Raw genomic sequence first — 44,001 nt, forward strand, 5'->3', positions numbered from 1 at the left:
GCGATCTTGTGCACCTTCTTGCCGATCAACTCCACGCCCGATTTGTTCACCGAACCCGTTGCCGGCACCAGTCCGGTGATCGCATCGATCAGCGTCGTCTTGCCCGCGCCATTCGGGCCGATGAGGAAGCGCAGATCGCCCTGCAGCAGCGTGAGGTCGACATCGGACACCGCCTTGAACCCGTCGAAATCAACGGTCAGTCCGCGGATTTCGAGGTAATCGCTCGACATCCCCGCATTGCCGCCGAAGACCGGCTCTGCCGAGGTGTGGGAGTCCGTTCCGGTAAAGATCATCGTGCCTCCACGGGAAGTTGTTCGGGCTCGGTCACCGGTGGTTCCTCGGGCGCAGGCGGTTTCGGCTCTCGCCGCAGACGCTTGCGCAGCGCCCAGATGCCGGCGATACCGGCCGGGAAGAATCCGACCACCACGATGAACAACGCGCCCTGCAAGTAGATCCACCCGGACGGGAAGCGTTCGGAGAACGCGCTCTGCGCCCAGGCAACGCCGATCGCGCCGAGGACCGGCCCGAGCAGCGTCGCGCGTCCGCCGATGGCCACGCCGATCAGGAATGCGATGGAGGGCACCACACCGATATCGGCGGGGGAGATGATCCCGACGATCGGCACGAACAGCGCACCCGCGATACCGGCGAAGAACGCCGCGACGGCGAACGCGACCACCTTGATATTGGCCGGGTCGTACCCGAGGAATCGCACTCGCTCTTCCTGATCCCGCACGGCAACAAGTAGTTCGCCGTAGCGGCTGTACATCAGCTGCCGTGTGATCGCGACGATGAGCAGCAGGGTGGCCGACGCGATGAAGAACAGCATTTGCTTGTTCGCCGGGTCGCTGAGGTTGAACCCGAAGAAGGAGCGGAACCGGTTCAGCCCGGTGAATCCGCCGATCGATTGTTGCCCGGTCAGGTAGATCGCGAGCGCCGCCGCGAGTGCCTGGCTGAGGATCGCGAAGTACGCGCCCTTGACCCTGCGCTTGAACACACCGAACCCGAGCAGTGCCGCGATAGCGGCGGGCAGCACGGCGATGGCGACCAGTGTCACGATCGGGGAGGCGAACGGTTGCCAATACCCGGGCAGTTCGCGGATGCCCGCGATCTGCATGAAGTCGGGTACGTCGTCGTGACGCAGCTCGGCGTCGGCGATCTTGAGATGCATCGCCATGATGTACGCGCCGATCGCGAAGAAGACGCCCTGGCCGAGCGTGAGCATTCCGCCTCGGCCCCAGGCCAATCCGATTCCGGCGGCAACCATCGCGAAGCACAGGAACTTCGCCAGCAGGTTCAATCGGAAGTCGGACAGCAGCGCTGGCGCGACCGCGAACAGCAGGACCGCGGCAACCGCGAATCCTGCGAACGTGCCTCGCCAGCCCGAGAGGAAGCCGAGGCGCGTGGAAAAGCGGGTCTCGCTCATGCCAGGCTCCTTGTCTTGACCGTGAACAGACCCTGCGGACGTACCTGAAGGAAGATCACGATCAGGACGAAGAGGATCACCTTCGCGATGGACGCGGTGGTGTTGTACTCGATGAACGAGTTGAGGATGCCGAGCGCGAACGCGGCGATGACGGCACCGCGCAGTTGGCCGAGTCCGCCGACAACGACCACAAGGAACGCGTCGACCACATAACTGGTGCCGATGGTCGAACTGGTCGAGCCGATCAACGTCAGTGCCACACCTGCGACACCCGCCAGGCCGGAACCGATGAAGAACGTGGTGATATCGGTGCGCCGACTCGACACCCCGCTCGTCTCGGCGAGGTCGCGGTTCTGCACGACCGCGCGAATGCGCCGTCCCATCGAAGTGCGCTGCAGCGCAAGCGAAAGCAGTGCCACGCACACCAGCGCGAGTACGAGGATGAAGATGCGGGTCTTCGGGACCACCGCGCCGAAAATCTCCACGCCGCCCGCGAGCCATTCGGGCGCAACGACATTCACCGCGGGCGCTCCGAAGATGTCGCGGGCGAGTTGTTGCAGGATGAGCCCGACGCCGAAGGTGACGAGCAGGGTGTCGAGAGGCCGGTGGTACATCCGCCGGATCAGCGTGACCTCGAGCAGTGCGCCCATCAATCCGCCGACCAGGAACCCGATGAAAAGCGAGACGATCAGCGATACGCCGGCCGACGAGACGACCTTCTGCACCACATAGGTCGTGTAGCAGCCGGCCATGATGAACTCGCCGTGCGCCATATTGATGACGCCCATCTGGCCGAATGTGAGCGCCAGGCCGAGCGCGGCGAGCAGGAGAATCGATCCCAGGCTGAGCCCGGTAAAGAGCTGTCCGACAAAGACATCCACCAGATGCCTCCCTTCCCTATGCGTGATGTGCGCGGCAGGTTGCGGTGCTAGCGGGGTCGCTACGCAGGCTCCGCTCCCGCCCTGCCGCGCACATCACGACCAATGACTAGCTGCCGCCGAGATCGCCGGCCCAGTCGTAGGTGGTCAGGTAGGGGTCCGGTGCGATCGGGCCGTTCGACTGCCAGACGGTGTAGATGAGGCCGTCGGGCCGGATCTCGCCGATGCGCGCCGTCTTGGTGATGTGGTGGTTGTCGCCGTCGATGGTGACGGTGCCCTCCGGCGCATCGAAGCTCACGCCGTCGGCCGCGGCCTGAATATCGGCCACCGCAAACGAGTTCGCCTTCTCGACCGTGTTCTTCCACAGGTACACCGAGGTGTAGGCGGCCTCCATCGGGTCGGAGGTCGGCTTGTTCGCGCCGAAGCGGGCCTTGTAGGCATCGACGAACGCCTTGTTCGTCGGACTGTCCACGGTCTGGTAGTAGTTCCACGCAGTCAGCTGGCCCGCGATGTTCTGCGCGCCGATGCCGCCCACTTCTTCCTCGGCGATCGACACCGACACCACCGGCATATCGGCGGCCTTCAGGCCCGCGTTGGTGTACTCGCGGAAGAACGCGACATTGGAATCACCGTTGAGGGTGTTGAACACGGCGTCGGCGTCCGCGGCACGCACCTTGTTGACGATGGTGGAGAAATCGGTGGAGCCGAGCGGCGTGTAGTCCTCGCCCTTGATCTCGATTCCGTTTGCCGCGGCGTAGGCCTTGATCTCACGGTTGGCCGTCTGCGGGAACACGTAATCGCTGCCCACGAGGTACAGCGACTTCACGCCCTTTTCCTTGAGGTAGTCCAGCGCGGGCACGATCTGCTGGTTGGTGGTGGCGCCCGTGTAGAAGATGTTCTTGCTGTCCTCGAGGCCCTCGTACTGGACGGGGTAGTAGAGCAGCGAATTGTTGTCCTCGAACACCGGCAGCATCGCCTTGCGGCTCGACGAGGTCCAGCCGCCGAATACCGCTGCGACGCAGTCACTGCTGATCAGCTTCTCGGCCTTCTCGGCGAACGTCTTCGGGTCGGACGCACCGTCCTCCTCGACTACCTCGATCTTCTTGCCGAGCACGCCGCCCGAGGCGTTGATCTGGTCGATGGCGAGTGCGGTGGAATCACGCACCGTCACTTCACTGATCGCCATGGTTCCCGACAGCGAGTGCAGCGAGCCGACCTTGATGGTGGGCGCCGAGGTGTCCACACAGGACGCGGCGGCGCTGGTTGTGCCGCTGTCATCCGCCTTCGAACCACAGGCGGTCAGCAGCACGCCGGCCAGCGCCAGCGCAACCGGCACGGCAAGTAGATGTCGAGAATCTGGCATCGAAACAGCCTCCATTCGCAGGGGTGTGCGAGGCGCACACTATGGAAGAACTGTTGCGGCTGAATGAATCTCGATGACGAGTTGATTGCCAGCGTTACGGGGCTGTGAACACGCTCGAATGGGCGCGGACAGCAGGTATTACGCGCCCGGGGCGCGGCGGCGAGGCGCCCGGGCGCTGCCTTATGGCCGCATATCAGCGTGCCAGGGTCCACCTCTGGGCGCTGGTGCGGCGAGCCCAGAATTCCTTGTGCTTACCGCCTATGGCAAGCAATTTCTCATGCGTGGACACCGTGCTGCGGAAGCGTCCAAGAAAGGCGAACCTAACTTCTACCTACGGTTGCGGAGGGTTCCTGCGGTACAGCACGCTCGTTTCGACCGCGATTCAAGGAGGAAACGCAGCCATGGGGCACTACAAGAGCAATGTGCGCGACATCGAGTTCAACCTGTTCGAGGTTCTCGGCATCGATAGCCTGCTCGACCAGGGCGGATATGGCGATCTCGATTCCGAGACCGCGCGCAACATCCTCGACGAAGTAGCCCGGCTCGCCGAGGGACCGGTTGCCGAGTCCTTTGCCGCTGCCGACCGGGATCCTGTGCGTTTTGATCCCGAAAACCACAGCGTTATCGTCCCGGAACCGCTGGCCAAAACAGTCGCCGCGGTGGCCGAGGCGGGCTGGTCGCGTCTCGGGGTGCCCGAGGGCATGGGCGGGATCCCTGCGCCGGCGGCGCTGCGCTGGGCGGCGATGGAAATGATCGTTGGCGCGAACTCGAACGCCGCGTTCTTCGACATGGGGCCCGCGATGGCGGCGGTCCTGTACACGGTCGGCACGCCCGAGCAACGGCACTGGGCCGAGTCGGGCTTCGAGCGCGGCTGGGCGGGGACCATGGTTCTCACCGAGCCTGACGCCGGGTCCGACGTGGGGGCCGGCCGCACGACTGCGATCGAACAGCCCGATGGCACCTGGCACATCGAGGGCGTCAAGCGCTTCATCACGGGCGCGGACGTGGGCGATACCGCCGAGAACGTCTTCCACCTCGTGCTCGCCCGCCCGCGGGGCGCCGGGCCGGGTACCAAGGGCTTGAGCCTGTTCTACGTGCCGAAGTACCACTTCGATCCGCAGACACTGGAACTCGGCGAGCGCAACGGCGTTTACGTCACCAACGTCGAACACAAGATGGGTTTGAAGTCGTCGCCCACCTGTGAACTCACCTTCGGCGCCACGGACCTGCCCGCGGTGGGCTGGCTCGTCGGCGATGTGCATGACGGCATAGCGCAGATGTTCATGGTGATCGAGAACGCCCGAATGACGGTGGGTGTCAAGGCAGCCGGCACTCTGTCGACCGGCTACCTCAACGCGCTCGAGTACGCCAAGCAGCGTGTGCAGGGTGCGGATCTGACCCGGTTCACCGACAAGGCCGCACCGCGCGTGACCATCACCCACCACCCGGATGTGCGGCGCAGTCTCGCCATGCAGAAGGCCTATGCCGAGGGCATGCGCAGCGTGTACCTCTACACCGCCGCGCATCAGAACGACGATGTGGCGGAGCTGGTTTCGGGTGCGGATCCGGGGCTGGCCGCCAGGGTGAACGATCTGCTGCTGCCGATTGTTAAGGGCGTGGGATCGGAGCGCGCGTACGAGCTGCTCACGGAATCCCTTCAGACGCTGGGTGGTTCGGGCTACCTGCAGGATTACCCGATCGAGCAGTACATCCGTGACGCGAAGATCGACACCCTCTACGAGGGCACCACAGCGATCCAGGCCCAGGACCTGTTCTTCCGCAAGATCGCTCGCGACCACGGCACCGCGCTCGCCCACGTGGCCGGGCAGATTCGCTCGTTCATCGAGGGCGACACCGACAACGGCCGACTCAAGCGGGAACGCGTGCTGCTCGGCACCGCACTCGACGATGTGCAGGCGATGACGGCGACGTTGACCGGCTACCTGATGGCCTCGCAGGAGCAGCCCACCGAGATCTACAAGATCGGGCTCGGTTCGGTGCGTTACCTCTACGCGCTCGGAGACCTGCTCATCGCGTGGCGACTGCTGGTCGGCGCGCAGGTTGCGCATGCCGCACTCGATGGGGGTGCAGACGAGAAGGATCGGAATTTCTACACCGGAAAGGTTGCGGTCGCCTCGTTCTTCGCCAAGAACGTGCTGCCGAAGCTGACCGCGGTGCGGGGCGTGCTCGACAACCTCGACACCGAGATCATGGAACTCGACGAGGCGGCCTTCTAAGACCGCTCACGGGTGCAAATTGTGTTCGTGGGGGCGAAGTTTCGCCCCCACGAACTAGTTTTGCCCATGGGGAACGGCGGTCTACGGCGTCGGCAAGTCCTCGACCTCGGACTCATCGATCGCAGGTAGCTCGATGGGCTGCCCGATATCGCTGATCCGGCTGATGTCGCCGTGGCCCTCGTCCATCCGGACGAGGTTGCCGTACTGGTCGATGATGACCTCGATCGAATCGGGCAGAGTGGCGACCAGCTGCTTGCGAAGATCGGTCAGCGCCTGTCCGCTGGCGCCGGGCACGAGGTGTTTGGCCTCGGCGTCGGCGAGTGCATTTTTGTCCTGAGTGAGCGTGTACCGGGTTGCGTCGACCCCGTCGAAGGTGACCGGGCCGGTCTCGATGACCTCGGTCGCCGCCTCGACGTACGCATTCAGGTACTCCGGGTCGAGGACGACCGCAGTGGACGCGAACGGTCCATCAGTGGCAGAGCTCTTGTACCAGACGCCGGGTTCCATGCTGAGCGCCTTGGCGCCCTTCTCGAATCGCATGTACACCGAACCGTCGCGAATGACGCTGTCCGCCTGGCCGTACTCGAGGCTCGCACCGGTGGTGACGACGATGCCGTTGGCGTAATCGATCCGAGCGTCGGTGGGGCGCTTGCCGTTCTTCTCCATCGAGACGTGGATGGAACTCGACGTCGCGGATTCGAATGCCGCCGCAACGGTTTCGGCCGGCGTCGGTCCATCCGAACTCGTGGACGCGTCGTCGCCGCCCGTTGTAACGATAGTGATGCCGACGCCTGTGAGTACCACGGCTGCGGTAGCGGCTCGGGCGATCCGCCAGGTCCGCTTCTTCTTCGAATCTGTCTCCGGCTGACCGGCATTCGCGGCAGGCTGGGGTTCGTCCAACTGCGCTGTGCTGCCGGACGGGTGCTGCTTTTGGTTCACTCTTCCCCCGAAGTCCTTGTGTTGTTGAGGTTTCCGCGTGTCTGCGACTAGCGAGTCGGCATTGGAACGACGGTGGACTCGTCGATGGTCGGCACCTCGATGGGCTTGCCGAAGTTGTCGAAACGCGTGATGTTCCGGCCCTCCACGATTTGAACGATGCGACCGGCATCATCGATGGCGTATTCGACCGAATCGGGCAGCGAGGCCATCGCCTGGGTGCGGAACGTGCTCACGTCCACGCCGCTCGACTTGATCAGCGTGCCCAGATAGTCCACCACCGCGTTCTTGTCGAGCGTCACGACGTAACGCGTCGCGTCGGTGCCATCGACGTCGACCGTGCCCGACTCGACGATGTTCGGGGAAGCGGAGATAACCGTGTCGAAGTACTTCGGGTCGAGCATGGAACTCGCGAGAGTCATTGTGCTGTCTGCGGATCGGTACCACGTGTTGGGCTGGATCGGCCCGATGCCCTGTTCGTAGCGGATGTACACCTGCTGTGCGCCCTCGCCGCGAATCACAACCGCGACCTTCCCGAAGCGGGCCGTCGTGGTCTCGCCGTAAATGACGTGGTCGCCGAAGTCGGCCTGCGTCTCGGTGGTGTTGCCCTCGGCCGTCGTGGCATGTGAGCGCACGGTTCCGGCATCGTGCATGACCTTCACCGCGGCCCGGACCTTCTCGGCCGGCGTGGAGGCGGCCTCGAACACCGCGGAGTTCACGCTGTCATCGTCGCCGCCGCTGGTCACGGCCCAGGCGGCTCCTGCGCCGACCGCGAGCGCAACGACGACGGCGCCGATGATCACCGGCGTGCGTCGACTCTTGCTCGGTGCTGCGGCGTCGTATGGCGCCGGGTTCTGCTGTTCCTGCTCTGGCGCCTGCTGCTGGCTCATATTCCCCCGATGTTCGATTCCGCCGGTGTCCCCGGTAGGGCCGAATGGCCCAGCGGATAGTAGCGGGGGTGGGGGCGGGGGGCGGAGTCAGGCGGAATCCGCCGCCGCGGCCTCCAGCGAGGTAGGCGGAGATGATTCGGCGGCCGTTGCTGGAGATGACTCTGCCGAGCCGAAATCGGGCGAATCGCAACCTGTCTCAGGCTCGGGCCACGGCACCTGCATGCACTCGTCGAATGACGGGATTGCCCCGGGAGGATCGGAGCGCTCGATGAGGAGGGCGATGGTGTCGAGCAGAGCCCCGATGCGGAGATCGAAAGGTGTCGCTCCGTTGTCGAATGCGCCGACGGTCCACAGCCGCGTCATCGTCGGGAACCGGGTCGGGTCGAAAGTGTTCTGCCAGAAGTCGGTTTGCGCGGCCCAATACGCCTCGTAGTCCGTGCCCTGCGCGCGCTGGTCGGCGTCCTCGGCCGCGGCGGCCCGGGCGAACCCGGAGACGGCCTGATTGAGAATAGAGATGGTCTCGACCACCTGGGTTGCGGTGAGTCCGGTGTCGATCAGAATCCGAAAGCCTGCCTCCTCGGCCTCGAACACGTGTGGCGCCAACGGCATTCGCCAGCTGTTCACCGATAGCAGCCAGGGGTGCGCGCGCATCAGGGCGAACGATCCGCGGGCATATGCCTCGAGCGCGGCGCGCCATGGCAACTCTGCTTCGGGCAAGGCGAAATCGGCATAGGCCCGGTCGATCATCGCGTCGATGAGTAGGTCGCGGCCCGGCACGTGCGAATAGAGCGTCATAGTTCCGACGCCGAGGGCGCGGGCTACCGAGCGCATGGATACCGCGTCGAGGCCGTTCTCGTCGGCCACCGCAACCGCGGCATCAACGACCTGGGCCCGGTTCACGCGCGCTGGCCTGCCGCGGGCCGACGTGGCTGTCGGCGGCTCCCAAAGTGGCGCAAACCTGCTGTTTCCGGCCGGGACCGGAGTGGTTTCGGTGGGTTCGGTGTCGGCCATGCCCACCTCCAGAAAATTCACGTTGCGCGTATTTATCGTGCAGCGTACCGTAAATCTCGTGGACAATCCGGTACAGCGTACGGAAAATGCGATCAGGGCGAGGGGTCTCAAAAAGACGTTTCGTCGCAAGAAGGAAACGGTCGAGGCGGTGAAGGGCGTCGACCTCGATGTGGCACGAGGCGAGCTTGTCGCTTTCCTCGGGCCGAACGGGGCAGGCAAGTCGACGACGATGCGAATGCTGACCTCGGTGCTCAAGCCGACGTCGGGCGAGGCCGAGGTGGCCGGCTGCGATGTCGTTCGCGACCCGGCGTCCGTGCGGGCTCGCATCGGCTATGTGGGCCAGGGCAACGCGGGCGGGTATTCGTACCGGGTCATGGACGAATTGCGCAATCAGGCGCGGTTCTACTCGGTGCCCGGTGACCTCGCGCGGCGGCGCGCCGCAGAGTTGCTGGAGGCACTCGAACTCACCGGGCTGGAGAAGCGGACCGTGCAATCCCTCTCGGGAGGGCAGCGGCGCCGCCTCGATGTGGCCATGGGCTTGATGAACCATCCGCGGTTGCTGTTCCTCGACGAGCCGACGACGGGTCTCGACCCGCATGCGCGCGCAAACCTGTGGGAGCACGTCCTGCGGCTGCGTGAGGAAAACGACATGACGCTGCTCTTGACCACGCACTATCTGGACGAGGCGGATGCGATGGCCGAGCGGATCGTGTTGATCGACAACGGCACGGTTATCGCCGATGCCACGCCGGCGTTGCTCAAGCGCGAATACGCCGATGATCTGGTGACCGTCGAGATAGCGTCCGGCGAAGGCGTCGCCGCCGCTCGTTCGGTTCTGCCGTCGGGCATCAATGGCGTCACCGAGACGATGACCGAAACCGGTTCGGTGCGGCTCGCGCTCGGCACACACAACGGTCCGGAATTGGTGCCGCCGCTGCTGCGCACGCTCGATTCCGCCGGTGTGACGGTGCTGGCCACCGACGTCAAGCCCGCGTCGCTGGACGACGTGTTCCTGAACCTGACCGGACGGTCCCTGCGTGAGGAGGCGGCATGACCGACGTGATCAACCGGGCCGATGCAACACTCGACGTGGCGCCCGACCGCTCAGCCGTCGGCAAGTGGATGCATGACACCGGTGCGGTCTTCACCCGCGAAATCCTTGTCGTGCTTCGGGATCCGTTCACGCTCATCTTCTCGCTGCTGCAGCCGCTGGTCTTCCTCGGACTCTTCGGGCCGCTGCTCGACGGCATGCTCGGCGCCGACACCATCGACGGAGTCTCGGCTCTGCAGTGGTTCCTGCCCGGGGTGCTCGTGATGATCGCGATTTTCGGCACCGGCATGGTCGGCGGAAACCTGTTGTACGAGTTGATGACCGGTGCCTACGAGCGAATCCTCGCCACCCCGCTGGACCGGTCCTCGATTCTGGTCGGCCGGGCGCTGAAGGAGTTTGCCCCGCTCGTCGTGCAGGCGCTGCTCATCACGGTCGTGTCGATCCCGTTCGGCTTGGTGTTCTACCCGCTGCACGTGCTCGTCGGCCTGGTGATCCTGGGCATCTTCGGCATTGGTCTCGGCGCGCTGTCGTACGCGCTCGGCCTCGCGGCCAAGAATCGCGAGTGGATCTTCTGGGGCGTGCAGCAGTCGGTGATCTTCCCGCTGCTGCTGCTCGCCGGCATGATGCTGCCGCTCGAGGCTGGGCCGGGCTGGATGCAGGCCATCTCGAAGGCGAATCCGTTGACCTACATCGTCGATGCCCTGCGCACGCTGTTCACCGGGACCCTGTGGGATGCCGATGTGGCGTGGGGGATCATCTCCGCGCTGATCACGTGCGCGGTCGGGCTGTGGGTCGGCATCCGGATGGTCAAGCGCACGATCTGATCGGTCAAGCCCAGGGGTTCTCGCGGGCGAAGACGGTTGGGAAGTTCAGCGTCACCCCGTCGCGCTTCGCCAGTCGGGTCAGCACACTCATCGTCGCGTCGAGATCGTCGCCGGCGTAGGGGAGCGCGCGCAGTGGCTCGTCGAGCGGTCGGAAGAAGTCGTCCCAATGGATGAGCACCGCTCGGCGGGCGCTGACCGCGCGGACGGTTTCGTTCCAATAGGTCTCGATGTAGTCGGGGGATTGCAGCCCGAGCTGGCCGACCCCGAGATACGCGACGTCGGCCGACCGGCCGGCGAGGGCCCCTCGCACGTAGCCGGCGCTGCCCTGGATCAACGCCGACCGGCCGGTGGCGTTGTGGCGCAGCAGGATCGACCACGCGTCGCCGCAGCGGAAGGCGGCCGCACGGGTTGGGGTTGTGACCGGCTCGGTGATCTCGCCGGGGAACCGGTCCGGTGGGCAGTGATGCGACGTCACGAAGGTCAGCTCGTAGCCGCCGAGCGTCAGCGGCTCGGACGGCGTGACGACGATGATCCTGGCCTCGGGGAGGGCAGATCCGCGACCGACCTGTGCCGCGGACGGTCCGCCGACGAGTGGCGCACCCGTCCGAATCGCGACATCGGCGGAGTCCAGCGCGTGGTCGAAGTGGGTGTGCACCGGGATCACCGCGTCGAGGACGGCGATTCCGGCCCGGTCCAGTGCCGAGGCGATCCGCGTCGGGTCGGGCGCGATCTTGCCCAGTCCGACGCGTGCCAATGAGGGCCTGCTGAAGTATCCGTCGGTGAGGATCGCCGACGAGCCGTCATCGATCAGCAGGCTCGAGACACCCAGGAACGTCACGGCGAGTCCGTCGTCCGCGGGCGGCACATCGAAGCGGTCGAGGTACGCGTTGATGTCGGGGCGTCCGAGGCGCAGTCGCATGACCGCACGGTACGTCCTCGCCGCGGAGTGCACGGGGTGATCGTTCTCCACCCTTGGACCGGTATCGGCCGACGCGGACTTCCCGGATTCTGATTGCGTAGCTGGTCGGACGGTGATGGAGGACGACGATGGATGACCTCATGAATCAGGTCACGGTCGCACGCAAGCGTGGCTATGTGCTGGCACATCGAGTGCTGCTGGGCATCGCCCTTGTTCTCGTCGTCGTGTGCGGTGTCGAAATCGTGCTGATGCAAACGGAGGTGAAGATCTTCGGCTGGTTGCTGGTCCTCACGCTGCTGGCCGCGGTCTACTGCCACGAGCGAGCCCGCCGGCTGTCATAGCGCGACGCGTACGTACTAGCGCAACACGTACGGCGATATTGAGCTGCGGTGCTCGCTGATATCGAGTTCCTTGCCGAGCGGCGGGAAGGCGCGCTGCGGGCAGTTGGCCCGCTCGCACACGCGGCAGCCGGCGCCGATTGGGGTGGCGTTGGCGTCCTGCAGATCGATGCCGTCGGCGTAGACGACGCGGCCTGCATGCCGCAGTTCGCAACCCAGCCCGATCGCGAAGGTCTTGCCCGGCTGTCCGTAGCGTGCCGCTCGCCGTTCGACCGTGCGCGCGATCCATAGGTACTTGTGGCCGTCGGGCATCTGCGCGATCTGCGTCATGATCTTGCCGGGGTAAGCAAACGTCTCGTACACGTTCCACAGCGGGCAGGTACCGCCACTCGACGAGAAGTGGAAACCCGTGGCGGACTGTCGTTTCGACATGTTGCCGGCCCGGTCGACCCGCACGAAGGAGAACGGCACTCCGCGCTGCTTCGGCCGCTGCAGGGTCGATAGCCGGTGGCAGATGGTCTCGTAGCTCTGCGAGAAGAACGCGGAGAGCCGCTCGATGTCGTAGCGGTAGTCCTCGGCGACCTCGTGGAAGCGGCTGTACGGCAGCACGGTGGCGGCGGCGAAGTAGTTGGCCAAGCCCAGCATCGCAAGCCGGCGTGAGGAGTCGGAAGTGAAATTTCCTTCGTCGACGAGCTTTTCGATGAGCTCGCCGCATTCGAGGTAGGCCAATTCCGCGGCGAACTTGAATACGCGTTGACCACCCGAAAGGTGCGGCGCGATCTCGAGCACCCGGCGGTCCGGGTCGTAGTGATGCAAGACGTTTTCACCGAGATCGATTCGCTCGACGATCTGGACCTCGTGCACCGCCGTCAGCCGCCGTCCGATCTCGCCCGCAATATCGCCGCGGTGGAACCGCATTCGCGCGGTGAGTTCCTCGGCGGCTCGGTCGAGTTCGTCGAGGTAGTTCTGCCGCTCGTAGAAATAGTCGCGAACTTCCTCGTGCGGCTTGCTGATCGAACCGCTGCCGCTGCCGTCGGTATAGCGCTCCTCGGTCGCAGCGGCCAACTGCGCGGTCGTGTTGCGGTAGCGCCGATGCATATTGACCATCGCGCGGGCGAGAGTCGGGTGCGCGGTGACCATCTCGGCGATTTCGTGGGCGTCCGCGGTGATACCCATTTCCTCGTCGAGCGAGACCTCCTGCAACTCCGCGATCAGGCGGGTGTCGTCCTGCGAGGAGAAGAACGTGGTGTCGACGCCGAACACCTCACCGATACGCAGCAGCACCGGGACGGTCAAGGGCCGCACATCGTGCTCGATCTGGTTCAGATAGCTGGCGGAAATCTCCAGACTCTTCGCGAGCGCGGCCTGGCTCATGCCACGCTCGTTGCGGAGCTGTCGGAGGCGCGCGCCCACGTACGTCTTGGCCATAACCCATGGTTACGGAAGATCGGAGGATAGTGCAAACGATGTGTTCGCAGAGTTAGCAAAATGCGACTCGACGTCGTCATTTGCCGGTATTGGGCGTACCTAGGGCGGATAATCGAATCCAACGAAAGGTGGCCACAATGGGGTGGTGTCGGGTCGGCCTGGCGGTTCTTGTCGCAATGATTCTGTGGTGTACGAGCGGGCCGACCGCGGTGGCCCAGGAGTCGTCGAGTGCTTCCGGGTCCTCGGGGTCGTCCCAGGTCATTAATCCGCAACGCGATCCCATGAAGATGTATCCGGCTCCAATTCCCGATCCGTGGGTCGTTCCCTTCCCGGGGTACGAGAACACCCCGCCCGGAACGATTCTCGCGAGCCGGCCGGTCGGTGTCCCGCTCCAACTGGTGCCCGCGGCGACAACTCAGCTGCTGGTCCGGTCCACGGACTCGCATGGCGTGCCGATGCCGGTCGTCACGACGGTGATGGTGCCGACGACGCCGTGGCCCGGCCCAGGTCCGCGGCCGGTGATCGCGTACAACACCGCCATCGACTCGCTTGGGCTGACCTGCGTCCCGTCCTGGACGATTCCACGGGCGATGGAGATCGAGATCGTGCCGATCCAGTACCTGCTCTCGAGGAATTACGCAGTCGTGGTGACCGACCACCAAGGGCCCAAACAGGCGTATGCGGGTGGGCGCCTGTCCGGAAACGCGGTGCTCGATGCGCTCCGGGCGAGTGTGCATGCGCAGTTCCTAGGGCTCGCGCCGAATGCGCCGATCGCCATCTCCGGGTATTCCGGTGGCGCGATTGCCGCCGGCTGGGCCGCCGAACGACAAGCGGACTATGCACCCGAGCTGAACGTCGTCGGCACGGCGATGGGTGGGGCGCCGGTGGACTACCGGATCTTGTTCGCGTCGATGAACGGCGCCAACCTCGCCTCCGGTGTCTTCCTCGCCGCTGCGCTCGGTGTCGCACGCGAGTATCCACAGTTGTTCGCGCTGCTGAATGACAACGGCTATCGGCTCGGCGCGATTGCGAAGGACTTGTGCCTCGCGCAGCTGGCCCCGCTGGGGGTCGCACCGGTCACGGTGCAGGCGCTGTCCGATGTGCCCAACGTGGTCGATCTGCCCGTCGTCCAACAGGTGCTCGATGACACCCGCATGGGCAAGAGCGCGCCCCGCGCACCGGTGCTGCTCTATCAAGGGCAGCAAGACTTCTGGATCCCCCGTGCGGGCGCCATCCAATTGCGCAACACATGGTGCGCCGAAGGCGGCAACGTCGCGTACGACGAGAAGTTCGGCGAACACCTGTTGGCAGTCGCATGGGGCTTCCCGATTGCCTTCGGCTGGATCGAGGACCGGCTCGCCGGGCGGCCGATGGCGCCGGGGTGTGGGTAGTCGGCGCTACGACAGGTTCTGTCGGGGCCACGGGATACCGTCGAAACATGCTGCTCGCGAATGTGGTCGCGACGTCGGCCGCGCTCGGCGAGACTCGCTCCCGCCGCGCGAAGATCGAGCTTCTTGCGCGGCTGCTCGGCGAACTCGCAACCGACGAGGTCGAACCGGCGGTGGCGTGGTTGGCCGGCGCTCCGCGGCAGGGTCGGACGGGGACTGGGTGGCGCACGCTCGCCGCGGCGCGGGGCGAACCGGCCGCGGAGGCGTCACTCTCCGTCGGTGATGTCGATCGACTACTCACCGATCTTGTTGGCGCGACGGGCGCCGGATCGGTTGCCCGGCGGCAGGCGGTGCTCGGCTCGTTGTTCGGTGCAGCTACCGCACCCGAGCAGGAGTTCCTGATTCGACTGCTCACCGGCGAACTCCGGCAGGGCGCGCTGGAAGGCATCATGGCCGACGCTGTCGCGGCAGCGTCGGGAGTCCCCCAGGCAGACGTGCGCCGGGCATTCATGCTTTCGGGTCGGCTATCGGCAACGGCCGCAATCGCATTGGACCGCGGCGCGGAGGGACTGGCCGAGATCCGGCTCGAGGTGGGCCGGCCGGTCCGGCCGATGCTCGCATCCCCCGCCGAATCGCTCGAGGCCGCGCTCGCTGATCTCGGCAGCGATATCAGCGTCGAATTCAAGCTCGACGGCGCGCGAATTCAGGTGCACCGCAACGGTGATGAGGTGCGTGTCTTCACCCGGACCCTGCGGGAGATCACCGCGACTGTGCCGGAGCTCGTCGAGCGGGTGCGCGAACTACCCTGTGACTCTGTCGTTCTCGATGGCGAGACGCTGGCACTCACCGACTCCGGCCGCCCGCGCCCGTTCCAGGAGACGATGCAGCGCTTCGGCGCGGACATTGCCGGTGCCGAACCGGGTGAGATGCGAGCACTGCTGCTGCAGCCGTACTTCTTCGACTGCCTGTACCTCGATGGCGTCGACCTGCTCGATGAGCCTTTGTCCGTGCGGCTCGAGGCGCTTGACCGGGTGGCGGGGGAGAACCGGATCCCGTCGCTGTTGCGGCCCAACGAATCCGAAGCCGCGGCGCATTTCGATGCAGCGCTCGCGGGCGGCCACGAGGGTGTCATGGTGAAATCGCTGACCTCGCCCTACGCCGCCGGGCGCCGCGGCAAGGCTTGGCAGAAGATCAAGCCCGAGCACACCCTCGACCTGATCGTGCTCGGGGCCGAATGGGGATACGGCCGCCGAACCGGTTACCTGTCGAATCTGCACTTGGGCGCGGCCGATCCGAACGGCGGCCCGCCGATCATGGTCGGCAAGACCTTCAAGGGGCTTACCGACCAGTTGCTCCAATGGCAGACCGAGGAGTTCCCGCGGCACGAACGCGAGCGCGACGCGGGCACGGTCTATCTGCATCCGGTCCTGGTCGTGGAGATCGAACTCGACGGGGTGCAGGTATCCACGCGGTATCCCGGCGGCGTCGCCCTGCGGTTCGCCCGGGTCCTGCGCTATCGCCCGGACAAGATCGTCGAGCAGGCCGACACGATCGATGCGGTGCGGGCGCTGCTGCCTACGCGCTGATCGCGCACCGTTTTCGTGCGACCGCGCATGCCTGGGCGTGCGCGACTACCCGACAGGTGCGCGTTGATGCAGTCCCGCTCTGTCGTCCCGGCAGGTGCACGGTCAGGTGGCGAGTGAACGCGAGCACACACTTTTCGAGAGAATGGGCGGGATCCCGTGCCAGGGTGCGAAGAGTGTTCACGGACGTTCATTGCTCTTGGATCCGCGGGCTGAGCGGTCCGGCGTGGCCGGCGCGTCGACCGTGCACCCATTGAACGCGCACGGATTCAGGTCAGCGCGCACGCCTGGGCGTGCGCGCTGACGTGGAAATGTGCGCGTGGGTGCTAGCTCTGCGGCTTGGTCGCGTTCACGTACTGCACGACCCGCCGCAATCGCTGCTCGACATCCGTCAGGCCCGCCCCCGCGAAAACATCCGGGATCGTGTCGCGGCCGAATACGCGCAGGCCGATCAAGCCGCTGCCAGCCCTCACGGCCGGGCGAAGCGCGGAGACGTCGCCCTGGTAGCTGGTCATGATTGCGATGCGGCCGCCCGGCGCCAAGACACGAACCATCTCGTCCAGTGCGGTGAACGGGTCGGGCATCAAGTACAGCGCGCCGAAGCAGCACACGGCGTCGAAGGTGTTGTCCGCGAATGGCAGCCGCCCGGCGTCGCCGCGGACATATCCGACCCGCGCTCCCGAGTTGTCCGCGACGGCACGGCGCAGCATCGGCTTCGAGATATCGAATCCGACCGCGACCCCGTCGCCGCTGAGCCGCTCGGATAGGTAGTGCGTGAAGTTGCCGGGGCCGCACGCCACGTCGAGCACGCGCTGTTCGCCGCTCAGGTGCAGGTCGGCAACAGCATTGCGGCGCTCGGTGGACGTTGTCAGCCCGGTGGCCAGCGTGAAAGCGAGCGGACGCCAGGCCCGCTCGTACACCGTGGCCAGCGCCTGGCTGTGCATCGCGTTGTAGGCGAAGCTGTGCCGCTCGGGCTCGGCGGGCGCTTCGCCGGCTGCGAGAACGTCGAGGTATCCGCCGGAGGTGGAGACCGTTTCGCGCAGCTGCGCCGGGTGCAGAAGCGCGCGAACCGCCTCGACACCGGGCATCGATGCGGTCACCTAGGCGCCTCGGTGTTGTCGGTGACGGTGGAATCGAACGGAGTAGGGAACGGCGGGCGGCTGTTTCCGGTCACGCGGTAACGATCCCAGAAATCGCGGTCGCCGAAAACGGCATCGGCGGATCCGAACGAGGTTCGCAGCCGACCCGGCCGATTGCCGGTGCCGATTGCGGCGTCGAGTTCGGCGGAGGGCTGGATGCGGCCATACCAGCGAAAGACGCCGTCGATGGGCTGCACCATTCCGTGCAGAGCGATGGTGACTGGGACTTCGGCGTCGTCGAGCAGGACGAACGCGGGACCCTCGAAGTCGGCCTCGCTGGGACCTGACCCGACAGATTCGGTGATCGGCGCCACAAGCGCGACTCTACCTATGACCTCGAGTTACGGCTATCCCCGTTTGAGGCGGTGTGAATGCGCTCACAAACCGGGCTCGCGAGGCACTTGGCCAGCCGCCGAATGGTCCGCGGAAACCTCACCGCGTTGGCGGATCGAGGCGTGAGGTGAAACCGCGTGCTACCTGCGAAAAAGCCCTACTCGCAGGTAACTTTAGTCAACCTACTGACCTGCGCGAACTTAGCAACCTTTGCAAACGGGGTTGAAAAGATAGCGAATGTTGGCATTAGCAACAGGTCGTAAGGGGTTTTTGCTTGTGCCAGACTTGATCCGTAACCGAGACAAGCCTCGCAAGGCTGTGAAGCACGCCACCTACTGGCGGGTATCGAAGAGAGAGTGGAGCAGAGATGTCGACGGTCGGCACCCCGAAAACTGCTGCGGAAATCCAGGCGGATTGGGACACCAACCCGCGCTGGAAGGGCACCACCCGCAACTACACGGCCGAGCAGGTCGTCAAGCTGCAGGGCACTGTTGTCGAGGAGGCCACCCTCGCTCGTCGTGGCTCGGAGATCCTCTGGGATCTCGTCAACAACGAGGACTACATCAACTCGCTGGGCGCCCTCACCGGCAACCAGGCCGTGCAGCAGGTTCGCGCCGGCCTGAAGGCCATCTACCTGTCCGGTTGGCAGGTCGCCGGTGACGCGAACCTGTCCGGCCACACCTACCCGGACCAGAGCCTCTACCCGGCCAACTCGGTTCCGCAGGTCGTGCGTCGCATCAACAACGCGCTGCTGCGTGCCGACGAGATCGCCAAGGTCGAGGGTGACACCTCGGTCGACAACTGGCTCGCCCCGATCGTCGCTGACGGTGAGGCCGGCTTCGGTGGCGCGCTCAACGTCTACGAGCTGCAGAAGGCCATGATCGCGGCCGGCGTCGCCGGTTCGCACTGGGAGGACCAGCTCGCGTCGGAGAAGAAGTGCGGCCACCTCGGTGGCAAGGTGCTCATCCCGACCCAGCAGCACATCCGCACCCTGACCTCGGCGCGTCTCGCGGCCGACGTCGCCGGTGTCCCGACGGTCGTCATCGCTCGTACCGACGCCGAGGCTGCCACGCTGCTGACCTCCGACGTCGATGAGCGCGATCGTGAGTTCCTGGACGGCACCCGTACCGCCGAGGGCTTCTACGGCGTGAAGAACGGCATCGAGCCCTGCATCGCGCGTGCCAAGGCCTACGCCCCGTACTCCGACCTCATCTGGATGGAGACCGGTGTGCCGGATCTCGAGGTTGCGAAGAAGTTCTCCGAGGCCGTCCGCAGCGAGTTCCCGGACCAGCTGCTGGCGTACAACTGCTCGCCTTCCTTCAACTGGAAGGCGCACCTGGACGACGCGACCATCGCGAAGTTCCAGCGTGAGCTCGGCGCGATGGGCTTCAAGTTCCAGTTCATCACCCTGGCCGGCTTCCACTCGCTCAACTACGGCATGTTCGACCTGGCGCACGGCTACGCCCGCGAGGGCATGACCGCGTTCGTCGACCTGCAGGAGCGCGAGTTCAAGGCTGCTGCCGAGCGTGGCTTCACCGCCGTCAAGCACCAGCGCGAGGTTGGCGCCGGCTACTTCGACAGCATCGCCACCACCGTTGACCCGAACACCTCCACGGCGGCGCTGAAGGGCTCCACCGAAGAGGGCCAGTTCCACTAAATCGAAGACACCTCGCGGGCGCGGGGGCATAGCAACGAAGAAGCTGTGCCTTCGCGCCCGTTCTTCCACCGACAGGAGCTGCCGTGACCAGCGAAAAGATTCAACGGGTCGGCGTCATCGGCGCCGGACAAATGGGTGCGGGCATTGCCGAGGTGTGCGCACGCGCACACGTCGACGTGCTGATGTACGAGCAGAACCGTGAGCTCGCCGCGGCGGGCCGGTCCCGCATCCTGCGTTCGCTCGACCGGGGCGTCAGCAGCGGAAAGATCACCGAGCGCGAGCGGGAGCAGGCTGCCTGGCGGCTGCGCTTCACCTCCGATCTCGGCGATTTCGCCGACCGGCAGCTTGTCGTGGAGGCCGTCGTCGAGGACGAGAAGGTGAAGACCGACATCTTCACCGAGCTCGACCAGGTCGTCACCGACCCGGACGCGGTGCTCGCCTCGAACACCTCGTCCATCCCGATCATGAAGCTGGGCATCTCGACCAAGTCGCCCGAGCGTGTGATCGGCATGCACTTCTTCAACCCGGTTCCAGTGCTGCCGCTCGTCGAGCTGGTCACGACGCTCAAGACCAGCCCCGCGGTGTCGCAGCGCGCGGAGCGCTTCGCCGCCGAGGTGCTCGGCAAGCAGGTCGTCCGGTCCGCCGACCGTTCCGGCTTCGTCGTGAACGCACTGCTGGTGCCCTACCTGCTCTCGGCCATCCGCATGGTGGAGTCCGGATTCGCGACCAAGGAAGACGTCGACAAGGCGATCGTCCTCGGCCTCGCGCATCCGATGGGCCCGCTCACGCTGACCGATCTGGTCGGGCTCGACACGGTGAAGTCGATCGCCGACTCGATGTACGCCGAGTTCAAGGAGCCGCTCTACTCGCCCCCGCCGCTGCTCATGCGGATGGTCGAGGCCGGGCTGCTCGGCAAGAAGACCGGCGCCGGCTTCTACCAGTACACGGAGAAGAACGGGCGCGTCGCGAAGTAAACCACTCGTGCCCGTGCGTGGTCCCGATTCGATCGAGTGACGCTGTGCCCTCCGGCGCGGCACACTCGAAATCGGTATACCGCGCACGGGCACGCAGCGTTCTCAGGAGGAACGGGATATGGCCAACGTCGTCGACGGATTCGGGTCCAGCGTTCTCGGTTACCCGCGTATCGGTGCACATCGCGAGCTGAAGTACGCCCTCGAGGGCTACTGGCACGGCTCGCGCAGCAAGGATGAGCTGCTCGCCGTCGCGCGCGATATCGCCGATGACACCATCTCTGAGCTCGCTGCCACCGGCCTGACTCAGGTACCGGGCAACTGGTTTTCCCTCTACGACCACGTCCTCGACAACGCGCTGCTTTTCGGCGCGGTCCCGTCGCGATTCAAGCCGCTGCGCGAGACCATGGACCCGCTCGATTTCTACTTCACCCTGGCGCGCGGCAAGCCCGATTTCCCGCCGCTGGAACTGGTGCGGTTCTTCGGCACCAATTACCACTACCGGCAGCCCGAGGTCGACGAGAGCACCGAGTTCTCGCTGCATCCAGAGGACCTGCTCGATGAGTTCGACCGCTCGCTGGCGCGCGGTATCGAGCTGCGCCCGGTCGTTATCGGACCGGTGTCGCTGCTGCTGCTGTCCAAGGTCGGCCCGGCCGATTCGTCGATCGAGCTCGGCAGCGTGGACCAGAGCAGCTTCGACAAGCTGAGCCTGCTCGACAAGCTGCTGCCGGTGTACGAGCAGCTCTTCGAGATCCTCGCCAAGCGCGGCGCGACCTGCGTGCAGCTCGACGAGCCGATGTTCACCAGCGAACGGACCCCGGAGGAGCTCGCGGCGTTCGAGCGGGCCTACCAGCGGCTGTCAACCTCGGCGCTGCGCCCCCGCATGCTCGTCACTGGGCAGTACGGCGACTTCGGTGAGGCGCTCGAGATTCTTGCCGCATCCAAGGTGGAGGCCATCGGTCTCGACCTTGCGAGCTACCGGATCCGCCCGGAGAAGCTCGCGAAGATTCCGGGCATCAAGCGCAAGCGGCTCTACGCCGGCGTGATCAGCGGCCAAAACGTCTGGCGCGCAGACCAATACGTCACCCTCGAGTACCTCAACGAGCTGGCCAAGGTGTGCCCCGACTTAGTGGTGTCCACCGGCACGACGCTGCTGCACGTGCCCTACGACGTGCTCGCGGAGTACGACATCGACGGCAACGTCGCCGATCGCCTCGCGTTCGCCAAGCAGAAGGTCGGCGAGGTCGTTTCGCTGGCGAAGGCGCTCACGGAGGGCCCGTCGGAGAAGTGGCGCAAGCGGCCCAAGGAAGTGCACTTCAAGCAGAAGCACGCGGTGCGTCAGCGGGTCTATGCGGTCAAGCCCGAGATGCGCGAGCGCGAGCCGTACGAGGTTCGCCGCGCGGCACAGCAGGCGAAGCTGAACCTGCCCAAGGTGCCGGCAACGACGCTGGGTTCGTTCCCACAGACCGACGCGATCAAGAAGGCGCGTTACGAGCTAGGCGAGGGACGCCTCTCGTGGGAGGACTACTACAAGCGCGTCCAGGTCGAGATCGAGAACACGATCCGGCTGCAGGAAGACATCGGACTCGACGTGCTGGTGCACGGCGAGCACGAGCGCAACGACATGATCCAGTACTTCGCCGAGCTGCTCGACGGCTTCGCCACCACCCACTTCGGCTGGGTGCAGGTGTATGGCTCGCGCAGCGTGCGCCCGCCGATCATCTACGGCGACGTGTCGCGGCCCGCCCCGATGTCGGTGGAGTGGTTGACCTTTGCCCAGTCGCTGACCGAAAAGCCGGTCAAGGGCATGGTCACCGGTCCGGTGACGATGGTCGCGCGCTCGTTCGTGCGTCAGGACCAGCCGCTGTACGAGACAGCCGATCAGGTCGCGCTCGCCCTCCGTGACGAGCTGATCGATCTGGAGAAGGCCGGTATCGCCATCATCCAGGTGGACGAGCCCGCCATTCGTGAGCTGCTCCCGCTGCGCGACAAGGGCCGCGAGGAGTACCTGCGCTGGGCGGTCGGCGCGTTCAAGCTGGCCACCTCGGGCGTCAAGCCGGAGACCCAGATCCATACGCATATCGGCTACTCGGGTCAGGCGCAGGTGGTGGAGGCGATCGAGGAACTCGATGCCGACGTCACCGCGATCATCGCGACGCGCTCGATCGAATGGGTCCTCGAGGCGCTGAAGGACGACAAGGCCGAGGGCACCCCCCTCACGCACGGTGTCGGGCCGGGTGTCTACGAGAGTCGCTCGGCGCGGATCCCGGACATCGACGAACTCGACGCGCGGCTGACCGAGGCGGCCGAGTCGATCGACCTCGACCGGCTGTGGGCCAACCCCGACGGCGGGCTCAAGACCCGATACCACTGGCAGTTGGAACCGTCACTTCGCAACCTGGTGGCCGCCGCCCGCCGTTTGCGGCGACGCGCGGAGGAAGCCGAGCGGGCGCAGCAATGAGCCCTTCGGCCGCACACCCTTTCGCGATCCGCATACGCATAGCGTGTGCGGATCGCGATCTTTTGGTGCGGCGACGTGCGTCAATGCGCGGTTGCGCACGATTTGCAGAGCTAACGATCGTTAGGTAGAGAAGACCCATGAGCTCTGCCGCCGCTTACGCCGTTTCCGCGCCCGACGCCCCCTTCGAGAAGATCACCATCGAGCGTCGTGAGCTCGGTCCCACGGACGTGCTGATCGATATCAAGTACTCCGGGATCTGTCACTCCGACATCCACACCGCCCGCAACGAGTGGGGCGGCACACAGTACCCCTGCGTGCCGGGACACGAGATCGCCGGCATCGTCGCTGCGGTCGGCTCCGATGTGACGACCCACCGTCCTGGTGACCGGGTCGGCGTGGGCTGCCTGATCGATTCGTGCGGCGAGTGCGAGCCGTGCCAGGACGGTGACGAGCAGTTCTGCCGCAAGGGCGCTCTGCCGACCTACAACGGGCGCCTGCCCGAGGGGCACACCTTCGGCGGCTACGCCACGCAGATCGTGGTCACCGAAGAGTTCGTGCTCTCGATTCCGGAGGAGATTCCGCTCGATGCCGCCGCGCCGCTGCTGTGCGCCGGCATCACGCTGTACTCGCCGCTGCGAAACTGGGCTGTCGGTCAGGGCACTCGCGTCGCGATTGTCGGCATGGGCGGCCTCGGGCATGTCGGTGTGAAGATCGCCAAGGCGATGGGCGCCGATGTCACGGTGCTGAGCCAGTCGCTGAGCAAGAAGGACGACGGCCTGCGGTTCGGCGCCGAGGATTACTACGCGACCAGCGACCCGGACACGTTCAAGAAGCTGCGCAAGCGGTTCGACCTGATCATCAACACCGTCTCCGTCAACCTCGATATCGACAAGTACATGGGAATGCTCGCCATCGACGGCACCCTCGTCGAGCTCGGTATCCCGGAGAAGCCGATCAGCGTGCGCGTCAGCTCGCTCACCAACGGCCGTCGCTCGCTGGCCGGATCGATGATCGGCGGCATCGCGCAGACCCAGGAAATGCTCGACTTCTGCGCCGAGCACGGCATCGTCGCGGAGATCGAAGTGATCTCTGCCGACAAGATCGACGAGGCCTACGACCGGGCGGTTGCCAGCGACGTACGCTACCGATTCGTCATCGACACGGCGACCATCTAACGGCTCCAGCCAGCGGGTTCCCGCGAGCACTGCGCCCGCGGGAACCCAGCTGACTAGGTGAGTTCCTTGCGCAATTGCGCGAGGGTCCGGGACAGCAGCCGGGACACGTGCATCTGCGAGATCCCGAGCTTCTCGGCGATCTGCGTCTGCGTCATGTTGCCGAAGAAGCGCAGCAGCACCACGGTTCGTTCCCGCTCGGGCAGCGCGGCGAGCAGGGGTCGCAGCGACTCGTGGTTTTCCACGTTCTCCAGCGCGGCGTCGTAATCGCCGAGGGTGTCGACGAGTGACATTTCCTCGCTGCGGTCGGTGGACGGGCGGTCCACCGAGATCGTCTGGTACGCATTGCCGGCGATCAAGCCCTGCGTGACGTCCTCGGGGTCGAGCCCGAGTTCGGCGGCGAGTTCGGAGACCGTGGGGGAGCGGCCGAGCCGCTGGGACATCTCGCCGGTGGCCTTGCTCAACGCGAGGTGCAGTTCCTTCATCCTGCGCGGGACGCGCACTGCCCAGCCGGTATCGCGGAAATGTCGGCGTACCTCGCCCATGATCGTGGGCACCGCGAACGACACGAAGTCGAAGCCGCGGGTGACGTCGAATCGATCGACGGCGTTGACCAGGCCGACGCGGGCCACCTGGACCAGATCGTCGTGTGCCTCGCCGCGCCCGTCGAAACGGCGGGCTATGTGCTCGGCGAGCGGAAGACAACGGGTGACGAGTTCATCCCGCAGACGTCCCCGCTGCGGATCATCGGGGTCCAGACTTGCGATCTCTGCGAATCGTTCCTTGACGTCGGCGTACTCGTCGGGCTGTCTCGTGGAGCGTTCCGGGCTCACGCTGGGCCGCCGCCAGTGCTGGGCTCACCATCCATGGACAGATCGGCACCGACGATCGATCGCTTGCTGAACTCGATGGTGGACAGGTATCCGCCGACACCGTCGGAGCTCGGAGCCTGATGCAGGTCCGCGGAGTCGGTGAGTGTGGTCAGCACGTGCCAGCCGAAACCACGCTGGCTGGGCGGCACCGTCTCGTTGATGGCCGAGCTGATCGACATTTCCAGCCGCCCTGGCTGGACGAGGAACTTGCAGATCAACTGCACATTCGGCTGCGCCCGGACGATGAGGAACGACGCGGCCTCATCTGCGGCGAGCCGAATATCGGCGATTTCGTCGAGATCGAAGTCGCACTGCGCGGCCATGGTCGCCGCTACTGCCCGGATCACTCCGAGCTGCCCGGGGTCCGACCGAACCCGCAACTCGACTGCCGCGTCGGTATCTTGCAGAGCCACTGCTACCACCTTGTGTCCTGCAGCTGCGCCTGCGACACCTTGGTGCATTCGTCTCGCGCGGTCGGAATCGGTTGCGGGCTGCTGTCTGTACTAGATCCGGACATGCCGATGTAATACCCGGACAAACCAATACTAATCGTGTCCTAACCTGCTGTGACTGTACGCACATCGATACCGCTGCCGTATCGGGTGGCCGTCAGTCGAGGGCGCGCGCGAATAACGCGAGAAATGGCCGGTGATTGGGTCGGCCGTTGCGACGCAGCGGCATCGAATCCCGCGCGGCAGCGATCCATTCCTCGCGGGTCACCCGGTCCAGAAACAGTCGGTGGCCGCCCAGATGCGCGACGAGGTGGAGGTACAGATTCCCGGTGCGGCCGTTGCCCTCGCGAAACGGGTGAGCGTGGTTGTAGTCGGCGTACAGCCGTGACAGCCAGTAGCCGATTCCGGCGATATCGGGCGGCTCGGCGAGAAACGTTGCCGTCAGCGCGTCGAGTTCCGCCAGCCTTTCGTCGAGATCGTCTACCGCGGCGAAGTTGCTCGAGCCCCGGCGCAGTTCGGTGATCCGCAGATGGCCCGCCCAGGGATAGACGTCGGCGAAAACATGCTGATGCAGTGCGTGCAGATCGAGGTCGTCGGCGGAGACGCTTCCGGCTGCGATCCTGGCGTGGAACTGCGCGAGCCGGCCGGCCGTCGCAACGAACTCGAGGTCGCGCAGCGGTGCTCCGGTGCGCACTGCGAAGTTGTTGCGCAGCACCGTCGTTCCCGGCCACAAGTAGGGACGCCGCCGCGCGAACAGCGCCGGACGGGTCCTCGTGCCGGGCGGATCGACATGGCGGACCAGATACTTCGCGAGGTAGTCGCCGTAGTTGGTGGAGCCCGCGAGCAGGGCACACAGATCGTCGACATGCTCATCGGTCGGCTGCCAGCCCTCGAACCGCTCGGCGGCGATCGTCTGGGTGAGCGCATGCGGCAGCGCCGGGCCGGTCACCCGAACGCGGCCGTCGTCGAGAGATAGGCAAGCTTGCGGCGCACGCCCGCGACCTCCCCGCCGAGGGCCCGCAGCGTCGCGCGGTCCTGTGGCGACATGGATGACAGCGCCACTCGGTCGTCGCCGCCGCGGCCCTCGATCCAGTCCTTGGCCCGGTAGCGCCAGCGCAATCGGGTGAGGATCGCGTAGCACTCCCGCAGGGTCTGCGAGTCCGCCTCCGACAGTCGTTCCGTGCCGGCGGCCGCGTGCAGCCGATCGATCGTCGAGACGTCGGTCGAGCCGACGCTAAGGGACGCCCAGCGGGCGATCGCCACTAGTGGCTCGAGCGCTGCCGACTTCAGGTCGATGACGTCGTCCCCGGTCGCGAATACCCGGAGTCGGCCGGGGATCCCGGCCCGCTGGGCGGTGGCGTCCTGCAGCATGAGCCGCCGGCTGTCGGGCTGCCGCTGCACTGCGGCAGCGATACCGGCGCGTAGGGGGCTCGCCGCGTCCGGGTCCGCGGCACTCACCGCGTCCGCGAGCAGGCCGGTCATGACGACTCCCCGATCCGCGCGTGGGTCGGCGGTCCACGTCTCGATGCCCGCCAGCCATTCGCGCTCGGTTCGGCAGAATCGGTTGCGGCTTGCCAACGCACCCTTGTCGTCACCGTGCAGGCCGAGTCGTTCGAGCAGTGCGTGTACCTCGGCGGCGCGGTCGGTTGCTTCCCGCAGTCGTCCGGACTCGGTGTCCGCGAGCACGAGCAAGGAGTCGATATCCGAGCCGGGCAGTGCCTCGCCGCGCCCGGTGCTGCCCGATACCTGGAAATCCCAGTCGATCGGGGCGGCCGCGGTGACGATCCGGGCGGCGGCCGTGACGGTGGCCCGGACCAGCGCGGACCAGGAGGTGGCCAGGCGGGTGGCCGGGGCATGCGCGGATACGGCCGCGATGACCGCGGCGCGGCCGAGCTGCAGCGCGTCGGAAAGGTCGCGCTCGTCGGCGGCCCCGGCCGCACGATCGCGTGCGTCGTCGAAGCCCGGCTCGAGAGACATGCGGTGATTGTGGCAGTCGGACTGCCGGGGACATCAAGCTCTTACGTCGCGTAACACAGCTCTAACTTTCGCGTGACAGCGTGGTCATAGTGGCGCGAGAATCTATCGACCGACAGGTAAAAGGGCTCGACGCCGACTCCTTCGACCCGTTCACCAGCCGATTCCCGACTCCCAGAGGGAACATATGACCACCACCGCTACCGCTGATGATCGCGACGACCTTTCGGAGTTCGGGTACGACCAGCAGCTGCACCGTTCGCTCGGAAAGTTCGAGTCCTTTGCCGCCGGCTTCTCCTTCGTTTCCATCCTCACCACGATCTTCCAGCTGTTCGGGCTGGGTTTCGGGTTCGGTGGTCCGGCCTTCTTCTGGACGTGGCCCGCAGTGTTCCTGGGTCAGTTCTTCGTTGCGCTCTGCTTCGCCGAACTCGCCGCGCGCTACCCGATCTCGGGCGCCATCTACCAGTGGTCGCGCCGCGTCGGCGGTGAGGTGATCGGCTGGTTCGGTGGCTGGTTCATGATCCTCGCGCAGATGGTCACCGCCTCCGCCGCGGCCATCGCGTTGCAGGTGGTACTGCCCTCGATCTGGGGCGGGTTCCAGGTTATCGGGGAGGACACCGACCTCACCTCGCCCAGCGGTGCACAGAACGCGGTGCTGCTCGGCTCGGTGCTGCTGGTCATCACCACGATCATCAATTGTCTTGGCGTGAAATGGATGTCCCGGGTCAACACCGTCGGCGTCGTGTGCGAACTGATCGGCGTTATCGCGGTGATCGGCGTGTTCTTCACCCACGCTCAGCGCGGTCCGGACGTCGTCTTCGACACCGGAACCCCCGGTGAGCAGCCCGGCTACATCTGGGCCTGGATCATGTCCGGCCTGATGGCCGCCTACGTGATGGTCGGCTTCGGTTCGGCCGGCGAACTTGCCGAAGAAACCAAGAACCCGCGTCGCGTCGCGCCGCGCACTATTCGCCTCGCGCTGTCGGTCTCCGCGCTCGGCGGCGGTCTGATGCTCCTCGGCGCATTGATGGCGGCACCGAGCCTGACCGACGGACGGCTCGCATCCGAGGGCCTGCCCTACGTGCTCGACAGCGTGCTCAGCTCCCCGTGGGGCACGGTGCTGCTGATCGATGTGTGCATCGCAATCACGATCTGCACCTTGGCAATTCAGACTGCCTGCTCGCGCCTGATGTTCTCGATGGCACGCGACGAGCGGTTGCCGGCCTCGAAGGTGCTGTCTCGGGTCAACCCGCACACCGGCACCCCGATCTGGCCGTCCGTGCTCATCGGCCTGGTCTGCATCGGCATCCTGGTGATCAACGTCGGCAACTCGGCCATCTTCACGACGCTGGCCAGCGTCTGCATCATCCTGATCTACCTGGCCTACCTGACCGTCACGGCGCCGTTGCTGTACCAGCGTCTGAAGGGCTGGCCGGCGCAGAGCAACGTCGTCGACGCCGAAGGGCGCCCGCTCTTCTCGCTGGGCCGGCTCGGCATCCCGGTGAACATCCTCGCGGTCGGCTACGGCGCGCTGATGATCGTCAACCTGTCCTGGCCGCGCGCCGAAATCTTCAACCCCACGGGCGAATACCCCATCCTGCAGTGGGCCGGACCGATCTCGATCGTCGCCGTGATCGTGGCGGGCGCGCTGTGCTTCCCCCGCAAGAGGACTCATCCCAAGCCCGTCACGATCGGAGCCTGAGCATGACCAGCACCGCGACCACCGCCGGCGAAGCCGGCACGTCGACTACCGCCGGCGCCCGCGCGCATGCCCGCGCGCAGGCCGGCACGATCACCGACTCGATGCCGGTCGTGCCCGCCAGCAAATGGCCCACTCCGCCGGCCGACGTCGACGCCGCCCTGCTGACCTGGGCGGAAACCGTGCCCGGCGGACGCTACACAGCGAAGGTGCTCGGCCGCGGCACACGGTTGCGGCTGCGCGATGTGCACGGCACCGGCTGCGCGAACATCATGGCCTGGCGGGCCGACGCGCCGTGGGAGCGGCTCAATGTCGCCGACACGGTGAAGGTGCCGTGGCAGGCGTACCTCGGCGCCGGACATCCGCTGCTGTCCGATCAGGGCAACGTGCTCGCCACCGTGGTCGCGGATACCTCCGGTCGGCACGACGCGCTGTGCGGCACCACGACCCTGGCCGGCAACACCGCGAAATACGGTGCGGGCGAGCCGGAATCGGGCTCGCCGGCGGGGCGGGAGCTGCTGGTTCTGGCGGCGCTGAAGCACGGACTCACCCGCCGCGATGTACCGCCGACTCTCTCGTTCTTCCACGGTGTGCGTGTCGATCAGGACGGCACGATGGTCTCGACCGGGAACGCCGACGCGGGCAGTTACGTGGACCTGCTCGTGCACCTGCCGATCGTGGTCGCGGTCGCGAACTCCGCCCACCCACTCGATCCCTCGCCGGTCTTCTCGGTGGGTTCGGTGGAGGTGCTGGCGTGGTCGGCGCCGGGTGACCTCGCCGATCTGGCGCGCCGCATCGACGACACCGATCCGGAATACCAACGGGCCTTCGGCAATTCCGAGGACGTCTGGCACGCCGCCCACCCCTCGCTGAGCGAAGCGAAGCCCCAAACCACCGAGGAGTTCCGATGAGCACCGATCTCGCCGCCACCGACTTCGCCACAGTCGCCGCGGAGTCCCTCGCATTGGTGCCCGGCGACGTGATCCTCGACGAGATTGTCGCGGCGCGGGCGCCGTGGTCCGCGATCGTTGCCGCCGGTGACGTGCTCACGATCGTCGACCTGTGCGGCAACCAGGCCGTGGACACGCTTTTCTACGGCGGTGCAGACCACACCGTGCGGTACAGCGCCGCTGTCACAATTGCCATGCAGGGCAACATCTTTCTGAGCGCCGGTAGCGTTCTGCGCGACGCGGACGGTGCGGCGATGATGACGATTGTCGGCGATGAGGTGGGCAACCACGACACCATCGGCGGCGCCTGCTCGCAGGAATCGAACACGCTGCGCTACGGGCACCAGACCAAGCACCAGCACGCCTGCGTGGAGAACTTCATCGGCGAGGGCGCGCGCTGGGGACTCACGAAGCGCGACATGGTCAGCAACGTCAACTTCTACATGAACGTGCCGGTGGACCCGGACGGTGCACTCGGCATCGTCGATGGATTGTCCGCTCCCGGAAAGCGTCTCGCTCTGCGAGCGGATATCGACACCCTCGTGCTCGTCTCGAATTGCCCGCAGATCAACAACCCGTGCAACGGTTTCGACCCGACGCCGGTGCGGATGATCGTCACCCGTCCTGTCGGAGCAGGCTCGAAATGACCGTCGTCGAGATCGTCCGGCCGGGGATGTCCACCACCGTGCAGGACTGGCCGGGCCGGATCGGCTACTGGCAGGTGGGTGTCCCGCCGTCGGGGCCGATGGACGATCTGTCCTTCCGCCTGGCCAACCTCGCGGTTGGAAACGATGAGGGCGCAGCGGGTTTCGAGGCGACCATGGGGGGACCCGCGCTGAGCTTCGATACCGATACTTGGGTGTGCGTAGCGGGCGCGCCGTCGCCGGTGACGGTCGGCGGGGTCTCGCGTCCGATGTGGCAGCCGATTCTGGTGCCCGCGGGCGAGGTGCTCGACATCGGCATGGTCGCGGGGCCCGGATTGCGGATCGCCATCGCGATCGCAGGAGGGATCGGAGCGGAGACGTACCTCGGCAGTGCCTCCACCTTCACTCTCGGAAAGTTCGGCGGCCATGAGGGTCGCACCCTGCAGGTCGGGGACAAGTTACGCGTTGCGGGCGCCGCGGCCGGTCCGCGCCGGCGGATCGGTGCCGACGAGCAGCCTGCGCTGACCACCCGTTGGGATCTCGCCGTCACCGTCGGTCCGCACTCCGCGCCGGAGTTTTTCACCCCGGCCGATATCGAGACGCTCTACAACACCGACTACGAGGTGCATTTCAACTCCGACCGCACCGGCGTCCGGCTGATCGGGCCGAAGCCCGAGTGGGCACGCCCCGATGGCGGCGAGGCCGGCCTGCACCCGTCCAACATCCATGACAACGCCTACTCGGTCGGCTCGCTCGACTTCACCGGTGACACCCCGATCCTGCTCGGGCCGGACGGGCCGAGCCTGGGCGGATTCGTCTGCCCGGTCACCGTCACGACCGCGGACCGGTGGAAGCTCGGTCAGCTCGCGCCCGGAGCTACCGTGCGATTCGTACCCGTGCGGGCCGAACATGCCGCGCCCGCAGCCGAATTCGGGTCCGCCCGACGCGCATCGACTCCCGCCGTTATCTCCGCAGGTGGCGACGAGGACGGCGGCGTGCTCGGCCGCGGCACCACCAGCGACGGCGATACCGACATCACCTACCGGCGCACGGGCGACGACAACATCCTCGTCGAATACGGCGACATGCGACTCGATCTGGCGCTGCGCGCCAGGGTGCACGCCCTGCACTATGCGCTGTCCGAGCAGTCCATCGCCGGTCTGATCGACCTCACGCCGGGCGTGCGCTCGCTGCAGGTGAAGTTCGACCCGGCACGCGTGAGCCAGCGCAGCGTTGCGGACCTGCTCGCCGAAACCGAATCCGCACTTCCGCCGGCCCAGCAACTCGTGGTGCCCAGTCGCACTGTTCGGCTGCCGCTGAGTTGGGACGACCCGTCCACCCGTGAGGCGATCCAGCGGTACATGCACGGTGTGCGCTCGGATGCGCCGTGGTGCCCGTGGAATATCGAGTTCATCCGCCGCATGAACGGCCTCGACAGTGTCGACGACGTGCACCGGATCGTCTATGACGCCGAGTACCTCGTGCTCGGTCTCGGCGACGTGTATCTCGGTGCGCCGGTGGCGACCCCGCTGGATCCCCGGCACCGACTGGTCACGACGAAGTACAACCCGGCCCGCACGTGGACGCCGGAGAACGCCGTCGGTATCGGCGGCGCGTACCTGTGCATCTACGGCATGGAAGGCCCGGGCGGATATCAGTTCGTCGGCCGCACCACGCAGGTGTGGAATCACCGGCATCCCGAGCGCGCCGGCGGTTTCGAGCCCGAACACCCCTGGCTGCTGCGGTTCTTCGACCGGATCAGCTGGTATCCGGTCTCGGCCGAAGAGTTGGCCGATCTGCGCGCCGACGTCGCCGCCGGTCGCGGCAGCATCGAGATCACCGAGGGCGAATTCTCGCTGGCCCAGCACGAGCGATTCCTCGCCGACAATGCCGCCGACATCGGCGCGAAGCGCGACAAGATGGAGCTGGCCCGGGCCGGGGAGCGCGAACGCTGGGCCGCCGCAGGCGAATTCGCCACAGCATCGAAGGAACCCGTATGAGCCGTATTGCCGATATCTACCGCAGGATCGAGGGGAGTGGGCGCACGGAGGTTTTCGTGCACCTGCGACCGGAGGCGGAGGTGGCGGCGGAATGGCAGGCGTCGGTCGCTGCCGGTGGGTCACTCGCCGGAGTTGTGCTCGCGGTTAAGGACAACGTCGATGTCGCCGGACTGCCGACCACTGCGGCTTGTCCGGGTTACGCATTCGTGCCCGTCCGTGACGCCGCCGCGGTCGCCGCACTGCGGGCCGCCGGCGCTGTCGTCATTGGCAAGACCAACCTCGACCAGTTCGCCACCGGGCTGGTCGGAACCCGCAGTCCCTACGGGGCGGTGCGGGATTCGGTTCGGCCCGAACATATTTCGGGTGGGTCCAGCTCGGGCTCCGCAGTCGCGGTCGCACTGGACTTCGCGGATATCTCGATCGGCACCGACACCGCCGGTTCCGGTCGCGTGCCGGCCGGCTTGCAGGGCATCGTCGGTATCAAGGCAACTGTTGGCTTGGTCTCGACCGAGGGCGTTGTCCCCGCCTGCGAAAGCTATGACTGCGTCACCATTTTCGCGCGCGATCTGCCGACCGCGGAAGGCGCGATGGCGGCCATGGCGCACGGTGCACCGGATCGGACATGGCCGAGCGATATGGCGTTCGCCGCGCCACCGCGCGCCCGCGTCGCCATTCCGGCCGAACTGCCGGCCCTCGACGATTCGTGGCACGCGGCGTTCGACCGGGTCGTTCGCGGGCTCACTGCACAGGACATCGAGGTCGTCCCGATCGATATCGCGCCCTTCCTCGCGGCTGCGCGCCTGCTCTACGACGGTGCGCTGGTCGCCGAGAGGTGGGCAGCGGTCGGTGAGTTCATCGGCACCGCCGATTCGCACGCGCAGGTTGATCCCACGGTTGGCGCCATCGTGTCCGGTGGCGCTCGATTCGCCGCGGCCGACCTGGTACGGGACCGCCGCCGGGTCGCGGAACTGCGCCGCGAGGCGTTTGCGTTGCTGCGTGGCTGCGATGCACTGATGGTGCCGACGGCGCCCGCGCACCCGACGATCGCGGAGGTTGCGGCCGATCCTGTGGGAGTGAATTCGCGGATGGGCACGTACACCAACTTCTGCAATCTGTTCGACATGAGCGCGGTCGCGATCCCGGCCGGAACGGTCGATGAGGGCGACCGGGGTACCGCGCAGTTCGGCGTGACATTGCTCGCGCAGGCGTTCGGCGATGCAGTGGTGGCAGATCTGGCCCGGGCGATCCTCGGGCTCGATCGAGCGCAGGCCTCGTGGCCGGAGCGCGCGGGCGCACCGGCGCGGGAACTTGCGGTCTTCGGTGCGCATCTGCGCGGGCAGCCGCTCGAGCACGAGCTGACCAGCCGCGGCGCCCGGTGGGCCGGTGCTGTGCGAACGGCGCCGAACTACCGGCTCAAAGCGCTCGACACGACACCGCCGAAACCGGGGCTACTGCGAACCGAGTCTGGGGGCGCGCAGATCGTGGGGGAGCGGTGGGTGCTGTCGCCCGCGGCGCTTGGCGCTTTCCTGGCCGCGCTGCCTGCGCCGATGATGCTCGGCTCGGTCGAGTTGGACGACGGAAGCCGACTCACCGGCTTCGGCTGTGACCACGCCGCGGGGCTCCGTGGCGTCGACATCACGAAGCACGGCGGCTGGGTCGCCGCACACGCCGCAGTAGCTACCGCGTAGCCGGTATGGCCGGGGAGAGCGGAGTTTTGGCACGCGCTGTGTACCGGCCGAGCGTTGATTAGGCTGGGTGCCAAGCGACCTGCGCGGGCGGAGTGCAATTGGTTCCTGGCGAGCGAACACCGTCGACAGCGCCTCGCGCCCGAGAACGCCGTGGGCGCGGGGTCGTCCCCGTCCTGCTCGCATTGCTCGCCGTCTTCGTGGTTCTCGGTGCCGTCGAACAATGCGGCGGACCTGGGGCTTTTGGCACGCGAACCCTGCAGACCGTGCCTGCCCCGCCACCACCGCCGCCACCGCCTCCGCTCGATCCGGTGGCCGTCGGGGCAACCGTCAACCCTGTCCTGGCGAATATCGACGTTTCGCTCGAGCCGCTCGGACTGGAAGGCGCGGGAACGGGAATCGTGCTCACCCCCGACGGGCAGGTGCTCACCAGCCATCACGTGGTGAAGGGCGCGGAAACGATCGCCGTGACAGATGTGGGAACGAGCGAGACGTTCGACGCGACAGTGCTCGGCTACGACGCATCGCGCGATATCGCGCTGCTCCAACTCGAGGGCGCTGCGGGGCTGCCCGTCGCGCGGATCGGTGATTCGAAAGCCGTGCGTATCGGCCATCAGGTGATGGCGATCGGCAATGCCGGGGGTGCCGGCGGGATACCGACCGGAGTGCTCGGCAAGGTGACGAACCTCGACCAATCGATCGTGGCGCGCAATGAGGCCGATTATTCGCGTAAGTCGATCGATGGATTGATCGAGGTCGAGGCCGAAGTCTCGGCAGGTCAGTCCGGCGGGTCACTCGTCGACTGGTCGGGCGCGGTCGTCGGGGTCGTGACCGCGGCCTCGGGCGAGGTGGCGCGGGAACTGCACCAGCCGACCAACGGATACGCAGTCCCCATCGCCGACGCGATGGCCATCGTCACGCAGATTCGCTCTGGCGTCCCGTCGGACACGGTCCATATCGGGCGCACTGCCGAGCTCGGGGTGATGATCTCCAATGCGCCGGGCGGAGCAAAAGTGGACGTCACCTTCTACGGTTCGGCCGCGTATCGCGCTGGTATCCCGGACGGGGCAGTGATCACGGCCGCCAACGGTCGCCCGGTCGGCTCGACCGACGATCTGCGCAAGGTGATCACCCGGGCGCAACCCGGCGAGATGCTGGATCTCGGCTGGATAGACGGCGCGGGGATGCTGCGCCGGACGACGCTAGAACTGGACGAAGGCCCGCCGAACTAGCGGCCGAAAAGAGGACAATTGTCGTATGAGCGAGTCACCGGAAATCGAAGAACCGCTCGACGATGTTTTCGAACAGCGTCAGTTCGTCGGCGACGAACCCGATTCACCTGAAGTGAGCACGCTAGCGGTCGAGGCGAACCCGGCCGACGTGTTGGAGCAGCAGGTCGAAGTCGGCCGTGGCGACGAAGAGGACGAGTTCCGGGCTTAGCGGAGCCGAGTCGCGAAACTACCGACGGACGTCCTTCTCCTCGCCGAGATCTGTGAGCGGTTCCGTGCTGTCGGGTTCGTGTCGACGGACGGTGAGCGGCAGAACGATCCAAAGGATCAGCAGAAGCAGCGCGACACCGGCAGTCGCCACCCAGGCCGCGACCGGTCCGACCACCACGGAGAACACAAGCGCTATGACGCCCGTGAGTGCGGCGCCAAGCATGATCAGGCCGATCATCGCGCAGCGGTGCGCCGCGTCAACGAGCAGATCGAGTTGGTGGCGGCGGAACAGCATGCGGTGCATTCCTACCGGCGCGACAAGCAATGCGGTCGCGACGATCGAACACACCACTGTCCCGAGGTAGATACCTTTCTGCTGGCCGGACAAGTCCTCGAACTCATCCAGGAACGGCAGTGTCAGCAGGAATCCGGTGAGCAGCTGCACGCCGGTCTGCACCACGCGCAGTTCCTGCAGCAGGCTCAGCCAATTGCGGTCGAGACGCTCCATCCGCGTCTCGTTGCGGGCGTTGGCATACCAATCGTCATCGCCGGTGGCCTGCGAATTCACTGTTGAACCATACCCACGTCCAATGGTCGTAGAGCAGCTTCGTGACCATTCGGTGAACACCGCCTGCCAGCGGGTATGCCGGGGGTACCGTGGAAATCACCGTTCCGACCGAACGTCGCGAGCCGGCGTTCGCACATGAGGAGAGGAGACCTCATGAGCCTGAACATCTTCGCTGGCTGGGCCGGATACGTTCTCGCGTTGATCGCGGTCGTATCCGCAGGCAGTTTCCTGGTCGCCGCGGGATACGGCTTCACAGGGTGGGCGCTCATCGCTGCGCTCATCTTCGTTGGGGCGGTCGCGCTGGCCGTGGGAATCGTGGGTGGCACGGTCCACCACGACCACAAGCTGCACCGGGAAACGCCACATATGTTCTGACCCGCGAACTGCGCTGCGGGCCGCCCGAGGAGGGCGGCTTGCTCGTGTCTCGGGACGGCGCGGATGCTTGACACCCTCCGTAACAGGTAACACACTTCTTGTTGTACCTATAACGCGGAGTACCGGATAAATCCGCGTGCGGCGAGCGTGCTTACAAGGAGGTGAGCCGCGGTGTCGGGTGTCGAACAGCGGCGGTCCCGAACGACGGAAGCGCAACGCAACGAGGACCGTGAGCGCACTGCGGCCCGGCTCCTGAGATCCTCAGCCGAAAAGTTTTACGACCCGGATGTCGACATTGCCTGGGACGCCCCGTGGGTCGAGGGCAAGGCTTGGCTGCCAGAAGAGCGAATCTCGCTCTACGGCACCAAACTGTGGGACCAGCTCACCCCGGAACAGCGAATCGAGCTGGGCAAGCACGAACTCGTCAGTCTCCTGAGCTTCGGTATCTGGGCCGAGGCGGTGTTGAGCGGAATCCTCCTGCGCGTGGTCGGGCACGGGCCCGCGACGTCGGCGCATTCGCTCTACGCGTTGACCGAGATTGCCGATGAGGCCCGGCATTCGACGATGTTCGCCCGGCTGATCGAGAAGACCGGCGTCCCGGCGTATCGCCAGCCCGCGGTATCCCGACTGCTCGAGCGCGTCGTGCAGTTGATGCCGATCGGTCCGGCGACCTACGGCGGCACACTGCTCATCGAGGAGGTGCTCGACCGGGGGCAGCGCCAGGCGATGGCCGACCCCGGTGTCCAGCCGCATGTACGTCAGTTGATGCGCATCCATGTGCTCGAAGAGGCGAGGCACATCAGCTATGCGCGGGCCGAAATGCGCCGCGGGCTCGAGAAGCGAAATGCCTTGCGCCGAGCCCCGCACCGCGCCGCACTCGCGGGGTTTGCGGTGGTCGTCTACCCCCTGATGATCACGCCACGGGTCTACCGCTCGGTGGGGATCAGCCCGGCGCGCGGATTCGCCGCCGCGATGCGGAGCCCGCAGTACCGGATCAACATGACCTTCATGTCCGAGCCGATGCTGCGGTACTTCGCCGAGGTGGGGATGTACGACGGCGCCGTCACCAAGTTCCTGTGGAAGCTGACGCGCTCGGTGCCCGCCGAGCTCGCCGCGAAGTGACCGAATTGCCCGGTGGAGCAGTTCGGCGTTGTGGATGAACCTGCGCAGTCATTGGCCGTGAACGGAAGATTCGTTGCGTTAGACGGAGTGAACGCTTCCGTTCACCCCGTCCGGTCGACTTCCGCTCGTAACCAATGACGAGGGAGCGCGCCCCTAACTCACCCGCTCGACCGAGATCGTCAGGCCCGCAGCCCGCAGTCGGTCGATCAGGGTGTCGCCCATGACGGTCGCCGGGGTCGCGACTCCCGTGACTGTCGACAGCTTCGACTCGTCGAATGCGAGCGCGAGCCCGGACTCTCCGAGCATGACGGCGGTCAATTTGTAGCCAGGGTCGCCATCGCCGGCCACCACGGTCCGGTACTTCGCGCCGGACGAGGTGTGGGTGATGAACTCGCTGCGGAACCAGCCGTTGTCCTGGGTCTGCTGGCTCGGTCCGGTGCCCGGCTTGGGCAGTACCCGGTCCAGGATCTTGTTGCCCCAGCCGCGAGTAAGCACGGCCATGAGCGTCAGGCCCACGGGAAGGACGCCCGCTGTGGCCGTCGCGATGACCGGAGCAGCGGCGGTCTTCCCGGTGCCCATCACCTCGCGGTAGCGGAAGTCCTTGCCGTAAGCCCAGCCCAGCAATGCGTTGCTGCGGCGAACGATTCGGGTGTTGTAACTCGCCATAATGAAGGTGGTTACCCAGCCCGTAAGGCTCGGATCGATGGACTTCGCGGGGGACAGTGCGCGATCGGACTGCTTGCCGAGATCGGGCTCGAGTGCGCGGTCTGGGGACAGCGCGTACGGGTCGGCTGTGACCTTCATCAACGAGCGGTCGTCCATAACCGCCTCGGCCTGTCCGCGGCCGGACGCGATGGTGCCGCCGCTGAACCCGCCCTTCGCCGTAGCGACCATCGTCGACTCGGTGAGCTCGCCGGTGTTGTCGGCGATCGACTGCTTGTAAGTGGCATAGACGCCGAGATCCGAAGGGACAGAATCGTATCCGCAGGAGTGCACGATGCGTGCTCCCGTGGCGAGGGCGTGCTCCTGGAAGCGGTCGATGCTGTCGCGCACGAACAGCACCTCGCCGGTGAGGTCGGCGTAGTGCGTTCCGGCGCGCGCGCATGCCTCGACGAGGGACAGCCCGTACTTCGCGTATGGGCCGACGGTGGTGACGACTACGCGGGTGCGCCCCGCCAGGTCGACCAGCGACTTCTCGTCCGACGCATCGGCAGTGACGATCGCCCAATCCTGCGCGCCCGCACCGAGTCCCGCGCGCACCTTGGCGACCTTGTCGGCCGAGCGCCCGGCCAGTGCGATGCGAGCCCCGGTCGGCGCGGCCATGGCGAGATACTTCGCGGTCAGTTCGCCGACGAATCCGGTTGCGCCGTAGAGCACCACGTCGAACTCGCGCTCGTTGCCCTTCGGCTTGGGTTCGGCCTTGGGCTGGGTCTCCGCAGCCGGCGCGGCCTTCTTCGCGGGAGCGCTCTTTTTGGCGGGCGCGGCTTTCTTGGCGGCCGCAGCAGGTGCGGCCTTCTTGGCGGGCGTTCGTTTGGCCGGTGTCTTCTTGGCCGGCGTGGCCTTCGGCTCGGCAGGCGGCTCCGCCGCTGGCCCAGTAGTCGGTTCGGCCGTTGGCTCAGTCATGCGACCCCCGTTTCGATTTCTTGCGGTTTGTTTGCGATCGTCCGTGCAGGCGGCGGCGGGTGGCCGCCGTGGCGCTGGTATCGAGCCATTCCCGGTGCGCGCGACCGAGTTCCGTGGCCGGCTCGTCACCGTACATCCACTCGCGCGCGATGCGGTGCCAATTCGCGGATGCCTCGAGTTGTCCGAGCATGCCGAAGGTCAGGAAGTCCGCGCGACGGGAAAACAGGTGCTCGGGTGGGAGGTTCTGCTGCTTCATTCCGGCGAACTCGGTTGCGCGCGGATCGATTGCGAGCAGGAAAGCGCCGCTTGCCAATTCAGGGGTGATCCGCAGTTCCTGATCCACCAGGCACCACTCGGAGGCCGAGTACACGTAATCGACAACCTCGTCGACCGACACCGGCTGTGTCGAGTCGAACACGCCCCGCCGCTCCCACAGCCGGTAGAGGTCCTCGCCACGGTCCTCGGCGGCTGCGCGCAGGCAATCGAGTTCGAAGTCCACGAGTGCCGGGTCCATGGTGTTGAACAGGCCGAAGTCGATGAACGCCACGCGCCCGTCCTCGCCGAGCAACACGTTGCCAGGATGCGGGTCGCCGCAGAATTCGTCGAAGCTGAACAACGAGCCGACGTAGAAGCGGTAGACGATCTCGCCGATCCGGTCGCGGGTCTCCTGCGGCAAGTCGCCGATGCCGGCGAAACCGATGCCGGGGAAGTACTCGCTCACCAGTACCCGCGTGCGGCACAGTTCGGGCACCGGCGGCGGGACCGCGATGAACGGATGCCCCTGGAAAAGTTCCGCGATCCGCGTATGCGTGCGCGCCTCGAGTTGATAGTCGAGTTCGTTCTCGATGTTGTCGGTCAGTTCGTCGAGCACAGCGGAGGTCACCCACGGCATTGCCGACTGGATCACCCGGCGCAGCATTACGAGGTTGCGCAGGTCGGCGCGCACCGCGGCGTCGATGCCCGGATACTGCACCTTGACCGCGACCTGCCGGCCGTCATGCAGTCGCGCCCGGTAGACCTGCCCGATCGACGCCGCGGCGATCGGTTCGGACTCGAACTCGGCGAACAGTTCGGTGATCGGGGCACCGAGGTCGGCCTCGACGACGGCACGCATGTCGGCGAAGGGGACGCTCGGCGCGCTGTCACGCAGAACGGCCAGCTTCTCCTGGAAGGCCTCGCGGTGGGCAGGCGGGACGAGGTCCAGATCGAGTACCGAGAGCATCTGGCCGAGCTTCATCGCGACGCCCTTCATCGCGCCGAGCACGGTGACCAACTGTTCGGCTGCGCGAATCGTCGATTCCTCGCGCAACTGCTCGCGGACTTCTTCGGAGCGGCCCACCATGGACATCCGGGTTTTGCCGCTGCGAAGCACCTGCCCAGCGGCTGCGGCGCCGAGCTTCGATCCTCTCGCCAGGCGTGAGGTCGGCACCTGCTTCGGCAATCGAACCTCCGTCGTCCGTCGGCCGGCCTCGGGCCAGATGACACACTGTCACGTACCCGCGTGCGCGACTCGGGAAGCGTAACCATATGGTCTCGGGCGACGAAGAAACATGGCAAGACGTGATGGACGTTACATTTGTCAGGCGGAAAGGGAGCCCGTGCGACCAGATTCTGAAGCGGGTTCGTTTCGTAAGCGACGTGGATCCCATCTTTCGATCGTGCCGCCCAAGCAGGAGAAGGGAGCCGACGTGGCAGTCAACGGCTACGGGCCTTCAGTCTCGACCGAGTACGTCACCGAGAACGTCCCGAAGATCACCGTCTTCGACGGACCGAGTTGGCAGAGCCTGTCCCTGCGGCGCGCGCTGCAGCTGACCATTCGGCCGGTACTGCAGGCCTGGGGCGCGGTGCCGAGCCTGCCGTGGCCGTTCTTCGCGATCGACAAGGTTGCCGCAGCGCTGCCTCCGATCAGGGGCACCCGGCACCACCCGGTGCAACTGCCGAACTGCGACGCCGAGTGGCTGCGCGCACCCGAGGTCACCGGTGACGACCGCGTCGTGCTGTACATGCACGGCGGCGCCTTCGTCTGCTGCGGCCTCAATACGCACCGGCGGCTGCTGTCGATGATCTCGGCGGCCGCCGACGCGCCGGCTCTCGCCGTCGACTACCGGATGCTGCCCGACACCCCGATCACTGCGTCGGTCGAGGACTGCCTCGACGGCTACGAGTGGTTGCTCGATCAGGGCTACCGGGCGGATCAGATCGTCTTCGCCGGCGACTCGGCCGGTGGCTTCCTGGTGCTGATGACGGCGCTGCTCGCCAAGGAGCGCGGCTTGCCCAGCCCGGCGGCGATCGTGTGCCAGTCGCCGTTCATCGACACCGACCCTTGCCGCAAGCTCGAGCGTCTCGGCGACATGCACGATCCGATGTTCCCGGCGAACGCGCTGGTCTCGCTGACAGAGCTCATGACGAAGGTGGAGGCCAAGCGCGGCCGTCTCTGGCACGGGCGGGTGGCCTCGCCGCTGGATGCCGACCTGTCCGAGTTGCCGCCGGTGCTGGTGCAGTGTGGTGCCGACGAGATGCTCGTCGTTGATGCCGAGTACATCGCGGCGGCGATCGCCGACGCAGGTGCCAGCTGCGAACTAGAGCTTTTCGAAGGTCAGTTCCACGTGTTCCAGGCCGCGGCGGACCTGCTGCCGGAAGCGGCGGAGGCGATCGTGCGGATCGGCAAGTTCGCCAAGCGACACGTGCCGGCTTAACGCACCGCGGCCACGATCGGCTGCCTCGCCTTACTCGGGGCGGGGCAGTTCGTGTTCCTGGGCCTTGAACTTGGCAGGTGACCCGCCGTGCCGGGCAATGCCCTCGATCGCACTCCAGGTCATCATGAGCAGGTAGTCGATGAGATCGTCGGCGGACATCGACTTGTTCGAGATCCACCAGTGCGTCGCGAGCTGCACGCCGCCGACTATCGAATAGGCCCATGGCACCGAGCCGCCGGAGTCCATCTGGAGCAGCCGGGCGCGCTCGCCCAGCACGGTCGCGACGACCTCGGCGAACATGCGCTCGGAGTCGGCGATCACGTGTTGGTTTGTGCCGGCGTTGTTGCCCATGACGAACAGATAGATGTCCGGATCGGTGGCGACGGTTTCGACGTACGCGGCGATGGCGGAGCGGGTGAGTTCGTACTCGCCGCCGCCGCTGGCGATCGCGGCGTAGATGCGCGGCGCCAGGATGGTCTCCACGTAGCGCATCATCGTCGCGTTGATCAGGTCGCCCTTGTCCGCGAAGTAGCGGTAGAGCACCGTCTTGGACACGCCGATTTCGGTGGCGATCTCGTCCATGCCGACGTTGCTGCCGCGCGCACGGATCGCGGCGAGCGTGCCGTCGACGAGTTCCTCGCGACGGGCGATCTTGTGCTCACGCCAGCGCCGTTTGCGCCCGTCGGGCTTCTCCGCGGCGGGCTGCCGGTCGACGTGCACGGCTTCGTCGGTGGACAGGATCGCTCCCTAGAAAGTTGGTTTCGCCGCGGCCCGCTCCGCGGACCGCCGATCTCAAGCTTAGGCCGCACCCATCTTCCCCCACCCGGCGGAACGCCGGACGTCGAAACACTGCCCGGCGGAAGTCGGGATATCGAAACGCCTGCGCGGCGGCGGCCGGGAAGGCGAGCCCCGAGGCAGTCCGCTCGAATTGGGCACACTTATGGGGTGGAAGCGACGACGACTCAACAGTTGGACGTGCAGCGCAGTCCTGCACCGCGCTCGACGGCCGTAGGCCGCCGACCCGATCTGGTGCCGGGACCGCTGAACGAGGCCGTCAAACGCCGCGATCTGCGCCGGATGAAGTTCGTGGCCACCGGGTTCCTGGTCTTCGCGACCATCGTCTACCTGTTCTGTCGCTGGCAGGAGTCCCGCGGCGCGGGGGAGTGGGTCGGCTACGTGCGCGCCGCGTCGGAGGCCGGCATGGTCGGTGCACTTGCCGATTGGTTTGCGGTGACGGCCCTGTTCCGGCATCCGCTGGGGCTGCCGATTCCGCACACCGCGATCATCCGCAAGAAGAAAGACCAGCTCGGCGAGAGCCTGAGCGCATTCGTCGGACAGAACTTCCTTGCCGCCGACGTCGTGACCGCGAAGGTCGCGTCCGCGCAGATCCCGATGCGGCTCGGCGGCTGGATGGCGCAGCCACGGCACGCCGAGCGGGTGGCCGCGGAATCCTCGGCGATGCTCGGCGCCCTCGTCGGGGTGCTGCGCGATGAGGACGTCCACCAGGTCATCGACCAGACCATCGTGCGCCGGATCGCCGAGCCGCAGTGGGGTCCGCCGATTGGAAAGGTGCTCGCCGAACTGCTGTCCGAGAACCGGCAGCAGCCGCTGGTCGACATGCTCGCGGAGCGTGCGCATCAGTGGGCGCTGGCCAGCCAGGAGACCATCGACAAGATCGTGCTGCGCGATTCGCCGGCCTGGTCGCCCAAATTCGTCGACATCATGCTTTCGGAGAAGATCTACCGCGAGCTCGTCGAGTTCACCTGGAAGGTGCGTTCTACGCCCGACCATGAGGTGCGCCTCGCGGCAAACCGGTTCCTGGTCGATTTCGCCGAGGACCTGCAGCACGACGAGGCCACGATCCGGAAGGCCGAGCGGGTCAAGGACGAGATCATGG

40 protein-coding genes are annotated in these 44,001 nt (G+C 66.3%); 21 read left to right on the forward strand and 19 right to left on the reverse strand.

The window, feature by feature from the left end:
• The 4 genes from A8G08_RS18615 to urtA form a co-directional block, all read right to left on the reverse strand.
• Positions 1-293: ATP-binding cassette domain-containing protein (locus A8G08_RS18615; RefSeq protein ID WP_157108651.1), on the reverse strand; the 293-nt coding region annotated here is incomplete at its 3' end.
• Positions 290-1,426: an urea ABC transporter permease subunit UrtC gene (gene urtC, locus A8G08_RS18620; RefSeq protein WP_068277459.1), complete on the reverse strand. Its 1,137-nt coding sequence runs from the start codon at positions 1,424-1,426 to the stop codon at positions 290-292. The genes urtC and A8G08_RS18615, both read right to left, overlap by 4 nt.
• A complete protein-coding gene (urtB, locus tag A8G08_RS18625) occupies positions 1,423-2,307 on the reverse strand; it encodes an urea ABC transporter permease subunit UrtB (protein ID WP_068277463.1) in 885 nt (294 codons plus the stop codon). Before urtB ends, urtC begins: the two co-directional genes overlap by 4 nt.
• A 106-nt stretch (positions 2,308-2,413) precedes the next feature.
• On the reverse strand, positions 2,414-3,667 hold the full coding sequence (gene urtA, locus A8G08_RS18630) for an urea ABC transporter substrate-binding protein (RefSeq protein WP_084436517.1): 1,254 nt from the start codon (positions 3,665-3,667) through the stop codon (positions 2,414-2,416).
• 401 nt (positions 3,668-4,068) lie between these two features.
• On the opposite strand from urtA, the gene A8G08_RS18635 reads away from it, so the two are divergent.
• Positions 4,069-5,904, forward strand: a complete 1,836-nt coding sequence (locus A8G08_RS18635) for an acyl-CoA dehydrogenase (protein ID WP_068277467.1) — start codon at positions 4,069-4,071, stop codon at positions 5,902-5,904.
• An 81-nt stretch (positions 5,905-5,985) separates the two neighbouring features.
• Here the strand turns inward: A8G08_RS18635 and A8G08_RS18640 are convergent, their stop codons facing one another.
• From A8G08_RS18640 to A8G08_RS18650, 3 genes are all read right to left on the reverse strand, one after another.
• A complete protein-coding gene (locus tag A8G08_RS18640) occupies positions 5,986-6,843 on the reverse strand; it encodes a LolA-like protein (protein ID WP_068277470.1) in 858 nt (285 codons plus the stop codon).
• A gap of 47 nt (positions 6,844-6,890) precedes the next feature.
• Positions 6,891-7,730 (reverse strand): hypothetical protein, encoded by an 840-nt coding sequence (locus A8G08_RS18645; RefSeq protein WP_068277478.1) that lies wholly within the window; start codon positions 7,728-7,730, stop codon positions 6,891-6,893.
• A gap of 87 nt (positions 7,731-7,817) precedes the next feature.
• Positions 7,818-8,741, reverse strand: a complete 924-nt coding sequence (locus tag A8G08_RS18650; protein ID WP_084436503.1) for a TetR/AcrR family transcriptional regulator — start codon at positions 8,739-8,741, stop codon at positions 7,818-7,820.
• Between the two features lie 58 nt (positions 8,742-8,799).
• On the opposite strand from A8G08_RS18650, the gene A8G08_RS18655 reads away from it, so the two are divergent.
• Together A8G08_RS18655 and A8G08_RS18660 are read left to right on the forward strand one after the other, a co-directional pair.
• Positions 8,800-9,795, forward strand: a complete 996-nt coding sequence (locus tag A8G08_RS18655) for an ABC transporter ATP-binding protein (RefSeq protein WP_245672895.1) — start codon at positions 8,800-8,802, stop codon at positions 9,793-9,795.
• On the forward strand, positions 9,792-10,616 hold the full coding sequence (locus tag A8G08_RS18660) for an ABC transporter permease (RefSeq protein ID WP_084436507.1): 825 nt from the start codon (positions 9,792-9,794) through the stop codon (positions 10,614-10,616). Before A8G08_RS18655 ends, A8G08_RS18660 begins: the two co-directional genes overlap by 4 nt.
• 4 nt (positions 10,617-10,620) lie before the next feature.
• Here A8G08_RS18660 and A8G08_RS18665 read toward each other — a convergent pair whose 3' ends face one another.
• Positions 10,621-11,535: an MBL fold metallo-hydrolase gene (locus A8G08_RS18665; protein WP_068277545.1), complete on the reverse strand. Its 915-nt coding sequence runs from the start codon at positions 11,533-11,535 to the stop codon at positions 10,621-10,623.
• 128 nt (positions 11,536-11,663) lie between these two features.
• Between A8G08_RS18665 and A8G08_RS18670 the strand changes: the two genes are divergently transcribed.
• The gene (locus tag A8G08_RS18670; protein ID WP_068277481.1) at positions 11,664-11,876 is read left to right on the forward strand and encodes a hypothetical protein; all 213 of its coding nucleotides are present in this window, start codon (positions 11,664-11,666) and stop codon (positions 11,874-11,876) included.
• A gap of 15 nt (positions 11,877-11,891) precedes the next feature.
• On the opposite strand, the gene ramB is transcribed toward A8G08_RS18670, so the two are convergent.
• Positions 11,892-13,301, reverse strand: coding sequence for an acetate metabolism transcriptional regulator RamB (gene ramB, locus A8G08_RS18675; RefSeq protein WP_068277484.1), 1,410 nt, complete (start codon positions 13,299-13,301; stop codon positions 11,892-11,894).
• Positions 13,302-13,582: 281 nt separating this feature from the next.
• Between ramB and A8G08_RS18680 the strand changes: the two genes are divergently transcribed.
• The gene (locus tag A8G08_RS18680) at positions 13,583-14,692 is read left to right on the forward strand and encodes a lipase family protein (protein ID WP_169823330.1); all 1,110 of its coding nucleotides are present in this window, start codon (positions 13,583-13,585) and stop codon (positions 14,690-14,692) included.
• A gap of 47 nt (positions 14,693-14,739) precedes the next feature.
• Positions 14,740-16,275: an ATP-dependent DNA ligase gene (locus A8G08_RS18685; RefSeq protein ID WP_068277488.1), complete on the forward strand. Its 1,536-nt coding sequence runs from the start codon at positions 14,740-14,742 to the stop codon at positions 16,273-16,275.
• 323 nt (positions 16,276-16,598) lie between these two features.
• On the opposite strand, the gene A8G08_RS18690 is transcribed toward A8G08_RS18685, so the two are convergent.
• On the reverse strand, positions 16,599-17,372 hold the full coding sequence (locus A8G08_RS18690) for a class I SAM-dependent methyltransferase (protein WP_068277491.1): 774 nt from the start codon (positions 17,370-17,372) through the stop codon (positions 16,599-16,601).
• Positions 17,369-17,725, reverse strand: coding sequence for a DUF4873 domain-containing protein (locus A8G08_RS18695; RefSeq protein ID WP_068277492.1), 357 nt, complete (start codon positions 17,723-17,725; stop codon positions 17,369-17,371). The genes A8G08_RS18690 and A8G08_RS18695 overlap by 4 nt, the downstream gene beginning before the upstream one ends.
• Positions 17,726-18,111: 386 nt before the next feature.
• On the opposite strand from A8G08_RS18695, the gene aceA reads away from it, so the two are divergent.
• The 4 genes from aceA (at position 18,112) to A8G08_RS18715 (ending at position 24,008) form a co-directional block, all read left to right on the forward strand.
• A complete protein-coding gene (gene aceA / locus A8G08_RS18700; protein WP_068277494.1) occupies positions 18,112-19,401 on the forward strand; it encodes an isocitrate lyase in 1,290 nt (429 codons plus the stop codon).
• Between the two features lie 83 nt (positions 19,402-19,484).
• Positions 19,485-20,375: a 3-hydroxybutyryl-CoA dehydrogenase gene (locus A8G08_RS18705; protein ID WP_068277497.1), complete on the forward strand. Its 891-nt coding sequence runs from the start codon at positions 19,485-19,487 to the stop codon at positions 20,373-20,375.
• A 118-nt stretch (positions 20,376-20,493) separates the two neighbouring features.
• Positions 20,494-22,833: a 5-methyltetrahydropteroyltriglutamate--homocysteine S-methyltransferase gene (gene metE, locus A8G08_RS18710; RefSeq protein WP_068277499.1), complete on the forward strand. Its 2,340-nt coding sequence runs from the start codon at positions 20,494-20,496 to the stop codon at positions 22,831-22,833.
• A 137-nt stretch (positions 22,834-22,970) separates the two neighbouring features.
• A complete protein-coding gene (locus tag A8G08_RS18715; RefSeq protein WP_068277502.1) occupies positions 22,971-24,008 on the forward strand; it encodes an NAD(P)-dependent alcohol dehydrogenase in 1,038 nt (345 codons plus the stop codon).
• Between the two features lie 53 nt (positions 24,009-24,061).
• On the opposite strand, the gene A8G08_RS18720 is transcribed toward A8G08_RS18715, so the two are convergent.
• The 4 genes from A8G08_RS18720 to A8G08_RS18735 all read right to left on the reverse strand — a co-directional run bounded on the left by A8G08_RS18720 (position 24,062) and on the right by A8G08_RS18735 (position 27,306).
• A complete protein-coding gene (locus A8G08_RS18720; RefSeq protein WP_068277504.1) occupies positions 24,062-24,838 on the reverse strand; it encodes a SigB/SigF/SigG family RNA polymerase sigma factor in 777 nt (258 codons plus the stop codon).
• A complete protein-coding gene (locus A8G08_RS18725; RefSeq protein ID WP_187344488.1) occupies positions 24,835-25,290 on the reverse strand; it encodes an ATP-binding protein in 456 nt (151 codons plus the stop codon). Before A8G08_RS18725 ends, A8G08_RS18720 begins: the two co-directional genes overlap by 4 nt.
• Positions 25,291-25,486: 196 nt before the next feature.
• On the reverse strand, positions 25,487-26,278 hold the full coding sequence (locus tag A8G08_RS18730; RefSeq protein ID WP_068277505.1) for a Fic/DOC family protein: 792 nt from the start codon (positions 26,276-26,278) through the stop codon (positions 25,487-25,489).
• Positions 26,275-27,306 (reverse strand): putative nucleotidyltransferase substrate binding domain-containing protein, encoded by a 1,032-nt coding sequence (locus tag A8G08_RS18735; protein WP_068277508.1) that lies wholly within the window; start codon positions 27,304-27,306, stop codon positions 26,275-26,277. The genes A8G08_RS18730 and A8G08_RS18735 overlap by 4 nt, the downstream gene beginning before the upstream one ends.
• A gap of 184 nt (positions 27,307-27,490) precedes the next feature.
• On the opposite strand from A8G08_RS18735, the gene A8G08_RS18740 reads away from it, so the two are divergent.
• From A8G08_RS18740 to A8G08_RS18770, 7 genes are all read left to right on the forward strand, one after another.
• Positions 27,491-29,005: an amino acid permease gene (locus A8G08_RS18740; protein WP_068277511.1), complete on the forward strand. Its 1,515-nt coding sequence runs from the start codon at positions 27,491-27,493 to the stop codon at positions 29,003-29,005.
• A 2-nt stretch (positions 29,006-29,007) separates the two neighbouring features.
• Positions 29,008-29,913: an urea amidolyase associated protein UAAP1 gene (locus A8G08_RS18745; protein ID WP_068277514.1), complete on the forward strand. Its 906-nt coding sequence runs from the start codon at positions 29,008-29,010 to the stop codon at positions 29,911-29,913.
• Positions 29,910-30,599, forward strand: coding sequence for an urea amidolyase associated protein UAAP2 (locus A8G08_RS18750; protein ID WP_068277515.1), 690 nt, complete (start codon positions 29,910-29,912; stop codon positions 30,597-30,599). Before A8G08_RS18745 ends, A8G08_RS18750 begins: the two co-directional genes overlap by 4 nt.
• Positions 30,596-32,596, forward strand: a complete 2,001-nt coding sequence (locus A8G08_RS18755; protein WP_068277518.1) for a 5-oxoprolinase/urea amidolyase family protein — start codon at positions 30,596-30,598, stop codon at positions 32,594-32,596. Before A8G08_RS18750 ends, A8G08_RS18755 begins: the two co-directional genes overlap by 4 nt.
• Positions 32,593-34,284 (forward strand): allophanate hydrolase, encoded by a 1,692-nt coding sequence (atzF, locus tag A8G08_RS18760; RefSeq protein ID WP_068277523.1) that lies wholly within the window; start codon positions 32,593-32,595, stop codon positions 34,282-34,284. Before A8G08_RS18755 ends, atzF begins: the two co-directional genes overlap by 4 nt.
• Positions 34,285-34,547: 263 nt before the next feature.
• Complete coding sequence (locus A8G08_RS18765; protein ID WP_245672896.1) at positions 34,548-35,513, forward strand: S1C family serine protease; 966 nt, start codon at positions 34,548-34,550, stop codon at positions 35,511-35,513.
• A 25-nt stretch (positions 35,514-35,538) separates the two neighbouring features.
• Positions 35,539-35,721, forward strand: coding sequence for a hypothetical protein (locus A8G08_RS18770; protein ID WP_068277529.1), 183 nt, complete (start codon positions 35,539-35,541; stop codon positions 35,719-35,721).
• Between the two features lie 18 nt (positions 35,722-35,739).
• Here the strand turns inward: A8G08_RS18770 and A8G08_RS18775 are convergent, their stop codons facing one another.
• A complete protein-coding gene (locus A8G08_RS18775; protein ID WP_222844281.1) occupies positions 35,740-36,228 on the reverse strand; it encodes a DUF6328 family protein in 489 nt (162 codons plus the stop codon).
• Between the two features lie 213 nt (positions 36,229-36,441).
• On the opposite strand from A8G08_RS18775, the gene A8G08_RS18780 reads away from it, so the two are divergent.
• A complete protein-coding gene (locus A8G08_RS18780; protein ID WP_068277535.1) occupies positions 36,442-36,663 on the forward strand; it encodes a hypothetical protein in 222 nt (73 codons plus the stop codon).
• A gap of 171 nt (positions 36,664-36,834) precedes the next feature.
• Complete coding sequence (locus A8G08_RS18785; RefSeq protein WP_068277538.1) at positions 36,835-37,785, forward strand: AurF N-oxygenase family protein; 951 nt, start codon at positions 36,835-36,837, stop codon at positions 37,783-37,785.
• A gap of 153 nt (positions 37,786-37,938) precedes the next feature.
• Here the strand turns inward: A8G08_RS18785 and A8G08_RS18790 are convergent, their stop codons facing one another.
• Positions 37,939-39,408 carry a saccharopine dehydrogenase NADP-binding domain-containing protein gene (locus A8G08_RS18790; RefSeq protein WP_084436513.1) on the reverse strand — a complete coding sequence of 490 codons (1,470 nt, stop codon included), beginning with the start codon at positions 39,406-39,408 and terminating at the stop codon, positions 37,939-37,941.
• Positions 39,401-40,849, reverse strand: coding sequence for an ABC1 kinase family protein (locus tag A8G08_RS18795; RefSeq protein WP_157108652.1), 1,449 nt, complete (start codon positions 40,847-40,849; stop codon positions 39,401-39,403). The genes A8G08_RS18790 and A8G08_RS18795 overlap by 8 nt, the downstream gene beginning before the upstream one ends.
• Positions 40,850-41,066: 217 nt before the next feature.
• On the opposite strand from A8G08_RS18795, the gene A8G08_RS18800 reads away from it, so the two are divergent.
• Positions 41,067-42,104 (forward strand): alpha/beta hydrolase, encoded by a 1,038-nt coding sequence (locus A8G08_RS18800; RefSeq protein ID WP_245672897.1) that lies wholly within the window; start codon positions 41,067-41,069, stop codon positions 42,102-42,104.
• Positions 42,105-42,134: 30 nt separating this feature from the next.
• Here the strand turns inward: A8G08_RS18800 and A8G08_RS18805 are convergent, their stop codons facing one another.
• A complete protein-coding gene (locus A8G08_RS18805) occupies positions 42,135-42,824 on the reverse strand; it encodes a TetR/AcrR family transcriptional regulator (protein WP_245672898.1) in 690 nt (229 codons plus the stop codon).
• A gap of 357 nt (positions 42,825-43,181) precedes the next feature.
• On the opposite strand from A8G08_RS18805, the gene A8G08_RS18810 reads away from it, so the two are divergent.
• Positions 43,182-44,001 (forward strand): DUF445 domain-containing protein (locus A8G08_RS18810; RefSeq protein WP_157108654.1); only part of this gene is annotated, 820 nt, incomplete at its 3' end.

Origin of the sequence: Aldersonia kunmingensis (genome assembly GCF_001646865.1) — a bacterium.
Classification (GTDB): Bacteria; Actinomycetota; Actinomycetes; order Mycobacteriales; family Mycobacteriaceae; genus Aldersonia; species Aldersonia kunmingensis.

Coding starts and splice junctions, on each gene's coding strand:
- urtA (WP_084436517.1), bottom strand. CDS start 3,667: ATGCCAGATTCTCGACATCTACTTGCCGTGCCGGTTGCGCTGGCGCTG.
- A8G08_RS18685 (WP_068277488.1), top strand. CDS start 14,740: ATGCTGCTCGCGAATGTGGTCGCGACGTCGGCCGCGCTCGGCGAGACT.
- atzF (WP_068277523.1), top strand. CDS start 32,593: ATGAGCCGTATTGCCGATATCTACCGCAGGATCGAGGGGAGTGGGCGC.
- A8G08_RS18750 (WP_068277515.1), top strand. CDS start 29,910: ATGAGCACCGATCTCGCCGCCACCGACTTCGCCACAGTCGCCGCGGAG.
- A8G08_RS18645 (WP_068277478.1), bottom strand. CDS start 7,730: ATGAGCCAGCAGCAGGCGCCAGAGCAGGAACAGCAGAACCCGGCGCCA.
- urtC (WP_068277459.1), bottom strand. CDS start 1,426: ATGAGCGAGACCCGCTTTTCCACGCGCCTCGGCTTCCTCTCGGGCTGG.
- ramB (WP_068277484.1), bottom strand. CDS start 13,301: ATGGCCAAGACGTACGTGGGCGCGCGCCTCCGACAGCTCCGCAACGAG.
- A8G08_RS18680 (WP_169823330.1), top strand. CDS start 13,583: ATGAAGATGTATCCGGCTCCAATTCCCGATCCGTGGGTCGTTCCCTTC.
- A8G08_RS18790 (WP_084436513.1), bottom strand. CDS start 39,408: ATGACTGAGCCAACGGCCGAACCGACTACTGGGCCAGCGGCGGAGCCG.
- A8G08_RS18650 (WP_084436503.1), bottom strand. CDS start 8,741: ATGGCCGACACCGAACCCACCGAAACCACTCCGGTCCCGGCCGGAAAC.
- A8G08_RS18745 (WP_068277514.1), top strand. CDS start 29,008: ATGACCAGCACCGCGACCACCGCCGGCGAAGCCGGCACGTCGACTACC.
- aceA (WP_068277494.1), top strand. CDS start 18,112: ATGTCGACGGTCGGCACCCCGAAAACTGCTGCGGAAATCCAGGCGGAT.
- A8G08_RS18755 (WP_068277518.1), top strand. CDS start 30,596: ATGACCGTCGTCGAGATCGTCCGGCCGGGGATGTCCACCACCGTGCAG.
- A8G08_RS18780 (WP_068277535.1), top strand. CDS start 36,442: ATGAGCCTGAACATCTTCGCTGGCTGGGCCGGATACGTTCTCGCGTTG.
- A8G08_RS18770 (WP_068277529.1), top strand. CDS start 35,539: ATGAGCGAGTCACCGGAAATCGAAGAACCGCTCGACGATGTTTTCGAA.
- A8G08_RS18660 (WP_084436507.1), top strand. CDS start 9,792: ATGACCGACGTGATCAACCGGGCCGATGCAACACTCGACGTGGCGCCC.
- A8G08_RS18635 (WP_068277467.1), top strand. CDS start 4,069: ATGGGGCACTACAAGAGCAATGTGCGCGACATCGAGTTCAACCTGTTC.
- A8G08_RS18735 (WP_068277508.1), bottom strand. CDS start 27,306: ATGTCTCTCGAGCCGGGCTTCGACGACGCACGCGATCGTGCGGCCGGG.
- A8G08_RS18670 (WP_068277481.1), top strand. CDS start 11,664: ATGGATGACCTCATGAATCAGGTCACGGTCGCACGCAAGCGTGGCTAT.
- metE (WP_068277499.1), top strand. CDS start 20,494: ATGGCCAACGTCGTCGACGGATTCGGGTCCAGCGTTCTCGGTTACCCG.
- A8G08_RS18740 (WP_068277511.1), top strand. CDS start 27,491: ATGACCACCACCGCTACCGCTGATGATCGCGACGACCTTTCGGAGTTC.
- A8G08_RS18775 (WP_222844281.1), bottom strand. CDS start 36,228: ATGGAGCGTCTCGACCGCAATTGGCTGAGCCTGCTGCAGGAACTGCGC.
- A8G08_RS18715 (WP_068277502.1), top strand. CDS start 22,971: ATGAGCTCTGCCGCCGCTTACGCCGTTTCCGCGCCCGACGCCCCCTTC.
- A8G08_RS18665 (WP_068277545.1), bottom strand. CDS start 11,535: ATGCGACTGCGCCTCGGACGCCCCGACATCAACGCGTACCTCGACCGC.